At 42.6% G+C, this 57,671-nt stretch carries 46 protein-coding genes and 1 tRNA gene (2 of these 47 running past the window's edge); 20 read left to right on the forward strand and 27 right to left on the reverse strand.

Annotated elements, in window-relative coordinates; genetic code table 11:
• The 19 genes from feoB to J3P43_RS02180 form a co-directional block, all read right to left on the reverse strand.
• Positions 1-1,626, reverse strand: the 5' portion of a protein-coding gene (gene feoB / locus J3P43_RS02090) for a ferrous iron transport protein B (protein WP_255898494.1). Its footprint begins 489 nt before the window's first position; the window shows 1,626 of its 2,115 coding nt (coding positions 1-1,626); the start codon lies at positions 1,624-1,626; the stop codon falls past the left edge of the window.
• A gap of 5 nt (positions 1,627-1,631) precedes the next feature.
• Positions 1,632-1,847 (reverse strand): FeoA family protein, encoded by a 216-nt coding sequence (locus tag J3P43_RS02095; protein WP_255898496.1) that lies wholly within the window; start codon positions 1,845-1,847, stop codon positions 1,632-1,634.
• A gap of 196 nt (positions 1,848-2,043) precedes the next feature.
• Positions 2,044-2,439 carry a VanZ family protein gene (locus tag J3P43_RS02100; protein WP_255898498.1) on the reverse strand — a complete coding sequence of 132 codons (396 nt, stop codon included), beginning with the start codon at positions 2,437-2,439 and terminating at the stop codon, positions 2,044-2,046.
• Positions 2,440-2,820, reverse strand: coding sequence for a glycine cleavage system protein GcvH (gene gcvH / locus J3P43_RS02105; protein WP_255898500.1), 381 nt, complete (start codon positions 2,818-2,820; stop codon positions 2,440-2,442).
• Positions 2,821-2,878: 58 nt separating this feature from the next.
• The gene (gene sov / locus J3P43_RS02110) at positions 2,879-9,904 is read right to left on the reverse strand and encodes a T9SS outer membrane translocon Sov/SprA (protein WP_465263379.1); all 7,026 of its coding nucleotides are present in this window, start codon (positions 9,902-9,904) and stop codon (positions 2,879-2,881) included.
• A 17-nt stretch (positions 9,905-9,921) separates the two neighbouring features.
• Positions 9,922-10,506 (reverse strand): Holliday junction branch migration protein RuvA, encoded by a 585-nt coding sequence (gene ruvA / locus J3P43_RS02115; protein ID WP_255898504.1) that lies wholly within the window; start codon positions 10,504-10,506, stop codon positions 9,922-9,924.
• Complete coding sequence (locus J3P43_RS02120; RefSeq protein WP_255898506.1) at positions 10,506-12,824, reverse strand: NADP-dependent malic enzyme; 2,319 nt, start codon at positions 12,822-12,824, stop codon at positions 10,506-10,508. Before J3P43_RS02120 ends, ruvA begins: the two co-directional genes overlap by 1 nt.
• Positions 12,825-12,917: 93 nt before the next feature.
• Complete coding sequence (locus J3P43_RS02125) at positions 12,918-13,712, reverse strand: T9SS type A sorting domain-containing protein (RefSeq protein ID WP_255898508.1); 795 nt, start codon at positions 13,710-13,712, stop codon at positions 12,918-12,920.
• A 259-nt stretch (positions 13,713-13,971) separates the two neighbouring features.
• On the reverse strand, positions 13,972-15,141 hold the full coding sequence (locus J3P43_RS02130) for a lytic transglycosylase domain-containing protein (protein WP_255898511.1): 1,170 nt from the start codon (positions 15,139-15,141) through the stop codon (positions 13,972-13,974).
• A gap of 46 nt (positions 15,142-15,187) precedes the next feature.
• Complete coding sequence (gene gatA / locus J3P43_RS02135; RefSeq protein WP_369414768.1) at positions 15,188-16,678, reverse strand: Asp-tRNA(Asn)/Glu-tRNA(Gln) amidotransferase subunit GatA; 1,491 nt, start codon at positions 16,676-16,678, stop codon at positions 15,188-15,190.
• A 64-nt stretch (positions 16,679-16,742) separates the two neighbouring features.
• Complete coding sequence (gene tatA / locus J3P43_RS02140) at positions 16,743-16,937, reverse strand: twin-arginine translocase TatA/TatE family subunit (RefSeq protein WP_255898513.1); 195 nt, start codon at positions 16,935-16,937, stop codon at positions 16,743-16,745.
• 3 nt (positions 16,938-16,940) lie between these two features.
• Positions 16,941-17,186 carry a twin-arginine translocase TatA/TatE family subunit gene (gene tatA, locus J3P43_RS02145; RefSeq protein ID WP_369414769.1) on the reverse strand — a complete coding sequence of 82 codons (246 nt, stop codon included), beginning with the start codon at positions 17,184-17,186 and terminating at the stop codon, positions 16,941-16,943.
• An 83-nt stretch (positions 17,187-17,269) separates the two neighbouring features.
• Positions 17,270-18,517 carry a murein hydrolase activator EnvC family protein gene (locus J3P43_RS02150; protein WP_369414770.1) on the reverse strand — a complete coding sequence of 416 codons (1,248 nt, stop codon included), beginning with the start codon at positions 18,515-18,517 and terminating at the stop codon, positions 17,270-17,272.
• An 11-nt stretch (positions 18,518-18,528) separates the two neighbouring features.
• Positions 18,529-19,323, reverse strand: a complete 795-nt coding sequence (lolB1, locus tag J3P43_RS02155) for a lipoprotein insertase outer membrane protein LolB1 (RefSeq protein ID WP_255898515.1) — start codon at positions 19,321-19,323, stop codon at positions 18,529-18,531.
• Positions 19,301-21,019 (reverse strand): tetratricopeptide repeat protein, encoded by a 1,719-nt coding sequence (locus J3P43_RS02160; RefSeq protein WP_255898517.1) that lies wholly within the window; start codon positions 21,017-21,019, stop codon positions 19,301-19,303. Before J3P43_RS02160 ends, lolB1 begins: the two co-directional genes overlap by 23 nt.
• A gap of 10 nt (positions 21,020-21,029) precedes the next feature.
• Positions 21,030-21,467: a dUTP diphosphatase gene (gene dut, locus J3P43_RS02165; protein ID WP_255898519.1), complete on the reverse strand. Its 438-nt coding sequence runs from the start codon at positions 21,465-21,467 to the stop codon at positions 21,030-21,032.
• Complete coding sequence (locus J3P43_RS02170) at positions 21,460-22,965, reverse strand: lipopolysaccharide biosynthesis protein (RefSeq protein WP_255898521.1); 1,506 nt, start codon at positions 22,963-22,965, stop codon at positions 21,460-21,462. Before J3P43_RS02170 ends, dut begins: the two co-directional genes overlap by 8 nt.
• A 14-nt stretch (positions 22,966-22,979) precedes the next feature.
• Positions 22,980-23,252 carry an acylphosphatase gene (locus J3P43_RS02175; protein WP_255898523.1) on the reverse strand — a complete coding sequence of 91 codons (273 nt, stop codon included), beginning with the start codon at positions 23,250-23,252 and terminating at the stop codon, positions 22,980-22,982.
• Positions 23,253-23,314: 62 nt separating this feature from the next.
• Positions 23,315-24,487 (reverse strand): amidohydrolase family protein, encoded by a 1,173-nt coding sequence (locus tag J3P43_RS02180; RefSeq protein WP_255898525.1) that lies wholly within the window; start codon positions 24,485-24,487, stop codon positions 23,315-23,317.
• A gap of 137 nt (positions 24,488-24,624) precedes the next feature.
• Between J3P43_RS02180 and rlmN the strand changes: the two genes are divergently transcribed.
• The 3 genes from rlmN to J3P43_RS02195 are packed head-to-tail and all read left to right on the forward strand — an operon-like array spanning position 24,625 to position 27,775.
• Positions 24,625-25,674, forward strand: coding sequence for a dual-specificity RNA methyltransferase RlmN (rlmN, locus tag J3P43_RS02185; protein ID WP_255898527.1), 1,050 nt, complete (start codon positions 24,625-24,627; stop codon positions 25,672-25,674).
• A gap of 28 nt (positions 25,675-25,702) precedes the next feature.
• Entirely contained in the window at positions 25,703-26,398 is a 696-nt protein-coding gene (locus tag J3P43_RS02190; protein WP_255898529.1) for a ComF family protein, read from the forward strand.
• Positions 26,399-27,775 carry a hypothetical protein gene (locus tag J3P43_RS02195; protein ID WP_255898531.1) on the forward strand — a complete coding sequence of 459 codons (1,377 nt, stop codon included), beginning with the start codon at positions 26,399-26,401 and terminating at the stop codon, positions 27,773-27,775. It abuts the gene before it with no gap.
• 277 nt (positions 27,776-28,052) lie between these two features.
• Here the strand turns inward: J3P43_RS02195 and J3P43_RS02200 are convergent.
• From J3P43_RS02200 to J3P43_RS02215, 4 genes are all read right to left on the reverse strand, one after another.
• Positions 28,053-28,126, reverse strand: a tRNA-Asp gene (locus J3P43_RS02200).
• Between the two features lie 111 nt (positions 28,127-28,237).
• Complete coding sequence (gene prfA, locus J3P43_RS02205) at positions 28,238-29,311, reverse strand: peptide chain release factor 1 (protein ID WP_255898533.1); 1,074 nt, start codon at positions 29,309-29,311, stop codon at positions 28,238-28,240.
• 177 nt (positions 29,312-29,488) lie between these two features.
• Positions 29,489-30,505 (reverse strand): DUF6807 domain-containing protein, encoded by a 1,017-nt coding sequence (locus tag J3P43_RS02210; protein ID WP_255898535.1) that lies wholly within the window; start codon positions 30,503-30,505, stop codon positions 29,489-29,491.
• The gene (locus J3P43_RS02215; protein WP_255898537.1) at positions 30,489-31,301 is read right to left on the reverse strand and encodes a UDP-2,3-diacylglucosamine diphosphatase; all 813 of its coding nucleotides are present in this window, start codon (positions 31,299-31,301) and stop codon (positions 30,489-30,491) included. Before J3P43_RS02215 ends, J3P43_RS02210 begins: the two co-directional genes overlap by 17 nt.
• Positions 31,302-31,463: 162 nt before the next feature.
• On the opposite strand from J3P43_RS02215, the gene J3P43_RS02220 reads away from it, so the two are divergent.
• Genes J3P43_RS02220 through J3P43_RS02230 form a run of 3 tightly spaced genes read left to right on the forward strand, consistent with a single transcriptional unit; the run spans position 31,464 to position 35,222 of the window.
• Positions 31,464-33,518 (forward strand): prolyl oligopeptidase family serine peptidase, encoded by a 2,055-nt coding sequence (locus tag J3P43_RS02220; RefSeq protein WP_255898539.1) that lies wholly within the window; start codon positions 31,464-31,466, stop codon positions 33,516-33,518.
• Positions 33,519-33,523: 5 nt separating this feature from the next.
• A complete protein-coding gene (locus J3P43_RS02225) occupies positions 33,524-34,735 on the forward strand; it encodes a sensor histidine kinase (protein WP_255898541.1) in 1,212 nt (403 codons plus the stop codon).
• Positions 34,716-35,222, forward strand: coding sequence for a DinB family protein (locus J3P43_RS02230; protein WP_255898543.1), 507 nt, complete (start codon positions 34,716-34,718; stop codon positions 35,220-35,222). The genes J3P43_RS02225 and J3P43_RS02230 overlap by 20 nt, the downstream gene beginning before the upstream one ends.
• Positions 35,223-35,256: 34 nt before the next feature.
• On the opposite strand, the gene J3P43_RS02235 is transcribed toward J3P43_RS02230, so the two are convergent.
• Positions 35,257-36,066, reverse strand: coding sequence for a UbiA family prenyltransferase (locus J3P43_RS02235; RefSeq protein WP_255898545.1), 810 nt, complete (start codon positions 36,064-36,066; stop codon positions 35,257-35,259).
• Between the two features lie 114 nt (positions 36,067-36,180).
• Here J3P43_RS02235 and J3P43_RS02240 point away from each other — a divergent pair, with 114 nt between their 5' ends.
• Genes J3P43_RS02240 through J3P43_RS02265 form a run of 6 tightly spaced genes read left to right on the forward strand, consistent with a single transcriptional unit; the run spans position 36,181 to position 41,853 of the window.
• Entirely contained in the window at positions 36,181-37,275 is a 1,095-nt protein-coding gene (locus J3P43_RS02240) for a type III polyketide synthase (protein ID WP_255898547.1), read from the forward strand.
• Positions 37,275-37,991: a methyltransferase domain-containing protein gene (locus tag J3P43_RS02245; protein ID WP_255898549.1), complete on the forward strand. Its 717-nt coding sequence runs from the start codon at positions 37,275-37,277 to the stop codon at positions 37,989-37,991. The genes J3P43_RS02240 and J3P43_RS02245 overlap by 1 nt, the downstream gene beginning before the upstream one ends.
• Positions 37,972-39,084: an NAD(P)/FAD-dependent oxidoreductase gene (locus J3P43_RS02250; protein WP_255898551.1), complete on the forward strand. Its 1,113-nt coding sequence runs from the start codon at positions 37,972-37,974 to the stop codon at positions 39,082-39,084. The genes J3P43_RS02245 and J3P43_RS02250 overlap by 20 nt, the downstream gene beginning before the upstream one ends.
• A 16-nt stretch (positions 39,085-39,100) precedes the next feature.
• Positions 39,101-40,144, forward strand: coding sequence for a sensor histidine kinase (locus J3P43_RS02255; RefSeq protein ID WP_255898553.1), 1,044 nt, complete (start codon positions 39,101-39,103; stop codon positions 40,142-40,144).
• A 60-nt stretch (positions 40,145-40,204) separates the two neighbouring features.
• Entirely contained in the window at positions 40,205-40,852 is a 648-nt protein-coding gene (locus J3P43_RS02260; RefSeq protein WP_255898555.1) for a DUF47 domain-containing protein, read from the forward strand.
• 11 nt (positions 40,853-40,863) lie between these two features.
• Positions 40,864-41,853: an inorganic phosphate transporter gene (locus J3P43_RS02265; RefSeq protein WP_255898557.1), complete on the forward strand. Its 990-nt coding sequence runs from the start codon at positions 40,864-40,866 to the stop codon at positions 41,851-41,853.
• A gap of 1 nt (position 41,854) precedes the next feature.
• Here J3P43_RS02265 and hisS read toward each other — a convergent pair whose 3' ends face one another.
• Complete coding sequence (gene hisS / locus J3P43_RS02270; protein WP_255898559.1) at positions 41,855-43,228, reverse strand: histidine--tRNA ligase; 1,374 nt, start codon at positions 43,226-43,228, stop codon at positions 41,855-41,857.
• A 131-nt stretch (positions 43,229-43,359) separates the two neighbouring features.
• Between hisS and J3P43_RS02275 the strand changes: the two genes are divergently transcribed.
• From J3P43_RS02275 to J3P43_RS02295, 5 genes are all read left to right on the forward strand, one after another.
• On the forward strand, positions 43,360-44,208 hold the full coding sequence (locus J3P43_RS02275) for a hypothetical protein (RefSeq protein WP_255898561.1): 849 nt from the start codon (positions 43,360-43,362) through the stop codon (positions 44,206-44,208).
• A gap of 1 nt (position 44,209) precedes the next feature.
• Positions 44,210-44,800 (forward strand): hypothetical protein, encoded by a 591-nt coding sequence (locus tag J3P43_RS02280; protein ID WP_255898563.1) that lies wholly within the window; start codon positions 44,210-44,212, stop codon positions 44,798-44,800.
• A gap of 120 nt (positions 44,801-44,920) precedes the next feature.
• The gene (locus J3P43_RS02285) at positions 44,921-45,706 is read left to right on the forward strand and encodes a metallophosphoesterase family protein (protein WP_255898565.1); all 786 of its coding nucleotides are present in this window, start codon (positions 44,921-44,923) and stop codon (positions 45,704-45,706) included.
• Positions 45,687-46,277 carry a hypothetical protein gene (locus J3P43_RS02290; protein ID WP_255898567.1) on the forward strand — a complete coding sequence of 197 codons (591 nt, stop codon included), beginning with the start codon at positions 45,687-45,689 and terminating at the stop codon, positions 46,275-46,277. Before J3P43_RS02285 ends, J3P43_RS02290 begins: the two co-directional genes overlap by 20 nt.
• 127 nt (positions 46,278-46,404) lie before the next feature.
• On the forward strand, positions 46,405-48,192 hold the full coding sequence (locus J3P43_RS02295) for an LTA synthase family protein (RefSeq protein ID WP_255898569.1): 1,788 nt from the start codon (positions 46,405-46,407) through the stop codon (positions 48,190-48,192).
• Positions 48,193-48,206: 14 nt separating this feature from the next.
• Here the strand turns inward: J3P43_RS02295 and galK are convergent, their stop codons facing one another.
• Positions 48,207-49,391, reverse strand: a complete 1,185-nt coding sequence (gene galK / locus J3P43_RS02300) for a galactokinase (RefSeq protein ID WP_255898571.1) — start codon at positions 49,389-49,391, stop codon at positions 48,207-48,209.
• Between the two features lie 188 nt (positions 49,392-49,579).
• On the reverse strand, positions 49,580-50,662 hold the full coding sequence (locus J3P43_RS02305) for a hypothetical protein (protein ID WP_255898573.1): 1,083 nt from the start codon (positions 50,660-50,662) through the stop codon (positions 49,580-49,582).
• Positions 50,663-51,098: 436 nt separating this feature from the next.
• On the opposite strand from J3P43_RS02305, the gene J3P43_RS02310 reads away from it, so the two are divergent.
• The 3 genes from J3P43_RS02310 to J3P43_RS02320 form a co-directional block, all read left to right on the forward strand.
• On the forward strand, positions 51,099-51,539 hold the full coding sequence (locus tag J3P43_RS02310) for a hypothetical protein (protein ID WP_255898576.1): 441 nt from the start codon (positions 51,099-51,101) through the stop codon (positions 51,537-51,539).
• Between the two features lie 25 nt (positions 51,540-51,564).
• Positions 51,565-56,751 carry a LamG-like jellyroll fold domain-containing protein gene (locus J3P43_RS02315; protein ID WP_255898578.1) on the forward strand — a complete coding sequence of 1,729 codons (5,187 nt, stop codon included), beginning with the start codon at positions 51,565-51,567 and terminating at the stop codon, positions 56,749-56,751.
• 350 nt (positions 56,752-57,101) lie between these two features.
• Positions 57,102-57,671, forward strand: partial view of a response regulator gene (locus J3P43_RS02320; protein WP_255898580.1) — the 5' end (the start) only. The gene runs 3,597 nt beyond the window's last position; only the first 570 of its 4,167 coding nucleotides appear in the window; it begins with the start codon at positions 57,102-57,104; its stop codon lies off the right edge, out of view.

The following is a 57,671-nucleotide window of genomic DNA, read 5'->3' on the forward strand; positions in this document are numbered from 1 at the left end:
TTCACGTTTTGCCGGAGGCCCATATGATGCCAGTACCCACAAGATGATGGAAATTGCTACAATCACTTTACCGGCTTCAAACACAAAAGCTTTAACTTTTTCATACATGGTATAAACCACATTACTCCATCGGGGCATGCGATAGACGGGCAGCTCCATAATAAAGTAACCACGTTCTCCCGAATGGATTAAGAACTTCATTACCCAGGCTACTATCACCGCTGATACAATACTTAGCAAGTACATCCCCATTAAAGCAAGAGCCTGCAGATTCAAAATGCCTGCCACCTCCCCATCGGGAACAACCAACGAAATCAAAATCGTGTAAATGGGAAGTCGGGCCGAACAGCTCACCAGCGGCGTAACCATAATAGTGATGATTCTGTCCTTCCAGCTTTCGATATTCCGGGTACTCATAATGGAAGGTACTGCGCAGGCAAAGCCGCCAATTAATGGCACTACCGACTTTCCATTAAGGCCAACTTTCCGCATGATCTTATCCATCATAAACGTAACGCGGGCCATATAGCCGGTATCTTCCAAAATGGAGATAAATGCAAATAAAATAGCGATCTGAGGAATAAACACCAACACTCCACTCAGTCCGGCTAAAATGCCGTCCACAAACAAGTCAGTTAGTACTCCGGCAGGCAGAACTTCATGGGCTGTACTGGTCAGCCAGATAAAAAGATCTTCAATCAATGTCATCGGGTATTCTGACCAGGCGAAGATGGATTGAAATATTAAAAGAAGGATAGCGAAGAAAATAGTGAATCCCCACACTCTATGCGTGAGTATTTTATCGATTTTATTGCTGAAAGTTTCTTCCTTCGCTGCCCCGGGACGAAACTTTACTGTATCGAACAGAACATCATTAATGAAATTATAACGTGCTATGGTCTCGGCCGCCTGGGCCTTTTGTGAGTGAAAGGAAAATTCTTGTTCCAGCTCTTCAATTCTCTCGCTTTGTGCGGAAGTTAAAAAGCGTACATTCTCATGCTGATGCGCCAGTTGCAGCGCGGTGTATGGAAGGTCGACCTGTAGCTCTTCTTTTATTTTTGTGATAAGGGAAGGAGCCAGCGCTTCTACTTCTATCGTATCTGTTTGAAGCGGAACGGATGAGGTATATGCAATAGCTTCTTTAAGCTGGTCTATATTTTCGCCCTGTCTTGCACAGATAGGAACGATCTGTACTCCCAGCCTTAAGGCCAGTTCATCGATATTTATCTCTGTTCCTGCCTTTCTGGACAGGTCGATCATGTTTAAGGCAATAACTACGGGTATTTTAAGATCCGCTACCTGAGTATATAGAAGGAGGTTACGCTTGAGATTTGACGCATCCGCCACAATCACAACAATATCGGGATGGGCCGTATTATTTCTATCTGCTAAAACCTCAAAAACAATTACTTCATCTTTACTTTTCGGATACAGACTATATGTTCCGGGCAGGTCGACTATCTCGGCAACTCTTCCATCCGGTAACTTGCAGTAGCCGGTTTTTTTATCCACCGTAACACCGGCAAAGTTTCCGACTTTCTGATGAAGACCTGTTAAACGATTAAATAATGTAGATTTTCCAGTGTTGGGGTTTCCAACCAGCACAATTCTTAACTCACCCTTCACTGGTTTTATTGCAAGATGATTGTTGAAGCTTCGCGTTTGCGAAGGCTTAGCTGATAACCCGATACGGTTACTGCCATTGGATCCCCCAGAGGTGCAAACCGTTCAACCACAATAGATTCGCCGGGAAGACAACCCATCTCCATAAGCTTTATCGACATTTCAAGGTCGGTAAATTCTTTTATAACTCCGGATTGTCCCGGTTGTAGTTGTGAAAGCTTCATGAATAGTTCTAAACGCAAACAAAAATAGTCCTTATTTTTAATAAATCCAAATAAGCTTAGTTGGTCTGAAAACTCGCTTTATTGAGGCTTAAAGAGGGTTTTTGTCGGGTTTTGCTTAATAAACTTTGGACAATCACAATCCTTTTTAAACAGTTTGCATGAAGATAAAAGTACCATCACGCCAAGCATCAACACCTTAAATAAATTTTTCATGACCCGTTCTGTGTAAAAAAATGTATCCGAAAATTCCCATTCCTACTCCTACCATATCTGCAAAAAGATCCCAGATCTCGGCCGAGCGGTAAGTAAACACCTTCCATTGTAAAATCTCAATACCCGCACCAAGAATGGCGGTGACTAAGAGAATTTTAACGATAGTGAGTATGCGAAAAGTATAACTTCGCTGCTGTCTGATCTTGCCGTAAAATAGCAGCACAGTAAGTACGAAGAAAAATCCGGTATGTACCAGCTTGTCGATACCCTCGAATAAGGGCAGGCCTCCAGCCACGTTTTCGAACGGCATGTCGCAGAGGATAAGCACAATAATTGCCCAGATAATGGCCAGGTACTGGTGCCTTAACGTATTAATCATCTAAGCTCCTATCAGCGCTTTGTACTGGTCTGCAGAAAGCAAATCGCCAACCTCAACTACCGACTTCACTGTGATTTTTACCATCCAGCCTTCACCGTATGGATCCTGATTAACAAGTTCTGGTGCAGAATCGAGTTGACTGTTAATTTCGAGAACAGTTCCAGCTACCGGCATAAACAGATCGGAAACAGTTTTTACTGCTTCAACCGTTCCGAAAACTTCATTCTCGGCTACTTCCTGACCGACAGTGTTAATATCGATATAAACGATATCACCTAATTCGCGTTGAGCAAAATCGGTTATCCCGATAATTGCTTCGTTGCCTTCAAGCTTAATCCACTCGTGATCTTTAGTATATTTTAGTTCTGATGGGAAATTCATAATATAAGTTTTGCGCCAAAAATAGGACTATCGGCTGGCATAAGCAAGTTTATGACAGCTATTGCAATGTAAACCTTAAGCTCACACCGAAGTTACTAAAGGCGGTATTAAATGTTTGAGAAGTATAAGGCCGGGTTATATTGTTATCATAAAACATCCTTAAGTTAAAGCGCTGATTTAAAACATAATCAACCGAAGGTCTGATCGTAATATTCTTCGCACCGGAAGATACTTCAGGATCCTCAACGTCAGCACGGTAAATTACCGTCTTCCGATCGTTCAAAGCGAAATCCATCTTAAAATTAAGGTCATTGTTCAACTTTCTGCCACCAAAGAGCCCTAAAGGAAAACGGAAGTTAGTGGTACGATAACCAAGTCCGAACACCACGGCGTTATCACGCTGCTGCGCCAGCTGGCTGTTCGCCAGACTCAGGCTTAAGAGCCGCGATTTACGATACTCGAAGTTCGCAGTCATGCTATTCTTTAGCCGGAAATCTATCCCGATTAAGGGCAAAAATTGTTCAGCAAGAGTAACCTGCGAAAATTGATAGGTCGGCAAAAAGTTACCGTTCACATCTTTCAGATTCGAGTAACCGTTAAGCTCATCATATCGGGCCAACGAATTGAAGCTGTTAACATTATAACTGGATCGGTAGGTATGGTTCACATCAAAAGACGCAAAAATATCACTGAAGATCGCATATTTGGTTAAGCCGTTATAGGTAAGCCTCCAGTTCGGGATAGGAATTTTAGGAAAACCGCTTAAGCTCGCCTTTCCGGCCTCTTTTCCGCCGTAAGCCGCCAGAAAAGAGGCAATCACCACATCTTGAGAGTTTTTGCCGTAACCGTCGGAGTAGCCGCCATTTATACCAGATGAATTTGGATTCTGCGCCCCTAAACGCCTGGATATAATCTGCCGGTTTGCCTCAAATTGCCTGAATAATTTTGATCCGCTATTTTTGTCGTCTTTAGTAAATGCTGTACGAAGTAATATGTTGGAGATACTAAGATCTCCAGAAGTAATGGGACTCTGATACTCAAATTTTTCCTCAATTGAATTGAACTTAAAATTCGTAGAGTAGTTAAAACTTTGGCTTTTCGATACGGTTAATTCGATCCGCATGTCCTTTAGGGGTTCAATGGTTCCCCTTATATTTAGATCTTCCTTCTTAGTATTGGTGTAAGGCTGATTCATTGTTTCATCGGTTGTGATCCAGCCGTTAGATATTGCCCGACCACGGATATCGCGCTGGCTTCCGAAAATAAAGTCCCAACCCGGTGCATTTGCATCCAGGTCATAGCCAAGCACCTTAGTCGTGGGCAAATAGCCGGGTAAAAATGTTCCTTGGGTTACTGTGTAGGCGCCTGTTACGTTTTTGATACCGGTTAATAATCCTACCAGGAAGCGAGATCCAGCTTTGCTGTCGGGCGCACTTGCTTTACGAACAAATGCAAATTTGTTGTATAAGGTGGTGAAGTTTAAGGTGGGATTTAACTGAATAGTGCGGGCATTTTGAATAGTATTCCCAAGGTTAAATTCCGGATTGTTCAGCGTTGCCAGGGGTTCTGTGCGCCAATTGAAGTTGGTTCCATACCGGGCTACAAGATTAGTCCAGCCTAATCCCGGAATTTTACTAACAGGGACAGTATAATTTAAATTTAGCGTATGGTTATAGTCGGTATTTCTACCCAGACGTTTAAAGTTATCCCAGACGATTGCCTTTTTTTCGCCTTCAATGCGCCCCTCTGGTTCATCTATCACCGAATAATTAGTGGCGTTGAAATCTAACTTAAGCGATTTTGTGAGATCCCAGCTTATCCCGTATAGACGGGACATCTGGAAGTTTTTATTAAAATTAGTTGTGATCGGAATAAAATTATTCTGGTCTAATTCATTATTTCTCAATGTATTTTCAGAATACAATCTATCTACATCAATTCTAAAGTTTAGTGCCGAAGGCAGTAAGGAGAAATTAAAATCTTTTAACAAAGCCAGTTTATTCGACTTTATTACTTTGGCAAATGGAGTGTAATTCTTGGGCTGCGCCGAATAATTGTAGGCTAAGCCGCCCCTAAACGTTTTTTGTAAAGCCACTTCGGTTATGAAATCCCTGTGGTTATATTCTGTATAAGAATAATTGGCGCTAAAATTCTCGATATCCCAAAGTCGGGATTTACTATCGGGATCAGTTTTTATCTTCCTCACGTTAGTGAAATTTAAGCTGCGGCGTCTGGTAAAATCATTCACCTGGCGTCCAATCTCACGTCTTTCGCTGCGTGAGAGGCCTTCCAGTGCATTTTCCAGTTCAATATCCTGAAAACGCGGATCGTATTGAGGCGTGCTTAACTGTCTGGAAAAATTGAAAAACATTGGCACCTTAATTCCTGTGCTTGCAGGGAAAAACTTTCCTAGTTCCAGGCTTGATGATACATCCAGGAACATATCTTCCGTCCGGTTTCTCTCACTCACTTTTTTATCAATAGAGCCAAAACCAATAGTACTTCGGCTGCCTGAAATAGTAACGTCGCCAAAATCGGCGAGTTTGGTGTTCATTCTGGCGGTTGCTGCCCAGCCTCCGCGTTCGTCAAAATCGGTAAGCCGTAATTCGTTAAACCAAACTTCAGCGGTTTTATCCATGCTATCATCGGACGGGTTAGTAGCAGATTTCAGCGGATTTCGTACGCCCACCATATAAATCCTAACTTTACTTAAGTCGGGCTGCCCAACTACCGTGATAGTATTTTTTCCATCCTTTATAGAAAACGGAAGATTTGCAGGCGCTCCTGCTGTTGTTCGTTGCGCCTTGGCCGCCTGAAAACGTTTTAGCTCAAGGCTGATTTTGTTCACGTCAGGCCAGATGGCATAAGCATCTTTGGAACCTGGAACGGTTATTTTTAGTGGAATTTCGTATTCGTAGTAGTTGTCCTGATTATCTGTACCGATCCTGATGAATGCGCTTACATCATTATCCTGCAACTGATTCCCCTCGGCATGAACAAACATTTCCAACCTGCGGTAAGCCCTGAAATCATTATAGGTAGTACGGAAAGCGGCTCTTCCATACCCATCTCTTAGGTTTTTCACGTTCAACGAAAGCGATTGCTCATTCTGCCGGGTTTCTCCTCTAAAATTGCTGTAATCCTTTTCCCGGTCAATACCCGGAGGAACCACGTAAGGTATTGGACTCCTGCGGCCGTTCTCTTCGATATTGACAGTACTTAAATCAAGAATGGAGTTGTCGAAACCCGGATTGGTCCCTAAGGATGGATCAGCGATAACTTTATCGCGATTGTTCTCTGCATTATACCTTCTCCATTCGCCCCGAACGAGCTGGAGTTTTGCCATTCTCAGAATGGTAGTATCAGCAAAATCTGTCATGAACATCCGTGCAAAGCGGATAGATTTAAAATCCTGAATATTTCCAACCTTTTGCTGGTATTGTGAAATAGGGATCTTAAACTGATACCAGGATACCTGCTGACTTAATCCGTTTGGAAGCTTTACCGTAGATGTTACTTTATCGGTTATAAAATTCTGACCTACCAACATGTCCTGTGGCCGTATCGATATTTTATATTGGAAGTATTCGTCGGCAAGCGATGAATTATTATCACGGTTTACGTCTTCGCCGTCGGGCAGAGAAGTGGAGGCAGAGTTATCGATACCTAGTGCCGCCTGCGACTGCTGATTTGTTTTGGAGTTACCTTCGGGCCCGTTGTAGCGTTCGTAACGCTTTAGAATACCTGCATTAATGTTATCCAGATCACTTCCGCGATAATAGGTAAAATCATCCGACGAAGGGTCGTTTTGCAACTGTGATGCAGCTACTGGATTCAGTTGATTTAAAAAGGGTGAAAAGAATTGCTTCTCATCTGTGTTGCTTAATCCGTCTAATCCCACGTCCTGAAACTGGCGGGCAGAAGGATCGTTATCAAATGCCTGGATAACCGGCTGTAACTTCGGTACTCGTCCCCAAATAGTTTGATCTGTGCGGCTGGCATCACCATCACCCGGAAGTCCGTTCTCCAGTGATTTTCGCCCATCTTTCAAAATGTCTTCAGAAATGCTTCCGAGGTTAAAATACAGATCTCCGCCTTGCGATGCCGGTTTGTAAATGAACGGATCCATTACCCACATTTCAATAAATTCAATGTTCAGGGCTTCAAAATCGGTACTCTCAAGTCGTCTGAAAATCCCGCCCCAGCGGCTTCTCGGATTTGCCAGCGTTCCATTCGGATTTACTCCTGAGGTAGAATAGTTGTATGGTCCGCGCAACATCGGATAGTATGCCAAATCGAATGTAGGAAGCGTTAATGGCTGGCCCGTGCTCGACTGCTTGAAAGGAAAAACTTCCTGCTCAATTACTTCCCTCACGTAATGATTGGATTGCTCGTTCTTGTTGTTTTTTATATTGTCTGGCGTAAGGGTGTTATTCCTGTTAAAGAAAATGGGGTCGATATTGTAATAGGCCAGGCGTGCTCTGTTGAAACCGTAGGCCAGGCTTAGGTCCTGCGCTTCGGGAAATAGCTGTGGCGTTCCGGAAATCTGCCAGCCCATCGGACTTTTGATGTCAATGACAGATCGACTGCTTTCAAAATCATCCAGGTAACTTGAACCGTTCTTGCTTCCGGCAAAATTCAGGGCGCTCGGATGGCCCGGAATCATTTGCGCAAATTCGCCGCTAAAAGTAACCGAAGACTCCTCCTTCGTGCTTAGGAAGGGAAGCTTATCGATCATCTTTGTAAGCCATCTGGACTCGGAGCTATAATTGGCATCCATACCCCAAATGGTGTTAGATATGGCTTCTTCGCCGATGTTTATTTTAGGAGTAAGCGGCCTTTCGGTAAGATTCATGATAGTACCGCCAAGGTTAAGCTTGTGGTTTACCCGGTAATCAAACCTCGACCCAAATAATGATCGCTGCTGTAATCCAAACAGCTCATTGTTTTCCATCTTAATTTTAATCTGCTGCCCCGAGTTCAACAGGGCCTGATTCAGGATTCTAACCCTGCCGCTGTTATAGTCTACGGTAAAGTCGGCTCCTTCAACTAAGGGAAGTGTGCCTGCACTAACTTGTACAGAGCCTGGAGGTACATTGATGGCATTCAGTTGAAATTCTGAACTTACTTCAGACTGATAAGTTCCCTTTAAAATATAACGGTTCAGCCTTGGAAAGAGCTGTTGAGCGATAACGCGGGTCGAGTCGTATAGCGGTTGATAAACGTATTTGTTGATCAGGTCGCTCTCCGCAACGGGGTCGAATTGTTTCGCCAAATCCGATCCAAAAGGCTCAACTAAAGGAAACGTGATACGTCCGTTTAAGGGGTCGATGGTCAGACCTTCAATAAAGTCGAAGAATCCATCCGGCTTTGCATCACCTACTTGATTAAGTTCATCCAAACGAGTAGCTTGAATCCACAATTTTCCACTGTTTTTTGAGCGGTCGGTGATCACGGGCTTTTCTACGCCGGTCTCATCATCAAGCCTGAAAATATTGAGGTTGAAATTATTTCTGCTGACCTGATATGCTCCTAATGAATAAATATTTTTCATCATCAGGTCCCAGGTGGGAAGCTGTGTTTTCAACATCTCGTTTTTCAGCAGTTTTACAAACAAAACCTGTGGATTATTTGGATCAACCGGCACATCAGTCGAGAACTCTCCAACCTGATATTCTACACCATTTTCTGTGTATCTGAAAGCAACTGCAAGCACCTCGTCGGCATTAAGTGCCGCATTTAATGAAATATAACCTAAGCGCGGATGTATTTTATATTCGCGTTCTTCGACAAGCTTTCTGGCATATGTAAGCTTTGAATAGTTGTCGGTGCCTCCGGTTGATTGGAAAAATGTATTGATTGAGTTGGAGTTTGTAAGTCTTGCGTCAGCCGGAAGGCTTTGAAGCAAATTGTTAGACTGTTGCGGAAACCCAGGACCCTGAAATCCGGCGGGTAGTACCGATCCTCCGCCTTGAAACAGGCTCGTATTGTATGGATTGTTTTCTCCCAGATCCATTAAGGCTACAACATCTCTTGAATCAACCGTACTGTTGCTGCGATTGGTTACCCATACCTCAACCTTTGTTATAGTAACATTCGACTTGATGATGGGAAGGTTTTCTAAGGCTGCATTGTACTTGTTTCTAAAATACTGAGCCAGAAAAAAATGCTTGTTCGCTTCGTAGCTGTCGGCCGAAATTCTAAACGTGTTCTGCTGAGAACCATTGCTAATGTTTATTTCGCGTGGCTGCGACTTTTGCTGCGAAAATATACTGGTCACATTCAATCTACCAAATTGAAGCTGGGTTTTTAATCCGAAAAGCGCCTGACTCCCGGTAATTAAGGTAGATGTAAGCGGAAGACTAACGTTTCCTGCTTCAATTTTCTGGATGATCTCGTCGGGTCTGCCTGTATAGTCAAGCTTCATCTGATTTTCAAAGTCGAAAGAAGCCTCGGTATTGTAATTGGTGGTAATTCGCAACTTGTCGCCAATATTACCAACAACGTTCATCTGTATTCTTTGATTAAAATCGAAGTTGCCCTGTTTTCTTTGACGCTCGTTAAACAGTGGATTCTCATTTTTATTGATCCGGCCGGCAAGGGTTAACTCAGCGGTTCCCTGAGGTCGGATATCGATTAACGAGCCCCCAAAAATACGTTCAAAAGACTTGTTATTAATCGTAACGGCAGGTATAAATCCTGGCTCCCGGGCCTGAGATATAGAAGCATTAGATAGTTGCTTCCAATAGTTTCGCTTTACCAGATCGTTTTCGTATTTCTGGTATTCTTCTATGGATAGATATTGAGGAGCACGGTAGGGCCTGTCGCCTATTTTATCCTGAATGATGTAGCGTTTGGTTACCGGATCAAAATCAACCGTACGCTGAATATTGGAAGGATTTGCAAGAGAGATTGAGGGTTTTGGACGAAGGTCTAAAATTCGTGAATCACTAAAAGGGTATTTAATTTTCAGGCTATCGGGGAGAGAATTGGTGGTTTGTGCGGCAACCTTCCCGGATAAAATTATAAACAAAAAACAGCAGATCCTCGATAGGGTAAGGGTAGATAAACTTCTCAAAGTCAGACAGTAATTTATTGTAATTATAAGGTTTTCAGGGCAATTTTTATCAATTGTTCAACTGATAAACTATCAGTAGAAGTTTTTATTGCATCGTTCAAAGTTTTTTCTGCTAAGTTTTTCGCGAATCCCAACATCACCAGCGCCGATAGTGCCTCTTCTTTCACAGTTGTATACTGAGGTTCGGCACTAAACGTTTCAATTCCTTCTTTTTTTAATTTGTCCTGAAGTTCAAGGATCAATCGTTGTGCAGATTTAGGCCCGATGCCCTTTATCCGTTGCATTTGGGAGACATCTCCTTTTACAATGGCGACCTGTATTTCGTCCGGGGTAACCGAAGACAAAATCATCCGGCCCGTACCCGGTCCTATTCCGGAGACAGAAATAAGATGGAGAAAAAGACGTCTTTCACCCTCGTCTGCAAATCCATATAACGTATGAGCATCTTCCTTGACATGCAGCCAGGTATACAACTTGCATCGTTCAATGTTGGTTAGTTTCGAATACGTATTGAGCGAGATATTGATATGATAACCCACACCATTTGCTTCAAGCACCACATAGGCAGCGCATTTAAAGGTTAATTTTCCGTCGATGTATGCGTACATTATATTTTTTCGCGGCGACTAAAAAGCCCCCTCCGTTTTTTTACTGTTGGTACCTCAAGTTTAGATTGTGCATCTACCACTGCAATTGTCACCATGTTTACAATTTCCCTTACAGAACTTCCCATTTGCAACACGTGAACCGGCTTATTCAGGCCTAATAAGATCGGCCCTACAGCCTCCGCTTCGCCAAGCTCCTGCAAAAGTTTATACGCAATATTTCCGGATTCCAGGTTGGGAAACACCAGCGTATTAGCAGGCTCGTCTGCCAGCGTACTAAACGGGAAATTATCCTTCAAAAGGGAATGGTTGATAGCAAAGTTGGCCTGCATTTCACCATCCACCACAATATGGGGATACTTTTCATGCAGCATACTCACAGCATTCCGGGTCTTATCCGGTACTTCGTCTTCATTTGATCCGAAGTTAGAGTAAGAAAGAACTGCAATACGAGGATTGATATTAAACTTTTTCACCGACTTATCCAGCAACACCGTTATATCCACCAATTCCTGCACCGTTGGATTTTTATTAATAGTAGTATCCCCAAAAAATACCGGGCCTTTCTTAGTGAGCATCATATACATCCCGGCAACACGGTTAACACCCGGCTCAGTTCCGATAACCTGTAAGGCGGGTTTCACTGTTGCACCATAATCTTTGGTAAGTCCGGAAATCAAGGCATCAGCTTCGCCAAATTCTACCATGCAGGCACCGTAATAGTTCCTGTCGAGCAACATCTTTCTCGCCTGAAATAAATTCACCCCTTTTCGCTGTCTTTTTTGGTAAAGGAACTGTGCGTATTGTTCAATTTTAGCAGTCTCTTTGGAAGGGTCTATGATTTTCATCCCGTCTAAATCCAGGCCGGTTTGTTTAACTATAGCGTCAATCCGCTCTTTATTTCCTAGTAAAATCGGCTGCGCAATTCCTTCATCCCTGACAATTTGTGCCGATTTTAAAATCTTGTAATGATCTGCTTCGGCAAATACGATGCATTTCGGATCTGATTTTGCTTTGCTGCTAATCGCCCGAAGCAAAGCATCTTCTGTACCTAGGCGGTGGCTCAGCTCATCAGCATATGCTTGCCAGTTTGTAATAGTTTTGCGGGCCACGCCCGATTCAATCGCAGCCTGGGCAACCGCCAGCGACACAGAGGTTATAAGCCGCGGATCATTCGGTTTCGGGATAATATAATCTTTCCCGAATTTGATGTTTTTCTTATTGTAAGCCAGATTAACCGCCTCGGGAACCGTTTTCTTTGCCAACTCGGCAATAGCCTTAACAGCGGCGATCTTCATTTCCTCGTTAATTCCCGTTGCCCTTACATCCATCGCTCCGCGGAAGATATATGGGAATCCTAACACGTTATTCACCTGATTGGGATAATCAGAGCGGCCGGTAGCCATGATCACGTCTTTTCGCGCAGAAACTGCCAGATCGTAGGCAATTTCCGGATTAGGATTTGCCATGGCGAAAACTATGGGATTTCGGGCCATTGTTTTTAGCATCTGTGGCGTCAAAACATCTGATGTGGAAAGACCAATGAAGACGTCCGAATCTTTCATCGCCTCGGCCAGAGTATTTATTTTCCGTTTGGTGGCAAACTCGGCTTTTATCTCATCAAGCTTTTCACGGTCGGCACGAATAACTCCGCTCCGGTCTACCATAACCATATTTTCTTTCTTTGCTCCAAGGCTCACATACAGCCTTGCGCAGGAAATTGCAGCAGCACCGGCGCCATTAATAACAATGGTTACCTTATCGAGCTTTTTTTTCTGAATTTCGCAGGCGTTTAACAGAGCAGCGGCCGAAATAATGGCAGTGCCATGCTGGTCGTCGTGCATTACCGGAATATTCATTTCGGCCTTTAAGCGCCGTTCGATTTCAAAACATTCCGGGGCTTTAATGTCTTCCAGATTAATACCTCCGAAAGTAGGCTCAAGAGCTTTAACAATTCTTACAAACTCATCTACATCTTTGGTGTTTAATTCCAGATCAAACACGTCGATATCAGCGAAGATCTTAAAAAGCAAGCCTTTTCCTTCCATCACTGGTTTTCCGGCTTCCGGACCAATATCACCCAAACCCAAAACGGCTGTTCCGTTGCTGATTACTGCAACCAGGTTACCCTTTGCAGTGTATTTATATACATCATCAACATTATCAGCGATACGTAAACAGGGCTCTGCCACACCCGGCGAGTATGCCAGCGTCAGGTCGCGTTGTGAATTTGTGGGTTTGGTTGGAACAACTTCGATTTTTCCCGGACGGCCTTGAGAATGGTAGTCAAGGGCATCCTGTTTCCTGTTTATCTTACTCATTAAATCCTCCGCTTGGTGAGTGCGGTAAAATTACAATTCTTTTGCAGAGAACATAATGGAATACAAGCAATGTTCGGATTGGCGGGACGATTCCTACTCCTTCAGGAACTTACTTACAAGCAGTCGTTTTTCGCCCTCTTTAATCACCAGAACATAGTACTGCGGTGTCAAATCGCGGATATCAAGGCCCGATGCTTTATCGGTCATAATTATTTTTTTAGTGAGCACTCCTGAGTAATTATATATCGCGATCTCAACGTTTTGCAATGGCAAGTTTGAGGATATATGTAACTCAGCCGTCGCGGGGTTAGGATAGATGCTTAATACAGGCTGATCTAACTCAAACACAGGTTCTTTATCAGGAAGGATATCTATTGCAGGCGCTATCTTTATTGAGAAGCGGTTGGGTCCGTAGGTGTTTGGATTAGATTTATCAACTACAAATTCATACGAAGCGCCCTCAACTAGTGTCTTTGTTTGATTAAGATACTTGTCTGTTAAGATAAACTTATAATTTTCGACGAACGGGAGCTCCTTAATCTTTAGAACCACGTTTTGAGACACCCTCGAATTGACCGCTAACTTAACCTCATCCACTTCAGCCAGCTGAGGCATAAGATTTATAGCCATGCTTTTATTATCCGATGTGAGACTTGAAATGCTAACAGTAGTCCCACCGGCAAAAGGGGCATCTCCATCGGCGGCCCGGTAAGCTGCGCTATGTCCTTGTCTGAACTCAATAACTGCTTCACACTGGGCATTTGAGTGGTCGGCTACCGCTAAGCGGAGCGTTTTTTTGAGGACTGACGGGTTTGTCGTGTTGACTTTAGACACGGAAAAGGCCGTAAAGGACAGACCTAGAAAGAAAAGAGAGAGCGAGAAATTCATATGAGAACGAGAAGAATATTAAATATTACATTTTCTTTTGGTTAAATAATTTGCTACAAATATAAAAGGTATTTAGTCTGGCGAACAGCTTGGGTGGGTCATGGGCTCTCGACTCACGCCCGATCTTTGGCGGGATAAAAACAACAAACGCCCTTAGCGATATTCTAAGAGCGTTTGATATTAGGAATGTTAATTTCTTTGTGAGTAAGTTGTGTATAAGTTTACGCAACCTTACACGATACAGACAAATAAAATTGGTTTAGCCCTGGATAATTCTCAGTACCATCCCCGGCTTAACTACCGAGTGTTTTAACTTGTTAATGACTTTGATTTCTTCTTCTGTACCGTTGAATTTTTCTGCAATCGAACTGAGAGTATCCCCTTCCTGCACACGATAGCTTACCGAAACATCCCGGGCCACATATTTTGAAGGTTTGGACGGAGCGTCGCTTTCCGGTGTAACGTAAGATAGATAAAGCTCACCTTGAACAGGTTCAGATTTTAGCAGCTCGGCGCGCAGGGCAGTGTAGATATAAGGCTTTATCTCGGGAATGATAAGCTTTTTAGGCTTTTCAGGAGTGCCGTGCAAAATTTGATTTTTGTACGAAGGGTTTAAAAGCGTCAGAACATCAATATTGGTATTGGTTGCTTTGGCTATGTTCCAGAGAGACACTCTTCTATTCACCTGCATAGTATTGGTAAAAATATTAAATCCGGCATCCGCAGGATAAATTCCGTGTCGCTTATGGTTATTCATGATATAAACAGTAGCGATAAAAGCAGGAACATAACTCTGAGTTTCGGCTGGCAAATGCTTTCTGATCGTCCAATAGTCGAGGTTACCGCCGCCGGCATTTTCTCTTGCCCAGCGAATATTATTATGACCGCAATTGTACGAAGCAATGGCCAACAGCCAGTCGTTGTACATAGCATACGACTTCAATAAATAATCTGCTGCGGCAGAAGATGCTAACAACGGATCTTTTCGTTCATCGAGGGTATCATTGATCGTAAGTCCGTAAATTCTACCAACCGGTTCCAGGAATTGCCATAAACCTGTTGCACCAACCCATGAGGTGGCATGCGGATTTAGAGCCGATTCTACCACCGATAAATATTTAAGTTCGTCAGGAAGTCCTTTCTCCTTAAAAACCCGCTCGTAGATCGGGAAATAATATTTAGAGAGTCCGAGCATTTTAGAAAACCGTTGCTTTTGAGAAGCGTATGAATCTATAAGTTTCTGAACGGACTCGTTGTAAGTAAGAGGAACTGTCTTTTGTAAATTTTCGAGGGTGAGGCGGTAGGCAGGGTCGGCTTTAGCCGGGCTGTTCATGTTAACACTCTTCTCTGATGCTTTGGTATCCAGCGAAAATCCCAATAATCCCACTCCGCTGAACAAAACCAAAGTATAGGCTATTGTTCTTTTCATCAATTTTTACTAGTTGGCATCATGCCGTTAAACTCTATGCCTTTTACTAAACTACTTCTTTTTTTGTTACGTTCAAAACGTATTTAGAAAAGGCCAGCAGTTCTGCTTCACCAAAACGCTTGCCTATGAACTGAATGCCTAACGGTAAATTTGATTTGCTTATTGCCACAGGCAAAGAAATCGCGGGTATTCCTGCAAGTGATGCCTGCACCGTAAATATATCTGCAAGGTACATCACTACCGGGTCGTCGGTTTTCTCACCAATCCCAAATGCGGGTCCCGGGGTGGTAGGCAGCAGGATGAAGTCGTGGTTTTCAAGAATTTCATCCGTCTTCTCGCGAATTAACCGGCGGACTTTCTGGGCTTTCCCATAAAATGCGTCGTAATGACCGGCGCTTAATACAAAGGTTCCCAACAAAATGCGGCGCTTAACTTCATCACCAAAGCCTTCCGAACGCGATTTTTTATAAGTGCTCTCCAGGTCAACGGCATTTTGACTACGGTAGCCGTAGTGAACTCCGTCATACCTGGCCAGGTTGGATGATGATTCGGCCATCGTTAAAATATAGTACGTAGGCACTACATAATCCAGGTATGGGAATGAGATTGGCTCCACTTCATGGCCCTCTTCGATAAGCCTTTTTATGGTATTTTCAGTTATTGCCTTTATTTCGGGATCTAAGCCATCGCTGTTTAGAGTTTCTGGCAAATAAGCAATGCGTTTTTTTCCTGTAAAGCTTAGTTGTTGAGAATAAGCAGGTACGGGCGCAGTTGAGCAGGTGCTATCGTGGTCGTCATGACCGGCAATTACCTCCAATAATAAAGCAGCGTCTTCAACCGACTTCGTAATTGGGCCAACCTGATCAAACGACGATGCATAAGCAATAATACCATGCCGCGATACACGGCCATACGTGGGTTTAAGTCCTACCACTCCGCAAAAAGCTGCCGGCTGCCGTACGGATCCACCTGTATCTGTGCCGAGTGATGCCATACATAAATCGGCTTGAACCGCTACGGCCGACCCTCCTGATGATCCTCCTGGCACTTTTGTGTTGTCGGCATCATTCTTTACCGGGCCGAAGTATGAATTTTCGTTTGACCCACCCATAGCAAACTCATCACAATTCTGCCGGCCGATGATAATTGCGTCCTCCGCAAGAATTCGCTCAACTACCGTAGACGAGAAAATAGAATTATAATTTTCGAGAATTTTAGACCCAGCGGATATATTATGATCTTTATAGCAAATAAGGTCTTTAATCCCGAGGATCATTCCAGCTAGCTTTCCTGCGTTTCCGTTGATGATTTTTTTCTGGATTTCAGCAGCCCGTAGCTTCGCCTCATCGGCGTAAACTTCCACAAAAGCGTTTAAATGCTTTTTCTCCTCTATTCGCTGTAAGTAGCCCTCAACAAGTTCAACTAACTGTATTTTACCTTCTTTTATCTCTGATTGCACAGATTTTAGAGACGAGTACTGATGCATGGCGTGAAAATACGTATTTCTATGAAATGAAAGCACATTTGCTTTACTCAATAGAGAATAAAATGGAAAAACCCCATTCTTTTCAGAATGAGGTTAAAATATGCTGAGGCAAGGCTTATATATCCTTACGGTCGGTGTCTTTAGTTGGCATCGGCTCACCGTCTTTTCCTTCTTTAAATTCTTTCACCCCGCGGCCTAATCCACGCATAAGCTCGGGAATTTTCTTGCCACCGAATAATAATAGAAGTGCAACTACGATTAATATAATTTCCGGTGCACCCAAGCCTACTAAGAGAATACTACTTACCATGTTTTATAATTTTGACTGTGTCTGATCTGTTTGTGAATCTGCTGATGGCGTTGTTGCGCTGCTAACATCACTGTTAATATCATCACTTACGGCATTTATGTTGCGGTGGATTTCCCTTTTTACACCATCAGAAGCATCTTTAAACTCGCGGATACCTCTTCCCAGCCCTCTGGCCAATTCCGGAAGTTTTTTTCCCCCAAATAATAATAACACAGCAAGCAGTATGAGCATTATTTCAGGTGTGCCCATATTAAGAAATAAGAAAATCGTGCTCAACATCATCTACCAATTAAGTTTACAAATATACTGATATCTACGAATTTAATCTCTTTTTAGTTTGCTAACCACGACTCGGGATTCATCGCAGTCGCACCTTTCCGTATTTCGAAATGCAATTGCGTGGTGCCGTCAACATTGTCGGTGATTACAGTTCCGATGGTTTGTTTTACTGATACCTTTTCGCCTTGTGATACACTGGCCGAACGCAGGTTAGAGTACACGGTAAAATACTCACCATGTTTAATCAAAACAACATAAGCGCCACCCAGATTCAACACTTTAGTTACTTCCCCCGAGAAGACAGCCCGAACACTCGACCCCGGAGGAGTTTCGATATCCACTCCATTATTTTCTACCGTAACATTGCCATATCGGTTGGTACCAAAGTGGGCTACCGTATTTCCGGTTGAAACCGGCCATGGAAGCCGTCCCCGGTTACTTAAAAAGTCGGCCGATAACTTTGCGGCTTCCGGAGTAGTAGCCAAAACCTTCGAGCCACTTGCTACAGGCTTTGCTGTTGTTCCCGTTTTTGCAGCTTCAGCACGGGCTTCCGCCTCTGCCCGTCGTCTCGCTTCAGCAATTTCACGATTAATTGCAGCATTAATCGATCGGTTTAGCTGGGCAACTTCTTTCTGTTTCCTTGATACTTCTTGCCGAAGCTGGCGTTCTTGCTTGGTCAGTTTACTTAATTCAACCGCCTGATTCTTTTTTTCTTTACCCAGAGTTACCTTTTCGTTTTCCTGGCTGTGTAACAGATTGCTTTTTTGTTTCTTATTACGGTCAAGCTCTGTGATCTTCATTCCTAACTCTTGCTGGGTCTCACGGATATATCGTGCCTGCTTCTTTCTGTAATCGCCGAATTGCTGAAGGTATTTTAACCGCTTATACGCCTGGTTGAAATTGTCGGAAGCAAAGATGAACATCAGTTTCCCATATGAACTCTGATTTCTGAAGGCAAAAAGAACCATACCGGCATACTCCTTTTTCAGCTTATCAAGCTGTGCCTGTAACGACCGCACTGTATTAGAACTTTCGGTAATTTGATTATTGAGAAGCTTAACCTCCGAATTAATGGTCCGGATCTTTTCTTCTCTCAGGCGTATTTGAGTATTCAGAACATTTATTTGCCTTAGTGAGAGTCTTTTGTTCTTGGTTACTTTACTCTGCGAGCGCTTAAGTTCTGCTATTTCGCGGGTAAGCGCATCCTTTCTGCGCTTCAATTCAGCACTGCTTTGAGCGATAGATGTGCCTGCAATGCAGAGAAGTGCCAGAAAAACAAACAGCTTTTTAAAACTCATCATGCAAATCTAAATTAATTTTTGATGCTAAATCTTCTCGGTACAGTGAACGGATATTCCAGAGACTCGTTAATTCCGACAGATGTATACCGTAAATCAATACTGATGTTTTTACCCGAGGCTGTGGATTTTATAGAAACAGCGCCCGGTATTTCCTGTGTACCCAGGCTCTTATATTCACTGTAATTAACAATTAACGTTTGTGATGCCGCTTTGTCATTAAGGTTAGTCTGAATAAGATTATGACTGTCATTAAAAACGAGTGAGTAAACCAATCCCGAAAGATCTCCCTTCAGGTGCGTTTGGCCACCATTAACTTCTATTGTTGAATTAACCGACGTAGTACCTGTAACGGCATTGCCGGTAAATAAATTCTGCAGCGTATTGAAGTCTAATTGCTTGTTGGCATACTGATAAACATAACTAAAGGGCTTTCTGATATAGGAACTCTCCAGTCTGTTCAGAATCTTGATACTATCAGGTGTAATTAAAGCCCTGGCAACTTCCAACCCTGCTATTGCAGTAACAGAGATCCAGATAGTTTTCCCTTTCTGCATTCTGATGTTCATACTTACATCATTGCTGTTGTTATTAATACTGAGATCCGCTTTAGCTTTGATTGAAAGAGTTTGATAATTAAGTTGTTTGTCGGTCAAAGACTTTAAAACCTCAGCTTTGTTAATCGTTGGCGTATTTTGCGTTTGCGACGGACCAATTACAACAGGCGGTACAGGCTTCTTTACTTTACAACCCAATGCTGTTAAAATTATCAGGAAAATGATCCCTTTATTCAATATATTTCTTTTCATAAATTTTCTTATCGAGTATCTCAGATTTTTCTCCTTTAGCCTTTGCAAGTTTCCACTGCTCCAGCGCCTGGTCTTTTTCTCCGAGATTGTATAAAATATCGCCGTAGTGCTCTAATTGCGTTGGATTGTCCTTATTATGCCTAATGGCTTTCTCTATCCAGACCCGCGCATCTTTAAACTTCTTCTGCTTGAATAAAACCCAGGCATAAGTATCTTCAAAAGAAGCATTATCAGGTTCTAATTCATTCGAACGCTTAGACATGCCGGCTGCGCGATCAAGATTTTCGTTCCTTAACGAAAGATAATATGCATAATTATTCAATACATACGAGTTGTCTGGATTAATTTGCAACGCCTTTTCATACGATTGATCTGATTCCTTAAACTTTTTCAGATTATTATACGAGTCGCCAAGACCAGAGTAAATCTGAGAGAGGAAAGTTTTGTCTTCAACTTCAAGGCTCGCAGCATTTTTTAAGTAGCTGATAGCTTTTTCGTGTTTTTTAGTCTGAGCATAGGCAATAGCGGTATAAAAATACAAATACGCCTGGTTGGGGAAAAAGGACAGGGCCTCTTCACCATCAATTATGGCCGCTGCAAAGTCTCTTTGATTAATCTCGATACTTAGCACCTGTTCCCAAATGGGATATTTTTGATTATCCAGTTCCAAAGCTTTTTTATAGGCAACTTTGGCTTTCTCCAATTGCCTGTCCTGATAAAGAACATCTCCATATACGGAGTATGACTTTGCTTCGGAAGGGTGTGTTTGGGTGAGTATAGCACCCAGTGCAACGGTTTCTGTCCGCACCTTCGGGTCTTTGAACTCGGGCAGGAACGACAACATGATCTGTACTTTGGCGTCGATACTCAAAACCGGATCTGAAAAAGCTCTCTTCAATTCTGTGAAAGCTTCGGCGCTTTTGCCCTGACTTTTATATGCATCTGCAAGCGCAAGACTTATGAAAGGATCGTTGGGATTGATCGCTCTTGCCCTATTCAGTGTTTCGATGGTTTTATTGACATCGCCGGACTTTAAATAAACTTCGCTCAGGTTCAAATAATTGCGTACATCTGATGGATTTTTCGAGATGAGGCTCTCCAAATCTGAGCTGGCCTTACCCGAATTCCCCTGTTGTTGATAAACCCTTTGCCGGGCGGTTATGAGGCCTTCGGAGCTTCCAAAACGTTTTTCTATTTCTTCATAAACCTTTTCTGCATCCTCATTCTTATTTTGGATAAAAAGCGCATTTGCCTTGTCAAAATAATAATCCTCTTCCAGAGGGTTGATTTTGATAAGTTCGTCAAAAACAAGCGTAAGTTGGTCTAAGTTCCTGGTCTTTTTATAGACATCGGCCAATAGCAGCCAATACCATTTATTTTCGGGGCTGACGGTAACTGCATTGCGAGCATATTTCTCGGCTTCTTTTTCCTGATTTTGTGAATGGTGCAGACTGGCGAGTTCATAAAGCGCCGCATGATTAGAAGGGTCTATCTCAAGAATCTGACTGAAATTTTTTCCAGATTCTGCGAAATTTTGTTTCGTTTTTTCTCTAAGCCCTTCGTAAAAGAGATCTTTTACCTTAAGGCTATCCTCGGCATTTATGACCCGGCCCACAACAAATACCGGAGCATTTTTCTTTTGAGCGAAGCTGTATGTCGCAATTAAAGCCAAAAGAAAAACTAAAATTTTCGTCATATTATATCAATTATACGCCAGTGTGGCCATACCCCCCGGCTCCCCGGGCGGTTTCGGTTAAAATCTTGGCATCTTCCCACGTTATTTGTTCGTGTTTTGAAACGATCATCTGCGCAATTCTATCACCATTTGAAACCAAGAACTCTGCGTCTGACAGGTTTATAAGCAATATTTTCACTTCGCCCCGGTAATCGGCATCGATTGTCCCGGGAGAATTTAATACCGTTATTCCATGCTTTAACGCTAAACCGCTCCTTGGCCGTATCTGCGCTTCATAACCTTTTTCGAGTTCAATGAATAGGCCGGTTGGAATGAGGATACGTTGTAAAGGTTTAATACTGACGTTCTCAGGAATAAAGGCACGGAGGTCCATTCCGGCGGATAGTTCTGTTTCGTATACTGGAAGTGGATTATTAGAGCGATTTATGACTTTTACAGAATTACTCATCTCGATTTAGGTTTTTCTTTTCAACCAGCCAGGCAGTTAAAATAAATATAATTAATAAAGTGTTGTTAAATAATGCAGAAACTACCGGTTTGCCATGTAACAATTGTGTCTCGATATATCTTCCAAGGCCATAGATTAGCAACATAAAAGCCAGATATGAAAGGATCCTCCACACTCTATACGGCACCTTAAAATATTTTTGCCCGATAAAATAACAAGTTAAAGCCAGGAAGAAATAGCATAATAAGGTTGCCCATGAAGATCCCTCATACCCAAAGGTTGGTATCCATATTATATTTAAGACAACTGTGATTATAGCGCCGAATACAGTAAAATAGATGCTATACATCGTTTTGTCTGTCAGCTTATACCAGATGGAAAGATTGTAATAAACTCCGAGAAAAAGATTAGCAAGCAACAATGTAGGAACAACAAACAGCCCGCTTCTATATTGTTCACCAAGGTAAAGCCCTGCTATATTCAGATTTAAAGAGACGGCAAGAAATATAGCCGCACATACTATCACAAAATACTCCATCACCTCAGCATAGATTTTTTTGCTGTCTTGTTCCTTATGCAGGGAAAAGAAAAAAGGCTCGGCTGCCATTCGGAAAGCCTGGACGGCCAGCGTCATAAAGATTGAGAGCTTATAAGCCGCATTGTAGATCCCCAACTGAGCAAGGTTTTGTTCTGCAGACCCAGGAAGAAGATACTTTAGCATTGTTCTCCCGAAAGTTTCGTTCATCATCCCTGCCAATCCCGCGAAGAGCAACGGAAATCCGTAAGCTAACATAGGCTTAAATGCATTCCAGTTAACCCGAAGCCTGATATCCTTTATCTGTTTATATAAAAGCAAAATGGTAGCACCACTGGCAATCAGATTGGCAAGAAATATATAGGCAACTTTATTTGAAGGGCTATATACATAATTGATTACGCTGTCAGGGTTCGCTTCTAACCACCAGGGGCAGAACCATAACCAAAATATATTTAGGAATACATTTACCAAGATGTTAAAAATCTTGATGGAGGCAAAGGCAAGGGGACGGTTCTCTTGTCTCAATCGGGCGAACGGGATGGCAGTAATTGCATCGAAAGCCAGAATCAAAGCAAACCAGATTACATAATCTTGCCGATAATAAGCGGCTGCGGATGGATCTGTAATCAATAGCTCATTTATATAGCCCGAAAAAACAATTAGCGCTCCAGATAAAAGGGCCGAGCTTATAAGTATAGATGTAAATGAAGAGGAATAATAGGTATGAGCCAGGGGCTTGTCTTTCGAAGAAAATCGGAAGTATGAGGTTTCTAACCCATATAGATAGATGATATTAAGAAAGGTTACATACGCGTATATTTCACCTACTACCCCAAAGTCGGCAACATCGGTAAGTACCCTGGTATGAAAACCAACTAGCAGATAGTTTAAAAACCGGCCCAGTATGGAACTAAGGCCATAAACAGCTGTTTGGGAAGCTAACTTTTTTAATACTGACAAATTGCGTGAGTAGATTATTTCTTTAGTATCTCAAAATTACGATAGTTTTTTACTTCGCCTTCAACTACTTCCACTTTTTGTACCGAAGCCTGAAGAGGACCCTCGTGGCACCATTCTAAAAAAGATTCCAGGGAAAAATCATCGCCTTCGGCTTCGATGTAAACCGAGCCATCAGGTGTGTTTTTAACGAAACCTTTAACGCTTAACTGATCTGCCACAGCTTTTGTAGAGATCCTGAAAGAAACTCCCTGTACTTTCCCGCCGACAACGATGTTTAGATGTTTCATTACCGCAAAAGTAATCTTATAAGTCAAGAGATATCGAAAAAAATCCTTTCGATGACTTAGGATTAAACCAACTTTTGCACTTTAGATTCGGCTGAGATTTTGAGGCCTTCGGTGTGGGTAATCAGGTTGAGTCCTGGCCTTTTACCCTTTTCTATGCTGCCATACTCCTTGTCAATTCCTAAAAATTTGGCACCGTTGATGGTTGCCCAGTTGATGGTTTCGGTGAGCAATAAGCCCGGAAAATTCAGGTGTAAAGTTTTAAGCTCAGACAACATACACAGGCTTGTATTAGAAGCCAAACTATCAGTACCAACTGTGATGTTGAAATCATGATACTGAAACATCTCCACTTTAGGTAAGCGGTCTTCGATATACAGATTTGCATTGGGGCAGAAGCACCAGGTAACCGAACGGTTTGACCTCAATATAAAATAGATGTCTTTTAGACTGGTATATGTGTTATGAACCAGCATGGTTTTTTGCTGTACCGGGATTAAAGGAATGATGCTTTGAATTGAATTGCGGGCCTGGGGCTTAAAAAAGTCGATGTTTATTCCCAGCTCCTTATAAAAGTTCAAAAACTCGCCACTCTTATAGCGGTAAAGCTTATTCTCGTCTTCGCTTTCCTGATTATGAATAGTTACCGGACTGCCGGTTTCGCCACAGAATTTCCCTATAAATCGAAAAAGCTCTTTAGAAGCCGAATAAGGGGCATGCGGCACGATAGAAGCATGTAAAGGCGAGAATTGTTCGAGTAACTCTGACCCTTCCCTAAAAACATCTTTTGCTTTATCGGGTTCGAACGATAGTAGCTCAATGAAAGTATAGTAATAAATAGAACTGTTTTCCTTGATTTTTTTCGAATCAATATTGTTCGAAACATCAGCTACAGCCACAATGCCATTCTCCCACATCTGGCGATCGGCCTCGCGCATTACTTCTTCGGTATTTTTAAGACTTTTACGAAGGCTGATGATGTTCTTTATAAAAGATAAGAGTCCTTCTTTTTGAGGAATTTTATTGTAGAGATATGATAATTCAAGATGGCAGTGCGAATTGATAAACCCGGGAACGATTATCCCTTCCAGCTTTGTCACATTAACATCTTGAAGAGAGAGACTATCCTCGGGATATAATCCTAAAATTGCGCCATCAGGACCTACAGCAACAGTGCCATTTTTTAAAGGTTCGGATGTAGCAGGCAGAATAAAATCAGCACTATAATAGTTTACCATATACAGGGATTTACCCCTTACTCCAAAAAAAAATTAAATACAGCAATGGATTGCTGTTACAACAACAATAATAGGAAATTTTTTGTTTTAACATTTTAAAAACAATTTATTTAGCAATAAGAAGTAAATTTGCCATTGTGAATCAGGAAGTTGTAAAACGTGATATCAGGAACCTTTCACCTGCCGAAATAAAAACATTTTTAGTTGAGCATGCTGAGCCGGCTTTCAGGGCGAAGCAAATAGCTGAGTGGCTGTGGATTAAGTCTGCCGTAAGTTTTGAGGAAATGAGCAATCTTTCTAAAACTTTGAGGGAAAAGCTGCAGGCACATTTCGCGATAAACGCGATCAAGATCGACCAAAGTCAATTCAGTGCCGACAGAACAATAAAGAACACTTTCAAGCTATATGATGGCAACATTATAGAGGGAGTTTTGATACCTACCACCGAGCGGATGACCGCCTGTGTAAGTTCACAGGTTGGATGCAGCCTTACCTGTAAGTTCTGTGCCACAGGCTATATGGAACGCAAGCGCAATCTTGATCCTGCTGAAATTTACGACCAGGTTGTTCTGATCGACAAACAAGCGCGGGAGAATTACGGCATTCCGTTAAGCAATATCGTATACATGGGGATGGGCGAACCCCTTTTAAATTACGCTAACGTACTTAAATCGGTCGAATATTTAACTTCGGAAGAAGGCCTGAATATGTCGGCGAAGCGGATTACAGTCTCTACGGCAGGCATAGCGAAAATGATCAGGAAGCTGGGTGATGATAATGTTAAATTCAATTTAGCTTTGTCGCTACATGCAGCGAATGACAAAAAACGGAATGAAATTATGCCTATTAATGAGCAGAATTCATTAAAAGCTCTAGCCGAAGCACTGAAGTATTATTACCTGAAAACCAAAAACCCGGTCACCTACGAATACATTATTTTTAATGATTTCAACGATGAACTTGAAGACGCAGTTGAACTTGCTAAGTTTTGTAAACACCTGCCCTGTAAAGTAAATATCATCGAATATAACCCAATATCGTTTGCCTCATTTACAAACGCAGAGGAAGATAAGACAGAAGCTTTCGCTAATTACCTAAAAAAACAAGGGATAATTACCAATATCCGCAGAAGCAGGGGTAAAGATATCGACGCCGCCTGCGGCCAGCTTGCGGTGAAAGAAAAATAATCTGCCGGGCTTTTTATATTATTGTATAATGAACGCCCTACTGCAGTATGCGGAAGATTTTTTTTCGTTGTTTTTTCCTCAACTCTGTTCGGGATGCGGGAAGAACCTGTTTAAGAACGAGACCATTATCTGTACGGCCTGTATATATAATTTACCATATACCGACTTCCATTTGGATGAAGAGAATGCCGTGGCCAAACAGCTTTGGGGGAGAGTACCGATTACAGCTGCTTATGCATTTGTTCATTTTAATAAAGGCTCGCGTGTCCAAAACCTGATGCATCAGCTTAAATACAATCAAAAACCCGAAGTAGCTTTAAAGCTCGGTGAAATGTATGGTTTAAAAATAAAAGATTCGGAAGTGGCGAAAAGCCTGGAACTGATCATCCCGGTACCTTTACATCCTGCTAAGCAAAAAAAACGCGGTTACAATCAAAGCGAATTCTTCGCCAAAGGTTTATCACTCAGTCTGGGCATACCCGTGGGCTTAAATTTGTATCGGAAGGTGTTTACCGACACTCAAACTAAAAAGTCGCGCTTTGTACGTTACGAAAACATGAAGGAGGTGTTTGCGATCAGAAAGCACAACGATATTGAAAATAAGCATATCCTGTTGGTCGACGATGTAATCACCACCGGAGCCACTATTGAGGCATGTGCCCAGGAACTGCTAAAAGCAAATGGAACAAAAGTGAGTATAGCAACCATAGCATTTACCAATTAAATGAAAATCACGCTGCCCGTCTTATTCCTTGCGGTCCTGAGCATTTGGGGATGTAAAAAAGACAGTATAAATACCGACTCGTCTGCTATGCTTGAGTTTTCTGCAGACAGCATTCTTTTTGATACCGTATTTACATCTGTGGGATCCGTTACCCGTCGGGTTAAAGTCTTTAACAGGGGAGAACGTCCGGTTAAGATCTCTTCAATTAAACTTCGAGGTGGCGCTGCATCAAACTTTCAGCTAAACATCAACGGCATTGCGAGTGATATTTTATCAGACATTGAATTAGCCGGCAACGACTCATTGAATGTGTTTGTAAAGGTAACCATCAACCCAAGTTCCGAGCGCTTGCCCTTTATCGTGAAAGATTCTATTGAATTCGGTACCAACGGAAACTATCAGAAAGTTATCCTCAGCGCTTTTGGGCAAAATGCTGTCTTTATCAGGGATGGTAAAATAGCAGGAAATACGGTTTGGACCAATAAGCTTCCGTATGTGATTTATAATACTTTAACCGTAGAGCCTAATACTACATTGTCCATCCAGAAAGGTAGCCGGATTTATTTTCACAAAGATGCTGGTATGCGTATTGCAGGCACGCTTAAGGTTTTAGGAGAACGCCTGGATACAGTTACGTTTGCGAGCGACAGGCTGGAGCGTATATATGAAGATGAGCCGGGGCAATGGCTGGGTTTGCATTTCTTAAGCAGCAGCAAAGAGAATCATCTAAACTATGCTTCCATACGTAACGGAGTTACGGGCATCAAGGTTGACTCGTTATCCACGAATGCAAGCCCAAAGTTGCTATTAACCAATACTATCGTTCGTAATATGGCTTTGACTGCGTTGCAGTTCGATAATGCAGATGTTGCCGGATTTAACAATCTGATTTTAAGTTCAGGCAGATATCTTCTTTATGCCGTAAACGGTGGTAGATATAATTTCAAGCAAAATACCTTTGCCAATATTGGTTTTCAATTTGCGAGAACCACGCCTTCTGTGTTTTTTGCAGATCACTCTAATGTAGGCATGGCCAGAGAAATGGATATCGCCTTCATAAATAATATTATTTGGGGTAATTTACAGGAGGAGTTTGTTGTAGAGAAGAAGGGTGCACTTTCATTTAATCAGGCTATCCGGAAAAATCTGATCAAGACAAAAGTTAACAGTTGGGAGGCGGCTGGCAACATACTCAATGCCGACCCGCGATTTAAGAATACTAAAACCGGCGACTTTTCGTTACAAAGCACCAGCCCTGCGGCTAACGCCGGAGAAAATTTGGCCCCCGATCCTAATTTCGCTGCCTGGCTAGGCAAGGATTTAAACGGAAGGGTAAGATTATTCCCCTCTGATTTAGGGAGTTACGAAGTATTGTAAAAATTTCTTAAAATAAGGTAACCTTATCAGAGTTGATGAGGTATAAGTACCTGAGAGCGTTAATTTAGATAGAAAGAGCTGGGCGCCGCAAGGCAACCGGCTTTTTCTTAATTTTTCAGCTCTTTCTACAAAGTCATCGGACGACTAGCATACTCCAGTCATCCGATGACTTTTTTTTATTTTGGCCGATTTGAAATCCGGCGAGCGGGCACCCCGGGAAATTCAAAAAACCCTAAATGCAAAAACCCTCGCAGATCATCTCTGCGAGGGTTTTTTGCGGAATGGACGGGACTCGAACCCGCGACCTCCTGCGTGACAGGCAGGCATTCTAACCAGCTGAACTACCACTCCTCCCGTTGGGACTGCAAATATAGAGTTTTTGTCTGTTTGTCCAACAAAAAATATAATTAATCTTTAAAAAGATTCTACAAGTTTATTTGACTTGCAGCATCTCGAAGATTATCAGGCATTTGAGCCCTCCTTCATTTTCTCTGCATTTTCCGCAAACTGCAATGCATCGATAATTTCCTGGATCTCCCCGTCCATAATTGCCGGCAGATTGTATAAAGTTAATCCAATCCGGTGCTCGGTAACCCTACCTTGCGGATAGTTGTACGTCCGTATCTTCGCCGACCTGTCGCCGGTAGAGACCATTGTTTTACGCTTCGCTGCGATATCGCCGACCTGTTTCTGCAATTCCAAATCATATAGCTTACTACGCAACATTTCCATAGCCCGGATTCGGTTACCCAACTGAGAACGCTCAATCTGGCAAACCACAACCATCCCGGTAGGTTTATGCGTTAACTGTACCTTAGTTTCAACCTTGTTTACGTTCTGGCCCCCAGCACCGCCCGAACGCGAAGTTTGCAATTCAACATCAGCCGGATTTAAGTAAAAGTCAAGCTCTTCGGCTTCAGGTAAAACAGCTACCGAAGCGGCCGATGTATGAACCCTGCCCTGCGTTTCTGTATCCGGAACCCGCTGCACCCTATGCACACCCGATTCGTATTTCATCTGACCGTAAACATCTTCGCCGCTTACATTCAGAATCACCTCTTTATAGCCCCCGGCAGTACCCTCAGTAACATCAACCACCTCAACCTTCCAGCCCTTCTTTTCAAAATAACGGGTATACATACGGTAAAGATCCCCGGCAAAAAGAGCAGCTTCATCGCCACCTGTACCACCGCGAATCTCCACCACCGCATTTTTCGAATCCTGCGGATCCTTCGGAATAAGCATTAAGCGGATCTTTTCCTCCATCTCCTCTTTCTGAGGCAGAAGTTCATCCAGCTCCATCCGGGCCATCTCTTTCAGCTCTTCGTCCTTCTCGTTTGCTAAAATCTCCTTATTCGTTTCAATGTTCGAGCAAACATTCTTATAGATCTTATATTCGTCCACAATTTTGCCCAAATCTTTATATTCTTTATTCAGGGTGGCAAAACGCTTCATGTCGCTAAGCGTAGATGGGTTGCTTAATTCGCGCTCAACTTCTTCCCAACGAAGCTTTATATCTTCTAATTTTTCTAACATGTTCTAATTATGAAATCAACAACCCGGTTCCATCGGCACTGCAAGCCCTGCTTTACGCTTCAACTCCAACGCACATACCTCTTCAGGTTTTCGCTGCAATCAGGTTTAGATAACTAAAGCCTTCGCTGTTATGGCTACAAAAGTACAGATTTAAGAATATATCTCTTTTACTGAGTTTTAAAAAGAATTGGAAAGCTGCTCCATCCTCGCATTGTCAAGAGCGCTACTTATTACCAGGCGATGTTTAAATAGAACTGTTTTCCCTTTTGACAGACTAAAGTTGAGCGTCTCTTTACCGTTAGTATAAGCTGCCGCTCCCAGCGGGTTAATTGCAAACAAACCGTATCCCCTCGCCATCCAGTAACCCGGATACCCAACGTTTTCCGGATGATCAATGATCGCGACACTAACAGGATTACCTGAGACTTTGCCAGACAACTTCAGCCAGTTAGAACGGGTACCAAACACAGCCTCACCCTGAATTCCGGTGCTGCTCTCATAGCGTCCGGTTAAATTATCGTTCTCTAAAACCGATTTGGTTCCTTCTGCAGTGTAAACTTTAACCGGCTTGGCTGAGGTATGTTCCAGCTCACGGGATACGCGGATAGCAAATAAACCCTCCTTGTTGTCTTTAAACGATATATTTTCAATTGCCTTCAACGCAGTTTTACGGTCAATAATTCTATCCTTACCCATTACACTAAACGTATAGGTCGAAGTCTCCTCAAGCATCGGCCGGCCTTTAGGGTTGTACCAGGTGGATGACGTAACCAGCTCAGCTTTTCCCTTACCGTTTTTAGCAGACACTACCCGATTAAATTTAATGGTGCCGTAAGCTTTTTTATTGGTATCAATACTGGTAGAGTTGTTCCAGTAATCAGCTCCGTTTATATCGCCATAGTTAAGCCAAACACCAATTTGATGGGGGTGATCGATCTGATCGCCGGCTTTGGGTGTTATAGGCCAGCCGCGGGTCACCGGCACGTTGCCAGATGCATTTACCGGGAAAAGAACCGCCTTTTTTAAACTATCTGCGTAAAGTAAAGAGGTAAACAATTCATTTCCAATAAAGATATCTGCTTTTTGCAATGCCGGAGTTTGAACAATCTTTAGCATCGGCAAAGTTTGGCTAAAACCCGGCTTCGCCAGGAAGAAAACAGCAACAAACAGCACCTTCTTAATCTTTTTTTTCATCTATCAGGCTTTCTGTGTCATTTACCCCATTATGTGCTCCATAAGGCTCCTTTTCAAAATACCTCAAAAACACTTCACCATCTTCAAGCACCGCATATGAGTTAAAATTTAACCATTCGCCAAGGTTTATATAACGGCTGCTTTCATTAAGTCTTATGTCAAGAGGTAAGTGCCTATGCCCAAATATAAAATAATCGAAATGTTCTTTTTGTAACATTTCTTTGCTGTAATTGGCCAGCCATTCCTGTTGTTCGCCCATAAAGCGCTCTGTCTTGGCTTGCGACAGGCGACTTCGCCGAGACCAGACCAAGGCTATACCAATACCCAGGTTAGGGTGTAACCGGGCAAACATCCACTGGCAAAAACTGCTTCTGAAAAACTTTTTCAGTATTTTATATTTGGCATCTCCCGGCCCCAGACCATCACCGTGATGAAGATAGATCTTCTTTCCCTGCAGTTCTATTACCAGTTCATCGGAAACAAGGGTTGCATCAAACTCTTTATTAAGATATCCAAACATCCACATATCGTGGTTACCCTTAAACATAGTAATTTTTATACCCGCGTCTGAAAGCTCTGCTAACTTACCCAAAAAGCGAATGAACCCGCGTGGGACAGCACGTTTATATTCAAACCAGAAATCAAACACGTCGCCAACTAAAAAAAGCTGAGCGGCATCCTCTTTGATAGAATCCAGCCAGCGAACTATCGTAGCTTCCCGTTCTCTGCTTAACTCATAATTTGAAACGCCAAGATGGAAATCAGAGGCAAAGTAAATTTTATTCCGATTCGACATATTTGTAAAAGTACACAAGCTTGCCGGAAATTTGTAATTTGTACCACTCACGGACGTTCATAAGTGTAATTACCTGAAACTGTTTTTATGAAATTTCTTTATATCCTAGTCGTTTTTCTGGCCTCTGCCTTTACTCTAAAAGCTCAAACTATAATAACAAAAATGAATTACCCTGTTTCAAAGAAAGACAATACCGTAGATACTTATTTTGGCAGCAGTGTTGTAGATCCATACCGCTGGTTGGAAAACGACATGGCTGAAGACACAAAGGCATGGGTTACTGAGCAAAACAAAGTAACGCAAAACTATCTCTCCAAAATCCCCTATCGAAACGCCTTAAAAAAACGTTTGGAGCAGCTTTGGAACTATGAGAAATATAGCGCCCCGTTTAAAGAAGGCGATTACATCTACTTCTACAAAAATGACGGATTACAAAATCAGGCGGTACTTTACCGTCAGAAAGAGGGGCAGGAGCCCGAAATATTTCTCGACCCAAACAAGTTTTCAAAAGATGGAACTACTTCCTTAGCAGATATCGAATTTACCAAGGACGGAAGCATTGCTGCATATCAGCTATCAGAGGGCGGCTCTGACTGGAGGAAAGTAATTGTCATAAGAACCGAAGATAAATCTGTGGTAGGCGATACACTTATTGATGTAAAGTTTTCGGGATTAGCCTGGAAGGGAAATGAAGGATTTTATTACAGCAGTTACGACAAACCGAAAGCCGGCAGCCAGTTATCGGGTTTAACCCAATATCACAAGCTCTATTTCCACAAACTGGGTACACCACAAAGTGAAGATATCCTTGTTTTTGGCGGCGAAGCCACTCCGAGAAGGTATATAGGAGCATCTATCACAGAAGATGGCAGATATTTAGCCATCACTGCAGCAAACTCGACTACTGGAAACGAGCTGTATTTTCAGGATCTTAGCACAGGCGGACCGATAATAACTGTTGTAAACAATTTCGATTCTGAAAGCTATGTGTTAGATAATGAAGGCAGCAAACTCTTCATCTTTACCAATTTAAACGCGCCTAATAATAAAATTGTAACTGTTGATGCGGCTAAACCTGCTCCGGAAAACTGGAAAGATCTGATTAAAGAAACACCCAACGTTTTAAATGCGGGAACTGCGGGGGGAAAACTTTTCGCAAATTACCTGAAAGATGCTACATCTTTAGTGATGCAGTATAATATGGACGGAACATTAGAGCGCACTATTTCTCTTCCCGGCGTGGGTACAGCCTCAGGCTTTAACGGAAAAAAAGAAGAAAAAGAAATTTATTACAGCTTTACCTCTTACGTTTACCCAACCACTATTTTCAAGTACGACATTGGTAGCGGTTCTTCTGGTTTATATAAAAAGTCGGGCGTTCTGTTCGACCCCAGCTTGTATGAATCTAAACAAGTATTCTATACTTCTAAAGACGGTACAAAAATTCCGATGATCATTACCCACAAAAAAGGTTTGAAGCTTGACGGTAAAAATCCAACGTTATTGTATGGTTACGGAGGCTTCAGCGTAAGCTTAACCCCTGCCTTCAGCACCTCTAATATAATTTTGCTTGAGCAAGGCGGAGTCTACGCTGTACCTAATTTACGCGGTGGCGGAGAATATGGTGAGAAATGGCATATCGCAGGAACTAAAATGCAAAAACAGAACGTTTTTGACGACTTTATAGCTGCTGCAGAATATCTGATCAGCAACAAGTATACTTCGAAAGATTTTCTGGCTATTTCAGGAGGATCAAACGGCGGACTCTTGGTAGGTGCTGCAATAACTCAGCGACCCGACTTGTTTAAGGTTGCCCTACCAGCTGTTGGTGTGTTAGACATGTTGAGGTATAATAAATTTACCGCCGGCGCTGGTTGGGCCTACGATTATGGAACCGCTGAAGATTCGAAAGAGATGTTCGAATATTTGCTGAAGTACTCGCCTTATCATGCATTGAAACCGGGCACGCAGTATCCAGCCACAATGATTACCACAGCCGACCATGACGACCGGGTGGTTCCGGCACATTCGTTCAAGTTTGCGGCCAGGTTGCAGGAGATGCACAAAGGAGCTAATCCGGTTCTCATTCGTATTGATACAAAAGCAGGGCACGGCGCAGGAAAATCTACAGCACAGATAATAGATGAACAGGCTGACAAATGGTCTTTTCTGTTTTATAACCTTGATTTTAAAACGCTGCCTGTTATTCTGCGCTAACCAAGATGAATCCATACGAACAGAAACGCCGCTGGAAATTTCTACTCCTTGCCTTTGCCATAATTATTGCGGGAACTTCGCTGTGGTATAGTAACTATTTAGTTAAAAATATTGCCGTAGCCGAGCGTACAAGAGCAGAGGTATGGGCTTTAAGTCAGCAAAAGATCACAGAAATTTCGGATATAAACGATGATTATATCACCTTTATTTATTCCATTAGAGATAGTCTTGAAGTACCAGCTATAGTTACCGATACAACCGGAACCATATTGTATTACCGGGGACTCGACAGTACAAAAACCAATTTCGAGGTGGAAAGCAACCGCCATTATGATCCAAGCTATTACAAAACTCAGTTAACAGAGATGAAGGCTCAGCACCGGCCAATAGAATTGCTGCTTGCAGACGGTGGCAAATGGCTTGTGTATTATAAAGATTCGTCTCTTTTAACCCAGCTAAGAGTTTTTCCGGCAATCCAGCTCACGGTAATTGCAATCTTTCTTCTTATAGCTTATATGGTTTTCAGCTCATCAAGGCGCTCCGAACAAAACCTGGTCTGGGTGGGTATGGCCAAAGAAACGGCTCATCAGTTAGGCACACCTATTTCTGCGTTGATGGCCTGGATTGAACTGATTAAAGAAAAATTTAAAGCCGAAAATGATCCGTTGATTATTGAGATGGAAAATGATGTAAAACGTTTGGAAATGGTGGCCGACAGGTTCTCAAAAATAGGTTCAAAACCTATACTGGAAAGCCACAATGTGTACCAGATGATTGAGGAATATGTAAATTATTTCAAAGTTCGGGCAAGTGATAAAATCAAATTTTCTGTAAGCGGCGACGATAGTGTGGAAGCTTTGATGAATGTTCCGCTATTTGACTGGGTACTTGAAAATTTGCTTAAAAACTCTGCAAACGCGATCAAGGACCATGGAACCATAGAGGTTTGCATAACAGAGAACCTGGCCAAAGAACAGGTTTTTATTGATGTTATAGATAGCGGAAAAGGAATTCCGAGGCTTAAGTTCGAAACAATTTTTCAGCCAGGTTATACTACGAGGAAAAGAGGATGGGGCTTGGGACTTTCCTTAAGTAAACGTATTATTGATAATTATCATAAGGGGCAAATCTTTGTGAAAGATTCTGAACCTAATAAGGCAACAACCATACGTATCATACTTAAAAGCAGCAGCAAATATGAAGCGACCACAACCTGATGAATACAGCGCTTTTCAAAAAGCCTATATCGATAAAGTAAGCGACGATCCGCTGCAGGAGATCGAAACCCAATCCATTACATTCCCTCAATTTTTACGAGCAATTCCCGAGGATAAGATAGATTATGCTTACGCTGAAGGGAAATGGACTTTGAAAGAGATGCTAGGGCATATTATTGATACCGAACGCATTTTGACGTACCGTTTACTTCGGATTGCCCGGAATGACTCGACCGGCTTACCTGGCTTTGAAGAGGATGATTATGTAAGGTACTCACATTTTAAAGATCAGGATTTTGGTTTGATGATTGAAGAATTCCGAACACTTCGAAAGGCAAATTTATTCTTGTATAATTCACTTAACGAGGAAGAACTGCAACGGAGGGGTCTAGCCAACGGAAACCCGACCAGCGTGAGAGCCTTGCTCTTTATCATAGCCGGACATATGCAGCATCATAAAATGGTGATTGAAGAGAGGTATTTATAGTCGACGATCCGATGACTAAAACATCGGATCATAATCATAAAAACAGCAGAACCAGAAAATACAATAACATAGCAGTTCCGCTAACCAGCGTCATTTTACTCATATTTTTAAAATTGGCTTGTGACCTGTCTTTCCTTAACCTCACAATCCATTTTATAAAAACAAATAGTACAGGTACGATAAAGACAACAAATAGCCAGAAATTTCGCAACTCACCAACTTCCGCCCAGTAAACAAACATCAAAACTGCAGCCAGTATAAAAAGCAATGAAGCGAAAACAAAAGTTCCGTTTACCCCTAAAAGAATACTTAAGGTTTTATCGCCTCTTTCTTTGTCTTCTTTATGCTGATAAACTTGTGTTAGAGGGTAAGAAGCACCAATCAGGCAGGAACAAATAAGTCCTGCAGTAAATATCCTCGCATCCCAAACCTCTATCAGGCTTTGACCCAACATTGCGCTGTAACTACTCCAATAAACAAAGGCTCCCTGAAAAATAAAAACCACCAAAAAACTTGTTATGGGGTATTTCTTCAGCCGCACCGAAGGATGGCTGTACAATTTGGATAATATCCCATAGATAAGAACTGCGAGAGAAAATTCAATATTAACCAAAAGCGCCAACAGGATGCCGGCCAAATCCAGTACTAAAGAAAATACGTATAAACTTTTGTCGGTTGCCGGTGGTTTTTCAAGGAGTGCAATGCTGCCCTCATCTTTATCAAAATAACTGTTGTAACCATTGCTCGCCGGATAAATAAACAGGTGCCAGGAAATAAAAATCAACACCGCGCTAACAACATCAACATCTTCTGCCTGTCCTAATGCAAAGAAATATACAGGCATCAGGAAAAAGGAAAATAAAAACCTCGAGTGCAATAGTGTTGATTTTGTGGGCAGATAATTCATCCGAAAACTTAAGGCATAAAAAATGGTTCTTAAATTAGAGAAAATTAATTAATGGGAAGTATTATTTCAGCAATCGGAACAGCTGCCCCGGTAAATCGTTTCTCCCAAGAGGAGATTCTGAAATTTATGGTCCGGGCTCATCAGCTCAATCCAACCGACTCCCAACGCCTTGAGAAATTATACAACCTGTCGGGAATCGATTACAGGCACTCTGTGATACCCGACTTTGGTTCTAGCAAAGGCGATTATAATTTCTTTGGAAATGGCGAAAACTTAGAACCCTTTCCTAAAACCCAAGAACGAAGTGCTCTTTATGAATCAACTGCCAAACATCTCGCCGCAGAGGCTATAAAAAACATTAAATATGGAGGTAATTCTCTGCCTGCTATCACTCATTTAATAACGGTGAGCTGTACCGGAATGTACGCCCCGGGCCTTGATATCGATATTATCGAATTACTGGGCCTGAACAAGAGCATTGAAAGAACTTGTATAAATTTCATGGGATGCTATGGAGCTTTTAATGCATTAAAAACTGCCGACTACATTTGCCGTGCCGATCAAACTGCAAAGGTTCTGGTAGTAGATATCGAGCTTTGCACACTCCATTTTCAACGTGAGAGCTGCCTTGAAAACTGGGTTGCTAACTCTCTTTTTGCAGATGGAGCGGCAGCCGTCCTGATCGAATCTGAATTGCACCGCAGCACTCAAACAGGCTTTCGCCTGAAAACCTTTTTTAACACGCTGGTTACAGAAGCGAAAGATGAAATGGCCTGGAGGATTGGTGATACCGGGTTTCAAATGCACCTTTCATCACACATTGCAAAAAATATCGGAAAAAAAATAAAGGAAGTAACCGCCTCACTGATTGAAAAATCGGGCTTAAGCAGAGCATCGATCTCTCATCTGGCGATTCACCCTGGCGGGAGAAGAATCCTGGAAGTTTGTGAAGATATGCTGGAATTACCCGAAGAGGCTCTGCAGCATTCGTACGACGTGCTGAAACAATACGGAAACATGTCCTCAGCCACTATACTTTTCGTATTACAAAAACTTCTTAGTGAAACCCAGCCCGGCGACAACATCATGAGTTTCGCCTTTGGGCCCGGGCTTACTTTCGAAAGCATGATTTTAGAAACGATCTGATGCCAGACTTCAGCAAGCGCAGTACCGAACCCGAAATGATGGATGACTTCTCTTTAGGGCAGGAAGTTATTAATCCCATTATGGACGAACTGGAGGTGGTAAATAAGCTCTTGGGTGGCTATCAGGTATTTTTTAGCGCCTTTAGAAACCTCGCCATAAAAGATGGTATGACCATCAGCGACTGGGGCTGTGGGGGTGGAGATTCATTGCGGATTTTGGCGCGGTGGGCTCGTGAAAAAAAGTTGAAACTCCATTTCGTAGGCGTAGATGCAACCGCTACCGCGATTGATTTCGCCAAAGAAAAAGCCAGAGATTATCCGGAAATAACATTTATACATGCAGATGTCCTCTCAGACAAATTACAAAGCCGACAGTTCGACATAGTAATTTCGAGCCTTTTTACACACCACTTTGAAAACGGCGACTGGATTAAACTTATTCAAAAAATGCTCGACTGTTGCACTCACGCTGTGGTTGTTAACGATCTGCACAGACACTGGTTTGCATATCGCTCTATTGGGATGCTTACACAGCTTTTTTCCAAATCCGAGATGGTGAAGCACGATTCTAAACTTTCGGTACTGCGAGGTTTTACGGCACAAGAGCTTAAAGATCTGTTAGAACAGGCCGGGATCGTTAACTATAGCCTTAAATGGATGTGGGCGTTTCGGTGGCAGCTAATCATATACAAGGATCATGGCTCTCCGCAAACATAAAATTGTTACCATTATTGGCGGAGGCCTATCCGGATTGACCTCGGCCTTGCTGTTAAACCGGGCAGGCTTTGAGGTTACGCTGGTAGAAAAGAAAACTTACCCGTTTCATCGCGTATGCGGAGAATACATTTCGAACGAGATCGTACCGTTTTTACAAACCCTGGATATAAAACCTTCTGATTTCTATGCTTCCTCAATTAACCGGCTGGCCATCAGTTCCGTTTCCGGAGAGACCTACAGCACCGGCTTAGACCTTGGCGGCTTTGGCATTAGCCGGTATATCTTTGATGAGTTTCTTTTCCTTAAAGCAAAAACAGAAGGAGTAAATTGTATTCAGGGGGTAAAAGTGAACGAGCTTACCTTCCGGGATAATATTTTTGAGACGCTGCTGGCCGACGGCACTACCCTCAGGTCAGACTTTGTAGTATCTGCCCATGGCAAACGCTCTAACCTCGACCGGCAACGCAGCTTCTTCCATCACAAAAGTCCGTACCTGGGTGTAAAATATCACATAAAAACAGATTTCCCGATAGATCTTGTTCAGTTGGATAACTTTGAAGGCGGTTATTGCGGCACTGTTAAGATTGAGCATGACCGCTATAATCTCTGTTATTTGAGTCAGACTTACCTGCTAAAAAAACACGGCACATTAAACGAATTAGAGGAAGAAGTATTATTTAAGAACCCTTTTTTAAAAGAGCGCTTTTTAAACGCCGACTTCCTAAACGAGAAACCCGAGGTGATTAACGAGATATCCTTTGAGAAAAAGCCTCTGGTAGAGAATCATATTCTTTATTGCGGCGATGCGGCAGGGATGATTAGTCCGCTTTGCGGCAACGGAATGGCAATGGCTATTCATTCAGCTAAAATACTATCCCAAAGCATTATTGAACACTGTGGCAATAGACAGGCTCTTGAAGCCTCGTACGAGATAAAATGGAATAATCTTTTTAAAAACCGTTTACTGATAGGGAGGGTTTCACAACAATTGTTTGGCAGCCGAAGTATATCAAAACTGGCTGTCAAAGGCCTGAATATGGTGCCGCGCTTATCGCAACTCATCATAAAAAGGACGCACGGACATCCATTTTAATGGTATAATTGTAAATATGAAACTCAGGGAATTGGTTTTTATAAACGCGTTTGTAGTTGCTATCTCACTGGCATTTATAAATTATTATTTTCAGCGCGACTGGTATTATTTTGTGTTGGCGTTCGGGGTTGCTTTGGTGATCTGCTATGCAGTTTTTTATTATCTGATAGAGCGATATGTGTACAGCAAAATCAAGTTGATCTACAAGCTTATCCACAACCTAAAACTCGGAAAAGACCTCAAAGATGCTCTTGGGGAATATGTAAGTAACGACCCGATCAATGATGTTGAACAGGAAGTAACCGAATGGGCAAGGGATAAAAAAATTGAAATCGAAGCCTTAAAAAATCAGGAGCAATTCAGACGCGAGTTTCTCGCCAATATTTCACACGAATTTAAAACCCCGCTTTTTGCCATACAGGGATATATTGAAGCCTTGCAAGAAGATGCAATGGATGATCAGGATCTGGCGCGCTCTTTTCTGCACAAAGCTTCAAGAAACATCGACCGGCTCACCTTGTTGGTGAAAGACTTAGATGTGATTTCTAAACTTGAAAGCGGCGAGGCTCCGATAAACTTTGAAAAGTTTGAAATCACCCATTTAATCAGAGATGTGATTGAGCAAATGGAGCATAAAGCCAAAAGTCATAAAATAGACCTGATTTTTAAAGATAAATACGACAGCTCTTTTTGGGTAAATGCCGACCGGGATAAAATTTGTCAGGTGCTGGTTAATTTGATTGACAACGGAATAAAATATGGTACGGAAAACGGCTTTGTGGCTATAAAGATCTTTGAGCTGCACGACCAGATTTTGCTTGAGGTAACCGACAATGGCTTGGGGATCGAAGAAAAACATCTTCCGAGGCTTTTCGAGCGGTTTTTCAGAACAGAACAGAGTCGTTCAAGGCAAATTGGCGGCTCAGGATTAGGTCTGGCTATTGTCAAGCACATCCTTGAGGCTCACCAACAAACCATCACTGTAAGAAGTACGGAAGGGGTGGGAACCACCTTTGCTTTCACTCTCGAAAAGGTAATGCCGAATATTATTACTGTGTGATGTTTGTTAACATTAAATTAACATTGAGGTAATATCTTTGTAACCTCCATAGAAAGCAATATGTCGTTAAACAACATTCTACAGTATTTCGTTCCCAAAGACAGGAAATTTTTTCCTCTTTTTGAGCAGGGCAGTGCAAACCTCATTAAAATAGCCCAGGTTTTGGTAGAGCTTCTAAACTCGACTGATGATAACCGTAAACAGGCTTTAACAAAGGAGATTGAGGACCTTGAGCACAAAGGAGATGAGATTACGCATCAGATATTTCTGGAATTAGGCAAAAACTTTATTACCCCTTTCGACAGGGAAGACATTCACGCCCTGGCAAGTGCTATCGATGATATTGCCGACTATATCCACGGTTCATCAACACGCCTGCAATTATACAAGATAAACGACATCACCCCGGCGATGAAAGAGCTCGGTTCCCTGATTCTTCAGGGATGCCAGGATATCGATAAAGCTATCATCGAATTAAAAAACCTCAGAAACTTGCGATTGATCGCTGAATCGTGCGTACGCATTAACAGCATGGAGAATCAGGCCGATACTGTTTTTGAAAGAGCGGTAGCCGATTTGTTTGAGTATGAGCAAGATGCAAAGGTGATCATCAAATATAAAGAAGTTTTGTCTGCCCTCGAGACCGCCACCGACAAATGCGAAGACGTAGCAAATGTAATGGAGTCTATTCTGGTTAAACACGCTTAATCACATAAAGAATGCTCACCACACTTCTTATTGTAGTAATTGCACTAGCCCTGATTTTCGATTTTATCAATGGCTTTCATGATGCAGCCAATTCTATCGCTACAATAGTTTCAACCAAGGTACTCTCGCCGCTGACGGCGGTAATCTGGGCTGCGTTTTTTAACATGGCTGCGTATTTCATTTTCCCGTTGCATGTGGCAGATACTATTGCAAAAACTGTAGATGCAACTTCTATTAATCTATCGGTAGTGGGCGCTGGTCTCACCGCCGCCATCGCCTGGAACCTGCTCACCTGGTGGCTCGGCATTCCTTCCAGCTCGTCGCATACCCTTATTGGAGGATTCGCTGGTGCGGCGGTTGCACATGGCGGCTTCGATGTGGTACGGTATTCTAAAGTAATGCCAACGGTTTACTTTATTGTGCTGGCTCCTTTGATAGGCATGATCATGTCGTACACTATTTCTATCATCACCATGCATCTCTGTAAAAGGGCTAATCCATCGAGGGTGGATAAAGTATTCAGGAGGCTTCAGCTGGTTTCGGCGGCTGCATATAGTTTGGGGCACGGTGGTAACGACGCCCAAAAAGTAATGGGTATTATCGGTGCGGCGCTTATTGCCGAAAACGTGATACCTGGCATGGAAGCCTTGCCGGTTTGGGTGCCGATAAGCTGTTATGCCGCCATCTCGATAGGTACGATGTTTGGGGGCTGGAAAATTGTAAAAACAATGGGACAGAAAGTAACTAAACTCTCTCCTTTCGAAGGATTTTCTGCGGAGAGTGCAGGGGCTTTAACCTTGTTTGGTACCGCGGCCTTAGGTATTCCGGTTTCAACCACGCATACTATTACAGGTTCTATTATGGGTGCGGGTATTACCAAACGAATCTCGGCTGTGAGGTGGGGCGTCACCATTAATATTATCTGGGCATGGGTGTTAACCATCCCCGTTTCGGCCCTGTTAGCAGCTTTAGTTTATTGGGTATTTATGCTTTTTGCTTAAATCAGGACGTTAAGACGTCGAGGAGCCCTTCTGCAGTAAGTTTTTGTTGTTCTCCAGTCTTCATATTCTTTAAAGTGAGTAAACCCGACTGCATTTCTTCGGTACCAACTAACAATACGAAGGGAATATTTTTGTGATCCGCATAAGCCATTTGCTTTTTTAGCTTTGCTGATGACGGGTAGAGTTCGGCGGCGACACCGGCATTGCGTAAGTTCGTAAGTATCGGCAATGCGTAGGACTCTGCATCTGTGTCAAAATTGGTGATAAGTACCATTGTTGTCTCTGCGGCATTTTGCGGAAACAGATTTAGCTCTTCTAACACATCATAAATCCGGTCAGCGCCAAAAGAGATTCCTACACCTGTCAAATCCTTTAAGCCAAACATACCGGTCAGGTCATCGTATCTCCCGCCTCCGCCTATGCTTCCCATGGCGACTTCATTGGTTTTCACTTCGAAAATGGCACCGGTATAATAGTTGAGGCCACGGGCAAGAGTAACATCTAATTCTACAACGGTTAAATCCGGAGAGAGGCTGCTTACCATTGATAAGATCGATTCAATTTCGGCAATTCCTTTTAAGCCGGTTTCCGAACTTAGCAACACTTGTTTAAGGCTTGCAATCTTCGTGTCATTGTTCCCTTCCAGAAGAATAACGGGCTTCAGTTTATCGATATCATCCTGACTAAAACCCCGGTCAAGGAGCTCTTTTATTACACCTTCCAAACCTATCTTATCAAGTTTATCGATGGCCACCGTGAGATCCACAATTAAATCTGGCTTACCAATTATTTCGGCTATGCCGGATAGAATTTTACGGTTATTTAGTTTGATGGTAAAATCTTTTAATCCCAGCTTGCTTAATGCTTCATTGTAAATTAAAATGAATTCCGCTTCATTAAGCAAACTCTCCGAACCCACTACATCAGCGTCGCATTGGTAAAATTCGCGGTAGCGTCCCTTTTGTGGTCTGTCGGCGCGCCAAACAGGTTGAATTTGAAAGCGCTTAAAAGGAAATGAGATCTCGTGCTGATGCATCACCACGTACCGGGCAAACGGAACTGTCAGATCATACCGCAGTGCTTTTTCAGAAATATCTCCTAATAACGATTGAGAATCAGGCGCCGCTAACTTTTCGGGTTTAACCTTTGAGAGATAATCTCCCGAGTTAAGGATTTTAAAAATCAGCTTATCCCCCTCATCCCCGTACTTTCCAGTCAATGTATCCAGATTCTCCATCGTAGGGGTTTGAATCTCCTGATAACCGAATTTTTTAAAAACCGACTTAATGGTATCAAAAATATAATTGCGCTTCACCATTTCTGAAGGTGAAAAATCTCTGGTGCCTTTTGGAACGGAGGGTTTAATACTCGCCATGGCGCAAAAGTACAAAATCAACGAATAGTATTTGTTCAGTTTATCGGGCAACTCCACCTACAAAAAAATAAAATCTTGTGTAGCGAAAAAATATATCCTTTCGTCTTGCAATCAATCTACAGGAATATATTATGATAAAGATTAAACGACTTATCCCTTGTATGATAGCAATGGGTTTGCTGAGCACTGCTGCAAACGCACAGGGCTTATTGAACAAAATCAAACAAAAAGCGGCCGAAGCAGCCGAAAAAGCGGTGGATCAAAAAACTGATGAGCTGCTTAAGGGAAAAAAGAAAAACGGCACAACTGGTGCCGATGCTTCAAATCCATTGGGCGGAGTGGAAGGCGGCCAGGGGGCATCTTATGGAAACACAGGATCGGGTGCATCATCTAACAAGCCGAGAAATACTGGTGGAGCAGGGATAGTTACCACCCCCCCCGATGTAAAGGAAAATTTAAACAGTGCCGAAACCGCTTTCAAAACATCCAATTACAGTGAAGCAAGGCAAGCTCTTCAGCAGGCAATTCTTGGTGTGGAAATGGAAATAGGCCAGCAGCTTCTTAAATCGATGCCAGAATCAGTTAATGGCTTAACAAAACAATCGGAAAAAGACCATGTAGTAAGTAGTGGATGGGGGTTTACTGGGCTCACCATTCGCCGGGAATATATGAAAGAGGATATGCAGCTTAGTATGACGATCGCGAATAATGCGATTATGATGAATGCGATTAACATGTTTCTTAGTAATGGGGCGTTTGCGCAAAGCTCGACCGATCAAAATTGGAAACAGACTAAGTTAAAAGGTAATAAAGCGATCATTCAGTTTGATCAAAGTTCTGGCTATAAGCTTAGCGTGCCCCTGGGGCAATCAACGCTTATTGTTTTTGAAGGTATTAATTTCAGTAATGAACAAGAGGTGATAAAAGCTGCAGAGCAGTTTGACGTCGAGTCGATCAAAAAAACATTGGGGGAAAAATAAGATGAAGCAGATCATTTTTACATTAGTTGCTTTTCTTGCGTTTGCCGGGTCAAACGCACAAGATTTTAATAAATATTTGGCTACAGCACGCACATCTTATACTGCCAAAAACTTAGACGACGCACGCTTCGCCATGCAACAAATGCTTCAGGACCTTGATGTTTTAACCGGAAAAGAGGCCCTTAAACTACTCCCCTCGAAACTAGCTGCGCTCACTGCAAATATGGCAAACGACAATGTTACCGGCAATTCCGGCTTCGCAGGAATTATGATTCAACGCGATTATGGAACTGGCGATAAAACCGCAGAGATTCAAATCATCGGAAATTCGCCTTTAATAGCGTCTATTAATGCAATACTATCTTTGCCCTTTGGAAACTCTAATGGAAATCAGAGAACAATAAGGCTTGATGGCTACAAAGCCTTGCTTCAGAAGCATACCGATTCCGAAAGCGGTAAAGTGTCTTACGAAATTCAGGTACCGCTAAATTCTTCACTGCTAACGCTGAAAGCCAATGGCTTATCGGAAGAAGAAGTACAAAAGCTAGCGGCGGCTATCCCAATTAGCAAACTGACCAGCCTGATCCAATAGTCATTTTAAAATACTTATAATATCGTTGCCAAACCCTTTTGGAGTGGCAGGGTTATATAATCACATATAGCTCTTGTTGTTTAACTGCACAACATTTCATTGTGTACTTAAAACAACAATATGAAAACGATAATATACCTTTTTCTTCTTCTTTCACTATGTTCGTGTGAGCTTATGGAGTACAGCCCGAATCAGGTATTCGATAAAAATACTCCAAGAGATTTAAACAAAAAGAACATTGCACGACTACTATCAGCTCCTGCGGATGATACTATACGTTTTGTACTGACCGGCGACAGCCAGCGTGCTTATAAAAATGCCGAAGATTTTGTACAGGTGGTAAATAAGATTGCCGGGATAGATTTCGTATTCCTCGCTGGAGATATTTCTGATTTTGGCCTTTTGGGCGAAATGGAATGGGTTGATGAAATATTCTCAAAACTCAAAACCCCTTACATAGGCGTAGTTGGAAATCATGACCTCGTGGCCAACGGAGAGAAGGTCTACACCCGAATGTATGGTCCGAAGGATTTCGGTTTTACCTATCAGGGCGTGAAGTTCGTATGCCATAACACCAATAGCCGCGAAACTAACTTCGACGGCAACGTGCCCAATATAAGCTGGTTAAAAAACGAGCTATTACCTTCTGAGGGGGTAGAAGCTTATGTAACTGTGGCCCACGTACCGCCTTTTTCGGGCGACTTTGATCAAAACCTTCAGAGAGAATATGTGAAGACTGTAAATTCCTGCAGCGCACTTGCTGCCTTGTATGCCCACAATCATAAAGAAGAAATACGCTATGAAAACAACATTCCTTTTATGGTTACCAACGCCATAATAAAGCGCCAGTTTTTACTGGTCGAGATAGTTAACGGAAAACTGAACTATGAAAGCGTGGAATATTAGGATAAGCGTGGTGATACTGCTGCTTTTTCCCGGTATCAGGCTTAAGGCACAGCTTCTGGAAACACTGAAACCCGACTACGTGGTTCTTCAGCATGCCGGAAGTATAGGTTATATGAGTATTGGCGGGGGGTATGAGCTTTTCAAAAACGATCGTGGAAGCCTTGAATTCGATTATGGCTACATTCCCAAAAACCGTGGAGGAACCCTCCACATTGCCACCACCAAATTTGCTTACCGGCCATTCCGGATAAAAATCAAAGACAAGGTGAGTATTTTCCCACTAAATCCGGGTGTATTCTTTTCTTATCATTTCGGAAAGCAATTTGGTCTCGGATTCGACAGAGATCAATACGGTAAGAGTTATTACGGCTGGTCTACGGCATTGAGAGGCCATATTTCGGTAAGTAACGAAATCAAATTGCATACGGGAAATAAAAATTCCGTAACGATATATTCAGAATTTAATACCAGCGACCTGTCTCTTGCAAGCATGTTTTACAAAAATAATAGCCAATGGCTTTCGCCAGAGGATATTGTTAAACTTGGAGTTGGGGTAAAAGTTGGCTTTTAATATCTAAGTCAAGCTTTAATCTTTATTTTTGCAAGCCTGTTATTCGGGATAGCATTGAATGATAAAGAGCCTTTCAGTTTTTCTACGTTATTGCATTTTCTGGCTTCTATTCTTTTCGGCGGAGCGATTGATTTTTCTACTCTCATCAGGCAGCAAACTTAAAGCTCTTCCTGCCGCTCAAATTGCAAAAAGCTTTTTAGTGGGTTTATGGATGGACACATCCATGGCAGGATACATCTGTGCTCTTCCTTTATTAATTTCTGCAATTTTATGGTTCTTGCCCCCATTTAGAACAACCGAACGAGTGTTAAAATGGTACAGCCTTACCTTAGTCATAATCTTCTCGATTATCTGTGTTTTCAACTTTAACATTTATCGGGAGTGGGGGTCGAAAATCAACCATAAAGCTCTCGACTTCGCCTTTAATTCTCCTAATGAAGCTATTGCCAGCGGTGCGTCATCGCCCATTTTTGCATCGTTACTAACTTTAGCTGTCTTAATCGCAGGCAGTTTGTGGCTCTTCAAAAAACTTGTCCGCTTTGATCTGGAGCGAAAAGTAACCACGCCATTCAAGGTTGGTATAGTATTACTTCTGATTGGTTTGAATTTCGTCGCGATACGGGGTGGATTACAGCTTTCGCCGATGAATGAAAGCATGGCGTACTATTCACAAACCCCTTTACTGAACCATGCAGCGGTAAACACAGAGTGGTCACTTATGCGGGATATCTTAAAAAATAATTCCAGCAAAAACCCGTATCAATACTATCCCCAGACAACAGCTGAGTCGTTGCTAAAAGACGTTTTGAGAAAACCTCAGTTGCCAGGAGTTCAAGTCCTTACTGCAAGCCGGCCAAATGTTGTGCTGATTATCATGGAGAGCTTCACCGCAGATGTGGTTGAAAGTTTGGGCGGAGAAGAAGGTATTGCCCCGCAAATAGAGAAACTTGCTTCCGACGGGATAATGTTTGACAGCATTTACGCATCGGGCGACCGTACAGATAAAGGCGTGGTTGCTATTTTAAATGCCTTTCCATCTCAGGCGATACGAAGCATCATGAAGCTGAGCAGCAAACAGGAGAAACTTCCCTCAATGGCAAAAACCTTTCGCAAATACGGATATCAAACTACCTTCTTTTATGGCGGTGAGAGTGAATTCTTCAATATGAAATCGTACCTCTTAAGTCATAACTATCAGAAAATAATCGAGAAAGACGATTTCGATAAGAAAGATATGAATTCTAAATGGGGAGCTTATGACGACGTGGTGTTCGATAAACTGATTCACACATCAACTAATGCCCCCCAGCCTTTCTTTTACACCTTATTAACTTTAACACATCACGAGCCTTTTGAAGTTCCGGGTAAACCAAGATTTGCCGGCGCACAGGTCGAAGATAAATTTCGGAGCACTGCCTTTTATGCAGACTCATGTCTTGGCGATTTTATCCGAAAAGCCAAAAGCCAGCCCTGGTATAAAAACACCCTTTTTGTAGTAGTAGCCGATCATGGGCATCGTTTACCCCGAAACAAATGGGAAATATATCATCCCAACCGTTACAGAATACCGCTGCTATTTTTTGGAGAAGTTATTAAGCCGGAGTTTCGGGGAACCCGGGTACCAAAAATCGCCAGCCAGACAGACATCGCATCAACATTATTTACACAATTAGATTTTGAGTCTGATGAGTTTAAATGGAGCAGGAACATTCTTAATACCGGGACGAAGGGATTCGCATTTTTTGATTGGGATAACGGTTTTGGAGTAGTTAGTTCAGAGCAAAGTATCTCCTTTGACAATACCGGTAAAAATATTATTCAGAAAAAAAATCCTGACAGGGCGGGCGACGAACAACTACTTGGTTACGGCAAAGCTTACATGCAGCAGGTTTTTCAAGATTACTTAAATTACTGATAGCCGAAAAACAATTAAACTGCCTGGTTTAATACCGGTACAGCTACTTCCTCAATTCCATTTCCGATTTGAACTACATACACCTTCAGATCTTTGTCGAATTTCTCTTTATACTTGATTTTGACTTCTTTAATAACCTCGTCAGCCACATCGTTTTCAATCAAATTGAGTGTGCAACCGCCAAAGCCTGCACCCATCATTCGCGAGCCTAAAACTCCGGCCATTTGTCTGGTAGTGTCCACCAGGAAGTCGCATTCATCGCAGCTTATTTTATAAAGATCTCTTAAGCCATAATGATTCTCGAACATACGCTGACCTACGGCCTTAAAATCGTTGCTTTGGAGATCGGTACATATTTTTTCCAATCGCTCCATTTCCTGAACCACATAGAGACAGCGCGCATAAGCCTCTTCATCAACAGGCTTTACATATTGCAGGAGCATGGGTTCGCTCACGTCCGACAGGCCTTCAACCGAAGGAACCGACTGTTTCACCAGGTTCACACCCATTTGGCAATAGTTTCTTAACTCTTCGAAAGCTGAAGACATCTTTACGAAATTATGCCTGATCCTCGAATCGAAAAGAACTATCTGAATATTTTCCGCCTGAAAAGGCACATATACATGTTCTTCTGTTTTACAGTTCAATTTCACCAAATGTCCTTCTTTTCCGAACTGATTAGCGTACTGATCCATTAAGCCACATTTTACATTGAGATAATTGTGTTCAGCCGCTACACATAATTTTGCGATCTCTAACTTGGATAAGTTTGCATTAAAGAGCTTATTCAATGCATAAGCCGCCGCGCAGGTAAGCGCCGCCGACGAAGACATTCCGGCCGAAAGCGGAATATCGCCACCGAAAACGATATTGACGCCCGACAAATATTTTCCGGCTTTTTTAAATTCATTGATCACCCCTAAAATATAATTCGGCCAAAGCTTCCAGGCGGGCTCAAGTTTATCGAGTGAACCTTTATACTGATCCTCAAAATCAGCCGCATCGATATTGATGTCGTTGTCGGCCCTTATTCCTATCGCCAAATAGATATTTTTATTGACAGTTCCTGGCAACACACATCCCAAATTATAATCTGTATGCTCTCCGATAAGGTTAATACGACCAGGGGAACGAATTAATAAGGGTTCTGCATTGTATTTTTGCTGATATAGATTGGCTACTGTTTTAAGTATCCCCATAATTTTAGTTTTTAGGTTTTAATCGGTATGCATTTCATACTGAACCAGTTTCTGGACGTATGGAAATCGTTTACGAAATTATTGCCCTAAAGTTTAGAAAATTATTCAAGGAGATGAAACATTGTGAAAGGCCGACTGAAGCTGAGACGCAAGTAGTAGCATAATGCCGGCTAAACACAGTAAAGATGCTAAAATGCAAGTCTGAGCGATAAACCGAACCTGCCGGCATCAACATTGGCGCCAGGAGAGAGATAAAAGTTAGGGCGCCAATCGACGCTGATATTTAACGGCGAACCCTGAAGGGCGTACTCAAGGCCTGTTACCGGTACCAGAGCAATCGAAGTAGACCCCTCAGCCAGTAAAAGCTGGGGACCAATACCAATATACCAGTTCAACCCCGGAGCGCCTTTTAAAGGATAGGCTTGTTCTACCTGAGCGCCCAGGCCTACCAGGTTGTCTTCAAAGAAAACAATAGCTGCATCGAGCGATAAATTTCGGTTAAGTCTATGTTTATAGTTAGGACCCAGGCCACTCACGCCATTCCCAACGTCTACTCTCAACCCAATAGCATTAGTTGGGGATTGACTTTGAGCGCCAACTCCGGATCTTCTGGCCGGTGTGGCCTGGGGTCGGGTCCGCTTCGAACCTGGCTGGGATCTGGTTTTGGCCACCACAGTTTTCTTTTCGGGTGCAGATTCGGGCTTATCCTGCTGTTCAACTTCCGGCGCAGGTTTGTTGGCAAGCGTTTCTTTTGGCGGAGCGGGTTTTGGCGACTCCGGCGGACCTGGATTATCCACTTTTGCTGAAGCAGGAGCAGAAGGTTGCTTTCCACTTTGGACAGGCTTTTTCAAAGCTGCCAGTTCTCTTGCCTGCACCTGGTCGGTCTGAGCATTCATTTCAGAGATTTTAGTGATTCTTGCCGCCATGCTCCCCGAAATATCCCGCTTATACTTCACATTAATTTTAAAAACTGACGGAGATGTTGAGGAAATTACACCGGCAACAGAACCTGGCACAGTCGCTTTCGCCTGCGGTTTTAAGCCAACCCATTTTTTATTCGCATTGTAATAAAAAGTGTTCTTACTTCTGTTGCTGAAGCTTACATATTTGCCGTTGCACGACACCTTTCCGGCTTTATCAGTAACCTGGGCCACTACACTTGCCTGAATATAAAGTTCAGGATTTACATAACAACTAATAGAAACAGTACTTTCTTCCTGAGCCAGTGCGATAGTATGAACGAATGGCAGTAGCAGAAGAAAGTATCTCATATGGTGTATTTTGAAGATAGATATTGGGATTTGTATTACAAATACCGAGTCGATTTGTTTTGGCTTTGCAGCTAATATCCGATCACGTAAGTCAGATAAGCTGTATCTCGAAGAGTTTACATACAAAAGCGAGCTGCAAAATGTGCCCTTTCTGAGAAAAAACCGGAAAGTTACTCACAATTTCGCGGCCATGAGTTTCATATAATGAAACTATTTTTCATAATGGCCGCGCCATTTTAACCCTAATTATATATATCCACAGCACTTCCCCTTATTTCCCCATATGGAGGAGATATTTCTTCATATAACATATATATGTGTTTTATAGCAAGTGATTTAACAACTAGAATAATTATTTTAACTTAGCCACCGACTAACGTATTATAAGTCAGAAAGTTTCAATTATTTAAAAATAAATTCACCTAACCCTTATCGAATGTTTAAACTTTTACAATTCAGCCGCCTGCATTTAGGCGGCATTTGCTGTTGCCTTTTGTTGGCGCTCCAATTATTCATCGCTGTTCCGGCTGCACAGGCTACGGTTCTGCGAAGGGGAATCACCTCGGTAGCCGACACTGGTAAAGCTACTATCAGCGCAGGCTACAACATTGTGGTTTCATCCACGGACAAACCCACCTCCAACTACATCGCTGATATAAAAGCATCTGATCTCGGATCGGAAGAAGAAGTTAAAAGCTTTTTTAGGAACTACTCTGATAATGTAGTATCATTTAAAGTGGATTATGACAAATTGGTTGTCTATATCCAGTTTCTGCCGCCAGCAGACGGCGCCCACGAGTTCGCGGGCACAGAAGACAGGAACAACTATTTAAAAACCAAACTACTGACCTACACTAACCTTAAAAACGAGTTGTAGGAACCTGAATTAACCCCTCAAACAAATGAAGACAAAAAATATTTTCAGGTTCCTGACGGTGATGCTATTGATGCTAACCGGAACCGGATTTGTGCAAAAGGCACTGGCACAATCAACTATCATAATCAATAATCTCACAGGAGGAAACTCTCAACACACTTCTTGTATTGGAACCACCTGGAGTAAACATGAATGGAATATTATTTTTCCGGCAAGTTACCGGGGAAACACCATTAGAAATGCGGTTCTCTACTACCGTAGAGGAACGAACGATAATACTACTATCGTTAACGGAGCATTTACTTCTGGCGATAACGGAGCATTTTTAGTTAACGCAGTTACCGCAACCGGATTAACAAATTTTACTCCTGCAGGAACTACTCAAACCGGCAGCTATTATAAATTTGACTTTACAGGCCAAACATTATCTATCCCCGCCGATGGTATACTTTGGTTCCGGTTTAACGCAACTACAGGCTCATGCTCACAATACCGTAACGATATAGGAGGCTCGTTATATACCTCTACTTACCAGCAATCAGACAACATCAGATCAGGATTCACCTCATTTCTGATTGAGGGCGATAACGGCGGCGCGCTTAATTTCGACGGCCAAAACGATTACGTAGCAGTTAACAATCCCTTTACAGCATTCGGTAAAGAACTTACTGTTGAATGGACTGCAAATATCGATGCATCGAGTGTAATGGGTTCCGGAATATCACAATCTACGGCTAACGTTGATAATATGGCTTCAGACGTCTGGATGATGCATTACAACGGTGACGGCACCATGAACTTCTATGTAAATGATAATGGCAGCTGGAAAACAGCGGGAGCCAATGTGCCGGCAGGCTGGCATAAATGGACCGGTGTAGCTAATGCATATTCTATTAACCTTTATATGGACGGCAACCTGGTTGCCACCACTCCTAATGGTATTACATCCGGTATCAAAAACAATGCTAATTCAGTAATTCATTTAGGAAAAGACAGCCGCTGGACCAGCAGGTTTATGAAGGGCGGTATTGATGAAGTCCGCATCTGGAGCCGTGCATTATGTGCCGGCGAAATACTAAATAACCTCAACGGCGAGCTTTCCGGCACACAAACCGGACTACAGGAATACTATAAATTTAACCACGGAGCAGCACAGGGCAATAACGCCGGAATCACTTCATTAACTGATTTTAGCGGAAATAACCGAAATGGTGCTCTTATCAACTTTGCATTAACCGGCACCACTTCAAATTGGATCGCTGGGGCAATAAGCGGTTCTGCCCCAGTGTTTGCAGCGCCTTCAATCACTGCCTCTAACAACGGTCCGGTTACGGCAGGTTCTGCCATTAACCTTGCTGCTACAGGAACCGGGACTTTTGCATGGACAGGACCTAATGGATTTACTTCTGCTTTGCAAAACCCTTCTATATCCAATGCAAGCAGCGCAAATGCCGGTACTTATACAGTTACAATAAATCAAAATGGATGTACCAATACCGCATCAACCAATGTCGTTGTTCTAAGCACACCTGCGCGTGCTTTAAGTTTCGGTGGAAGTAATGATTATGTAAACCTTGGTTCCCTGCTTCCTTCTAACGCTTCCTTCACCAAAGAGGCGTGGATTTTGAGCACTGATGCAAATAGCGCAAACAATATTTTCTCAACTAACGCGGATCCGATTTGGATTCCCAATGGAACTTTGAGCGTGGGACAAGCTGGTAATTATCAAGTGATCACCGACACTAATCCTTTCGCGCTAAACACGTGGACACACGTTGCTGTAGCGTATGATCAACCGGCCAAAACCCTTAAATTGTACGTTAATGGTATTCTAAAAGCAAGTACATTAAATGCACCTGCTTATGCTGGTGGTACTATATTTTTAGGACATCATGCAGGCGGCAGCGGAAACTCCAGTATAAAAATGGATGAAGTACGTTTTTGGAATCGTGCGTTGTGTCAGGGTGAAATTCAGAGTAATATGAACGCTGAATTGAATCCAGCCTCTCAAAGTGGCTTAATCGCTTTGTATCACGCTAACCAGGGTTTCGTAAGTGCCAATAACAGCGCCGAAACTACGCTATCAGATGCAAGTGGCAACAACAAAAACGGTACGCTTGCTAATTTCGCTTTAACCGGCTCAAGCTCCAACTGGACCGAAGGACCAGTTACAGGAACGGCGCCAGCTTTCGTTCCTCCGACAGCTTCTTTCACTGCCAACGGACCTCTTGCTTTTTGCCCTTCTGGTTCAGTAACTTTTACTGCAGACCCGGGAAGTGGATTCACTTACCAGTGGACCAAAAACGGCTTACCAATTGAAGGCGCCAATGCGGTTTCTTACAATGCGAATGCTAGTGGAAGCTACAATGTGATCATTACTCAGAATGGCTGTACTGCAAGTGCAGAAGCGTTGCAAGTGGTGGTTGAAGATCTAGTCGCACCCACGGTGTCGAAGCTTCAGGATGCGATTATTGACTTAGACAACAACTGTTCATTTATTATGCCGGATTACCGGAGTCAGCTTTCAATCGGCGACAATTGTACTCCTATAACTTCACTGATCGTTACACAAACTCCGTCACCAGGAACCGAATTAACCGGAGCGGAATCGATATCGGTTTCATTCAGCGTGAAGGATCTTTCAGGAAATGATACTACATCTTCATTCACCCTCGTGAAACGTGATGTAACCGCCCCAACTGTAGCAGCCAAAAATTACACCCTTTATCTTGGAGCAAACGGAGCAGGAACATTAACTACTTCGGATGTTAATAATAACTCATTTGATGGATGCGGCCCTGTTGCTTTATCTTTCAGCAATGCAGGTAAAATCTGCGCAATAGCAAATGAAAATGGAACTCTTTCACTTACTGCACCTCAAGGGGCGGTATTTACTTCGATTGATTTCGCCAGCTATGGAAATGCTACAGGCAGCTGCGGAAACTTCGTTCAGGGATGGTGTAATTCATCTCTTAGCCAATCTAGAGTAGAGGCCGCTTTTCTGGGAAAAAATTCAGGAAGCATCGTTGCAAACAATGGAAACTTCGGCGACCCTTGTTATGGCACCGTTAAGAGGCTAGTTGTTCAGGCTAGTTATTCTATCCCTGGAGTTTCTGCCAACGGAGAGTCTGTGTCTTTTACATGCAACCAGGTAGGAAATAATACTGTAACCCTTATTGGTTCGGATGGCAGTGGAAATGTTGCTAACGCTACTGCGATAGTAACAGTCATAGATTCTGTTAAACCAAAAGCTTTGGCTCAGAATATCATCGTTCAGCTTGACGCCTCTGGTCATGCTTTCACAACTGCCGAAGCAGTAAATAACGGCTCAACAGATGCTTGCGGTATCGCATCTGTTACACTTTCTAAAACTGCTTTCGATTGCTCGAATGTAGGTGAAAACACGGTAGTCTTAACAGTTACCGATGTGAACGGCAACGTTTCTACGGCGAATGCCACCATAACTGTTGAAGATAAAGTAGCGCCGGCGGCCATGGCTCAAAATGTAACCATTCACCTTGATGCAAGTGGTAACGCTTCGACAACTGCCGAGGCGGTGAACAATGGTTCTGCCGATGCTTGTGGCATCGAATCGATTACTTTGTCTAAAACCGCTTTCGACTGCTCCAATGTGGGTGAAAACACCACAGTACTGACTGTTACTGATGTAAACGGCAATGTTTCTACTGTTAATGCTATCGTAACTGTTCTGGATAACATCGCTCCGGCTGCTCTAGCTCAAAACGTCACTGTTCAATTAAATGCTTTCGGAAATGCTTCAACAACTGCTGCTTTAGTGAACAACGGCTCTGCTGACGCTTGCGGAATCAAATCTATCACATTATCTAAGACTGATTTCGATTGCTCGAATGTAGGGGAAAACACGGTAGTCTTAACAGTTACCGATGTGAATGGTAACGTTTCTACTGCAAATGCTATCGTAACTGTTCAGGACAACATCGCTCCAGCCATAATTACCCGGAATGTAGTTGTTCAATTGAATGCTAACGGTCAAGGATCTATCACAGAGCCTCAAATTGACAACGGATCTTCTGACAATTGTTCGATTGCTTCTTACAGCCTCGACAAGAGATCATTCGACTGTTCTAATGTTGGCCCGAACACAGTAGTCTTAACAGTTACTGATATAAATGGAAATGTTTCTACTGCAAATGCTACAGTTACCGTGGAAGATAATATTGCCCCACTTGCTTTAGCAAAAAACATCCAGGTAACGCTTGTAAACGGTGCAGCTTCTATTACAGCAGCTTTAATCGACAATGGTTCTAACGACGCTTGCGGAATTCAATCACTCGCTATCGACAAATCATCATTCGATTGTTCAAACCTGGGCCAAAACACTGTAGTGCTTACTGTAACCGATAAAAATTATAATGTATCTACAACCACCGCGGTTGTAAACGTAATAGGTGTTACACCGGTTGCATCTATCGCGGTAAGCAGAAGTAATAATACGTTCACCGGATTAGACAGTAAAACCATTGCTTTAGGTTACGGTGCTCAAAGCTTAACGCTTACTGCTTCAAATTCAACGTCGGCCAGCAACGCCACTACCTATGCCTGGCATCCATCTGCAGGCTTAAGCAGCGCAAACGTGGCCAACCCGGTATTTACGCCAACAGCTGCTGGCACTTACACTTTCAACGTAATTGCAACCAACGAGTTTGGCTGCACTGCATCATCTACGGTAACAATAACGGTTCTGGATGTACGCTGCGGCAGCAAAAACGAGAAGGTATTAGTTTGTCAGAAAACCGGAAGCGGCTCTAACCCCTGGGTTCAAATCTGTATAAGCCCGAATGCTGTAGACGCTCACCTGAAAAAAGGCAGCACGCTTGGTACCTGCGGTACAACAAGCTCAACTACACTGGCATCTTCACCGGAAAATGAAACATTAACACTTTCAAATTCCCTGAACGTATCTAGCAAAAATTCGCTAACTGTTTATCCAAACCCTTTTGTAAGTGAAACTACTGTTTCGTTTACACTGATCTCTGATGCGGTGAAAGTATCTTTAGATCTGTATGACTTAAAAGGTGTAAGAATTAGCAATATCTATTCGGGGAACGCTGAAGCTTTCAGAAACTACAGCTTCCGGTTCGATGGAAAATCTGTTCCGGCCGGAGTTTATTTCTTCAGACTCTCAGGCAGCGGAAACGCCCTCAATTTTAAAGTTATTGTAAGCCAATAACTCACAATTCAAAAAACCCCTGCACTGTAGTAAGTGCGGGGGTTTTTATTTTAAGATATCAGTCGCCGACGGTATCGCATCATGAGATTTCTATCGAACCCCGAAATTCGAACTGTACAACACCTCTTAGCTAACCCAAAATTCGAAAAGTGGTACTTGTCGCTCGCTTCCCCATAAATTTTAAAGCGGCGTTATTTTTTTAATGCCTGAAAATACCTGCTTTCGGATATTTTTTGACCCAAATGTGTTTGTAACTTTTTCCACGAAATGTAACCTAAAATCCCCGCACAGGTATAACTGACGAGAGGTCCTGATCAAACCCGGCAGAGCCTCAGACCTAAGTGCGGCTTATGATAAGAAATTTTATCTTTCTCTTTTTACAGTTTTCGATTATCTCAGCTTATTGCCAAAACTTTAATTTCCGCTTCAACCACTTAAATGTAACTAAAGGTCTATCTACCAGCAATGCCAACTCCGTTTTTCAGGATAACAAGGGCTTTATATGGATCGCCACGACGAATGGGCTTAACAGATTTAACGGTTACACTTGTGAGGTGTACAAACATATCGCAAATGACCCTACAAGCCTCGTTGAAGATGACGTAAAGGAAATATTCCAGGATTCTGAACAGAACATTTGGATAGGAACAGCAAGAGGCGTTAACAGATACAGAAGAGAGCAAAACAATTTCTTCATTCACGACGAGGTTCCGAGGGTTAGAGTCGACAATTTCTTGGAGGATCATAAGAAGGGAATGTTCTGTAGCAGCGAGTCTGACGTATACCGATACAATAGAAAACAGAGACTTTTCGAAAGAATAGGAACTGTTCCCAGCAAGGAAGATATCCAAGAATTAGTGGTTGACAAGACAGGAAACATTTGGGTTATTTGCCATTACACTATTTTTCTGTTGGATGTA

It is taken from the genome of Paradesertivirga mongoliensis (assembly GCF_024436395.1).
GTDB lineage: Bacteria > Bacteroidota > Bacteroidia > Sphingobacteriales > Sphingobacteriaceae > Paradesertivirga > Paradesertivirga mongoliensis.

Excerpts from the sequence above, each read along its gene's own strand:
- tatA (WP_369414769.1), bottom strand. The coding sequence starts at position 17,186 with ATGGGCACACCTGAAATAATGCTCATACTGCTTGCTGTGTTATTATTA.
- J3P43_RS02305 (WP_255898573.1), bottom strand. The coding sequence starts at position 50,662 with ATGAGATACTTTCTTCTGCTACTGCCATTCGTTCATACTATCGCACTG.
- lolB1 (WP_255898515.1), bottom strand. The coding sequence starts at position 19,323 with ATGAAAAGAAATATATTGAATAAAGGGATCATTTTCCTGATAATTTTA.
- J3P43_RS02230 (WP_255898543.1), top strand. The coding sequence starts at position 34,716 with ATGAAGCGACCACAACCTGATGAATACAGCGCTTTTCAAAAAGCCTAT.
- J3P43_RS02095 (WP_255898496.1), bottom strand. The coding sequence starts at position 1,847 with ATGAAGCTTTCACAACTACAACCGGGACAATCCGGAGTTATAAAAGAA.
- J3P43_RS02265 (WP_255898557.1), top strand. The coding sequence starts at position 40,864 with ATGCTCACCACACTTCTTATTGTAGTAATTGCACTAGCCCTGATTTTC.
- J3P43_RS02180 (WP_255898525.1), bottom strand. The coding sequence starts at position 24,487 with ATGGTAAACTATTATAGTGCTGATTTTATTCTGCCTGCTACATCCGAA.
- galK (WP_255898571.1), bottom strand. The coding sequence starts at position 49,391 with ATGGGGATACTTAAAACAGTAGCCAATCTATATCAGCAAAAATACAAT.
- J3P43_RS02225 (WP_255898541.1), top strand. The coding sequence starts at position 33,524 with ATGAATCCATACGAACAGAAACGCCGCTGGAAATTTCTACTCCTTGCC.
- dut (WP_255898519.1), bottom strand. The coding sequence starts at position 21,467 with ATGAGTAATTCTGTAAAAGTCATAAATCGCTCTAATAATCCACTTCCA.
- gcvH (WP_255898500.1), bottom strand. The coding sequence starts at position 2,820 with ATGAATTTCCCATCAGAACTAAAATATACTAAAGATCACGAGTGGATT.
- J3P43_RS02215 (WP_255898537.1), bottom strand. The coding sequence starts at position 31,301 with ATGTCGAATCGGAATAAAATTTACTTTGCCTCTGATTTCCATCTTGGC.
- J3P43_RS02220 (WP_255898539.1), top strand. The coding sequence starts at position 31,464 with ATGAATTACCCTGTTTCAAAGAAAGACAATACCGTAGATACTTATTTT.
- hisS (WP_255898559.1), bottom strand. The coding sequence starts at position 43,228 with ATGGCGAGTATTAAACCCTCCGTTCCAAAAGGCACCAGAGATTTTTCA.
- J3P43_RS02280 (WP_255898563.1), top strand. The coding sequence starts at position 44,210 with ATGAAGCAGATCATTTTTACATTAGTTGCTTTTCTTGCGTTTGCCGGG.
- J3P43_RS02190 (WP_255898529.1), top strand. The coding sequence starts at position 25,703 with ATGAACGCCCTACTGCAGTATGCGGAAGATTTTTTTTCGTTGTTTTTT.
- J3P43_RS02260 (WP_255898555.1), top strand. The coding sequence starts at position 40,205 with ATGTCGTTAAACAACATTCTACAGTATTTCGTTCCCAAAGACAGGAAA.
- J3P43_RS02310 (WP_255898576.1), top strand. The coding sequence starts at position 51,099 with ATGTTTAAACTTTTACAATTCAGCCGCCTGCATTTAGGCGGCATTTGC.
- J3P43_RS02250 (WP_255898551.1), top strand. The coding sequence starts at position 37,972 with ATGGCTCTCCGCAAACATAAAATTGTTACCATTATTGGCGGAGGCCTA.
- J3P43_RS02290 (WP_255898567.1), top strand. The coding sequence starts at position 45,687 with ATGAAAGCGTGGAATATTAGGATAAGCGTGGTGATACTGCTGCTTTTT.
- J3P43_RS02100 (WP_255898498.1), bottom strand. The coding sequence starts at position 2,439 with ATGATTAATACGTTAAGGCACCAGTACCTGGCCATTATCTGGGCAATT.
- ruvA (WP_255898504.1), bottom strand. The coding sequence starts at position 10,506 with ATGTACGCATACATCGACGGAAAATTAACCTTTAAATGCGCTGCCTAT.
- J3P43_RS02240 (WP_255898547.1), top strand. The coding sequence starts at position 36,181 with ATGGGAAGTATTATTTCAGCAATCGGAACAGCTGCCCCGGTAAATCGT.
- J3P43_RS02275 (WP_255898561.1), top strand. The coding sequence starts at position 43,360 with ATGATAAAGATTAAACGACTTATCCCTTGTATGATAGCAATGGGTTTG.
- J3P43_RS02255 (WP_255898553.1), top strand. The coding sequence starts at position 39,101 with ATGAAACTCAGGGAATTGGTTTTTATAAACGCGTTTGTAGTTGCTATC.
- J3P43_RS02175 (WP_255898523.1), bottom strand. The coding sequence starts at position 23,252 with ATGAAACATCTAAACATCGTTGTCGGCGGGAAAGTACAGGGAGTTTCT.
- J3P43_RS02150 (WP_369414770.1), bottom strand. The coding sequence starts at position 18,517 with ATGATGAGTTTTAAAAAGCTGTTTGTTTTTCTGGCACTTCTCTGCATT.
- J3P43_RS02315 (WP_255898578.1), top strand. The coding sequence starts at position 51,565 with ATGAAGACAAAAAATATTTTCAGGTTCCTGACGGTGATGCTATTGATG.
- J3P43_RS02125 (WP_255898508.1), bottom strand. The coding sequence starts at position 13,712 with ATGAATTTCTCGCTCTCTCTTTTCTTTCTAGGTCTGTCCTTTACGGCC.
- prfA (WP_255898533.1), bottom strand. The coding sequence starts at position 29,311 with ATGTTAGAAAAATTAGAAGATATAAAGCTTCGTTGGGAAGAAGTTGAG.
- J3P43_RS02235 (WP_255898545.1), bottom strand. The coding sequence starts at position 36,066 with ATGCCTGTATATTTCTTTGCATTAGGACAGGCAGAAGATGTTGATGTT.
- tatA (WP_255898513.1), bottom strand. The coding sequence starts at position 16,937 with ATGGTAAGTAGTATTCTCTTAGTAGGCTTGGGTGCACCGGAAATTATA.
- J3P43_RS02210 (WP_255898535.1), bottom strand. The coding sequence starts at position 30,505 with ATGAAAAAAAAGATTAAGAAGGTGCTGTTTGTTGCTGTTTTCTTCCTG.
- J3P43_RS02130 (WP_255898511.1), bottom strand. The coding sequence starts at position 15,141 with ATGAAAAGAACAATAGCCTATACTTTGGTTTTGTTCAGCGGAGTGGGA.
- J3P43_RS02160 (WP_255898517.1), bottom strand. The coding sequence starts at position 21,019 with ATGACGAAAATTTTAGTTTTTCTTTTGGCTTTAATTGCGACATACAGC.
- J3P43_RS02285 (WP_255898565.1), top strand. The coding sequence starts at position 44,921 with ATGAAAACGATAATATACCTTTTTCTTCTTCTTTCACTATGTTCGTGT.
- J3P43_RS02120 (WP_255898506.1), bottom strand. The coding sequence starts at position 12,824 with ATGAGTAAGATAAACAGGAAACAGGATGCCCTTGACTACCATTCTCAA.
- J3P43_RS02195 (WP_255898531.1), top strand. The coding sequence starts at position 26,399 with ATGAAAATCACGCTGCCCGTCTTATTCCTTGCGGTCCTGAGCATTTGG.
- J3P43_RS02245 (WP_255898549.1), top strand. The coding sequence starts at position 37,275 with ATGCCAGACTTCAGCAAGCGCAGTACCGAACCCGAAATGATGGATGAC.